Below are 53364 nucleotides of genomic sequence, written 5' to 3' on the forward strand. Positions count from 1 at the left end.
ACTTTTTCCATAAGCGACTGCCCGAAGGTTAATTTCGCCTTTCTATTCTCCTGTCTTTCATTTTCAAAAGACTGCTGCTCCTGAACCGGGGCTGCCTGCTGAACGGGTTGAACAGTTTCTGTCTGTGTTGCAATAACTTCCGGTTTCGGCTGCTCTGTAACAACTTCTATAACTTCGTCAATATTCTGCTTTTTGTCTCTGATCTTCAAACTCTCCATCAGTAATCCGATAGAGGTAGCAAATTCAGGGCCTTTCAGATATTGATTTTTATCGTTGGCGATATATTCATTCGCAAAACCGATTCTGCTGTCAAAACCTGTTGTATAATTGGCCAGCTGACGAAGGTGTTTCAGGTTTGAACCACCACCTGTAAGAACGATTCCGGCAATCAGTTTTTTCTTTTGTTCAAAAGCACCGTAAGCTTTCAGTTCTGTATTTACCATTTCCAAAACTTCTTCTACTCTTGCGTTGATGATCTGTGCGAGAGTTTTTAAAGAAATTTCTTTGTCCGGTCTTCCGTGAAGCCCGGGAATGGTTACAAAAGTACTGTCTTTTTCTAATTCGGGAACAGCCGAACCAAACTTTACTTTCAGTTGTTCTGCATGTTTCTCTATGATGGAACAGCCTTCTTTGATATCTTCGGTAATAATTCCGCCTCCGTATGGAATCACACAGGTATGACGGATGATATTATCTTTAAAGATTGCAATATCTGTTGTACCACCACCAATGTCCACAATAGCTACACCTGCTTCTTTTTCTTCTTTTGTAAGGACAGCTTCTGAAGATGCTAGTGGTTCTAAAGTAAGGGCTTCCATTTCTAGTCCGGCTTCACGAACGCATCTTGCAATATTTCTGATGCTGCCCATTTGCCCTACTACAACGTGAAAGTTGGCTTCTAAACGTTTTCCATGCATTCCGACAGGTTCCTGAATTTCCCCCTCGGAATCCACTTTATATTCTTGAGGAAGTACGTGGATAATTTCTTCTCCAGGAAGCATAACCAGCTTTTTTACCTGATCTTTTAATGCCTCGATGTCATCGTCTGTAATAAATTTATCAGGATGTTCACGCATAATATAATCGGAGTGCTGCAGAGAACGGATGTGTTTTCCTGCAATACCTACCGTAACTTTGCGGATAGGAACTCCCGCACTGGATTGTGCTTCGGATACTGCAGCCTTGATTGAATTAATAGTTTGTGAAATATTATTCACAATACCTTTATGAACACCAAGACTTTTAGCTTTTCCTACACCGAGAACTTCTATTTTCCCGTGTGCATTCCTTCTTCCGACAATCGCGACTATCTTCGTTGTCCCGATGTCCAGACCTACTGAATACTCTTGATTTTCCATTTTATATCGATTTGATTTTTTCTACTTTTTTATCTATAAGGATAGGCTCCTATTTGTGTATTAAATGCCGTGAGGGACTTATTCTATTTTTACTTTTGCCTTAGGCTTGGACTGCGCCTTGACGGGTGGCTTTTTCTCTACTTTTTTGGTTTCTTTTGTTGGTCCTTTCGGTTTTGTACTCTCTTTCGGTTTTACCGAAGTAGAATTGCTTTTTTTTACCTCTGCTATTTTGGGTTTAGCTTCCGTCTTTTTAGCGGCTGTTGGGGAAGGAACTTTTGCCAATTCCATCTTTCCTGCCTTTAAAATACTGTCGTTTTCTTTAAAATAAGGGTTTAAAGTAGTGACAATCTGATTCTGATATTTTACAGAAACCATGCTGTATTTTTGAGGGTCCTGATACACCAGGTATTTTTCCACAAACGTTTTAAATCCTTTTACTTTAAAATCAATATTATCAAGGTCTCCAATTTCTACTCTGTAGTTTCCTTCACTTGTCAGAAGATTATAGCTGTCTTTACTTTTTGAGATTCCGATAAAGTATTTTTTACTGAAATCATCTTTATCAATTTTTTCTACCAGTTCCGCCAGCTTTTCATATTCATCCGGCTGCACATTTCCGGTTACCAGCATACATGGGTGTGAATAGGTTCTTGAAATAGGGAATTCAATTCCTTTTTCATCCACATAAAAGTCTTTTCCATCTTTATTCAATCTGAAAACAGGGACTCTCTGTTTGATATCCAGATTGAGCTTTCCGTTCAGGTTCAGATAAACATTGGCGCTGTCTACTGCTGGCAGGGAATTGATCTTTTTTTCCAAAGAAGGAATATTAAGATCTCCCACTTTTCCTGAAGGATTTTCTTTTTTTACAATTTCCCTGATGTCTTTTTCATCAACAAAATATACCGGAGTTTTCTCGCTCATTTTTACAGAAATCTTATTGTCCGTAATCTGCTCACGGCTGAATCTCCTCAATGAGAAGCTCAGTAACAATCCTAAGATAATTACAGTGACAACAATTTTTAATATTCTGTATTTATTTTTCATACATTTTTTGTATTCATGTATTTATGTAAAATGTATTCATGAATACGTCAATACATTATTACTTTTTACAATTTATTTATCCATTCACAAATAGGGTCATACAGGGTATCTATATTTCCTGCGCCTACGGTAAGAAGGATATCAAAATCTTTCTCTTTTATTTTTTCAAAAGCATCGGATAAAGTCGATACTTCTTTTTTATCTAATGTTACTTTGTCCAACAGCCAACTTGAAGTGATTCCTTCAAAATTTTCCTGAAGTTCTCTTGCAGGGTAAATGTCGAGAAGGATAAGCTCATCTGCTTTGCTTAAACTTTCAGCAAACCCATCTGCGAAATCTCTTGTTCTGCTGAAAAGGTGAGGCTGGAAAGCTACCAATAGCTTTTTGTCAGGATAAAATGTTCTGATTGAGCTCATTACAGCATTGATTTCTGTAGGGTGGTGAGCATAATCATCAATGTAAATTTTACCGTTTTGATAAATATGTTTGGTATATCTTCTTTTAATTCCTTTAAAATTGGCAATTGCTTTTTTCAGCGTATCAAAATCTGCGCCTAAATTATGCAGAATAGCCAGTGCTACAGTGGCATTTTCCACATTATGAATTCCCGGAATTTCCCAGACAAAATCTTTTATTGTTTCCGCTGGAGTATGGAAGTCAAAATAAATTTTATCATGCTCCATACGCAGATGGTCTGAATAATAATCTGCCGGCTCATTCACTGCATAGGTTTGATGCCCTCTGCCAATTTCCAGTCCTTTTCTTACAAAAAGTTGTTTGTCTTGAGGAACTAAAGCTGCAAACTGTCTGAATCCTTCTTCAATATGGTTGATGTCTCCATAAATATCCAGGTGATCCGCATCTGTAGATGTTACTACTGCCCAATCCGGAGACAGGTTCAGGAAGCTTCTGTCATACTCATCTGCCTCTACAACAGAATAGGTAGAACCGTTGTACAGAAAGTTGGATTTAAAGTTTTCAGAAATTCCTCCCAAAAAGCATGAGAAAGGAAGATCCGCCTCTTTACACAAATGAGCCACAAGGGTAGAAGTGGTAGTCTTTCCATGTGTTCCTGCAATAGCGATACAATCTGTATTTTCAGTAATTAATCCTAAAACTTTAGCACGTTTTAAAACTTCAAACTGATTTTGATTGAAATAATCCAGTATTCCAAGCGTTTTGATAGCCGGAGTATAGATTACCAAAGTATTTTCTTTCTGAAGGGAAGTAATCCTTTCATCAATAAGATCTTCAAAAACAATATCAATGCCTTCATTCATCAGGTTCTGAGTAAGCTTTGTATTGGTTTTGTCATAACCCAATACTTTTTTTCCGGATGCATTGAAATAGCGTGCCAATGCACTCATTCCGATACCTCCGATTCCAACGAAGTAAAAAGTTTGATATGTTTGTAAAATGTTCATTCCTTTGTTTTGTATTGTTGTATTCATGTATAATGTATTCATGAGTTTTGGTTGTCATTCATACATTTTACAATAGTACTTTTTACAGTTTATTAAATATTTCGTCTACAATCTCTTTTGCGGCGTTTGGCTTGGCAAAATAGGTAAGATTGTCTGACATTTCTTTTCTTACGCTTTCATTTTCGCAGATTTCTGATAATGTATTCCAGAATTTTTCCTGCATTTCAGAGTCTTTTACCATTCTGGCTGCATTTTTTTCAACCAGGTTCATGGCATTTTTGGTTTGATGGTCTTCCGCTGCAAAAGGGAAAGGAACCAAAAGCACCGGCTTTTGGGCTACAGCCAACTCTGAAATGGCAATAGCTCCGGCTCTTGAAACAATGATATCAGCTGCAGAATACGCCAGCTCCATGTCTTTGATAAATTCAAGGATCTGAATATTTCGGGTGTCTGTATCTTTTGTTTCTTCTAAAATATCTTTATAATCAAGCTTTCCTGTCTGCCAGATCAGCTGATAATCTTTATCTACAATTTGTTTCAAATGAGATTTCCAGGCATTATTCAATGTTCTGGATCCTAAAGAACCTCCTACAGACAGAATCGTAAGTTTGTCTTTACTCAATCCCATTTTTTCTTTTGCCTGAGCGGTATCCTGCATTCCTGAAATGATGTTTTCACGAATCGGATTTCCCAGAAATTTTATTTTCTCTGCCGGAAAACCTTCTACTTTTGGATACGCTGTGAAAACGGCTTTGGCTTTCTTGCTTAAAATTTTGTTGGTTACTCCTGCATGGGCATTCTGCTCCTGTATAAAAATCGGAATTCCCATTTTACTTGCTTCATAAAGCGCTGGTCCGCTGGCAAATCCTCCTGTTCCTACAGCAAAATCAGGAGCAAAGTCTTTGATAATCCTTTTAGATTTTGATAAACTTTTGAGAATCTTGAAAGGCAGTCCCAGGTTGGATAACAGATTTCCTCTATCAATTCCTGCGATATCAATTCCTTCAATTTTATAGCCTGCCTGAGGAACTTTTTCCATTTCCATTTTCCCGTTGGCACCAATGAACAAAAATTCTGCCTCAGGAAACCTTTTTCTGATCTCATCAGCAATGGCAATGGCCGGGAAGATATGTCCTCCGGTTCCTCCGCCTGATAATAGTATTTTTAATTTTTTGTTCATTTTAAGCGATGTCGTTTATTTCTGCTATACTTTGCTTTTTGCCCATTCCTTCTTCATCATAAATCTGAATTCTGGAGCTTATATTTAAAATAATACCTAACTGTAAATAGGTGACCAGCATTGAGGTTCCTCCGTAACTGATCAAAGGCAGCGGCTGTCCTGTCACCGGGATCAGATTCACTGCAACTGCAATATTTACCGAAAGCTGGATAAAGATCATTACCCCGAGACTGAGCACGAGCAACGATCCGAAGAAGGCCGGCATTTTACTGGCAATCATTACAATCCTTATCATCATGATCAGGTATAAACTGATCAGAAAAGCGGCTCCTATCACCCCGTATTCTTCTACGATAACTGCGAAAATAAAGTCGGAGGCAGATTGAGGAAGCATTTGTTTCAAGGCACTTTTTCCTGGTCCCATTCCGGTAATTCCGCCGTGTACAATAGCTGCTTTGGCTTGCATTACCTGATAATTTTTTGCTTTTACGCTTTCATCATCTACGTCGGCTGATTTTGCTTTGCTTGAGGTAAATGTTTCTACACGGCTCATCCATGTATGAACACGGTTTCCTCCAATCATATTGGTATTTAAAGCAATCAGTAAGAATAAGACAATGGCTACAAATGATGCGGAGATAAATCCTGCAATGTATTTCCAGTGAAGCTGTCCAATGATAAGAACTACTACGGAAACCATTAAAATCATCAATGCTGTAGAACCGTTATCTTTCGCTACCAATACAAAAACAAGAAGGATTGGCCCGAAAATATACATGATATTCTCTATCGGAAGCCTTTCCCTGGTGATTTTCTTGGTCAAATATCTGCACAGATAAATGATAAGCATTAAAAAAGCAAATGATGAAGGCTGGAAAGAGATCGGCGTTCCCGGAATTTTCAGCCATCTGGAAGCACTGGCTCCATCAATGGTCTGTCCGGTAAACATGGTAACAATCAACAGAACAATCATTAGGCCGAGCAGGATACTGCTGAGCTTTCCGATGTATTCATATTTTATGGTTCCTACCAGTCTCATAATTGCTAATCCTAAGACTACAAAGAACATATGTTTGATAACGTGACCAGTTGTAGTCCCGTTATTGACAATGTATTCAAGATTTGAACTCGCAGAGTATACAGGGAAAATAGAGAAAATGGAGATCACAAGGATGACCATCCAAAGTACTTTATCGCCCTTTAGAAATTCAAATCTGCTTTCTGTGTTCTGTTCGTCCATAATTATTGTATTCATGTACTGATGTAAAATGTATTGATGAAATTGATGATCATTAATACGTTAATACATTAATACTTTTTACATTTTTACTTTAATACCTGTTCTTTAAACTGGCGTCCTCTGTCTTCATAGCTTTTGAACAAGTCAAAGCTTGCGCAGCATGGAGATAATAAGACGGTATCACCTTTTTTAGCCAGTGATTTTGAAACTCTCACTGCTTCTTCCATGCTTGAAGTATCATAAATAAATTCTTTTTTGTCTTTAAAGAAATCGATGATCTTCTTGTTATCTACTCCAAGGCAAACGATTGCCTTTACTTTTCTTTTGACTAAATCTTCAATTTCGGTATAGTCATTTCCTTTATCTAATCCACCAACAATCCAAACGGTTGGTGTTTTCATACTTTCTAAGGCGTAGTAAGTAGCATTTACATTGGTTGCTTTACTGTCGTTGATATATTTTACACTATCAATTTCAGTTACAAATTCCAATCTGTGTTCTACGGCCTGGAATGTCATCAATGAATGTCTGATGCTTTCATTGTTGATTTTTAAGATCTTACCGGCAATAGAAGCTGCTAGGCTATTGGCTACATTGTGATTTCCTAAGAGAGACAACTCTTCAACTTTCATTGCGAATTCATCTTTCATTTTCACCACAATTTCATCATCATTGACAAAACCTCCTTCAGGTAACTTCTCTTTGGTTGAGAAAGGAATCATTTTAGCCTTTATTTCAAGCTTTTCAAGAAGATTTTTGCTCATTTCATCATCTTTGTTGTAGATGAAGAAGTTGTCATTCTCTTGATTTTCAGTGATTCTGAATTTTGCTAAAGCATATTCCTCATAATTATAGTTGTACTGATCTAGGTGGTCCTGAGATAAGTTCAACAATAAAGAGATATAAGGCCTGAAATTCTGAATATCATCCAGCTGAAAAGAGCTTACTTCCAGCACATAATATTCATGGTTTTCATCTGCCACCTGCTTGGCAAAGCTATATCCTATATTTCCTCCTAAACCTACATTCAATCCGTCATTTTTCAGGATATAATAGATGAGGGAAGTTGTGGTTGTTTTTCCGTTGCTTCCGGTGATGGCAATAATTTTTGCGTCTGTAAATTCAGAAGCAAATTCAATTTCAGAGGAAAGTCGGATTCCCTTTTCATGAATTTTATTGATGATGTCTGCCTTTTTCGGAATTCCCGGGCTTTTTACGATCCAGTCAGCATTTAAAATCCTTTCTTCATCGTGGTTTCCTTCTTCAAATTCAATTTCATTATCGGTAAGAAACTGCTTATAGTTATCCTTAATGGCACCTTTATCTGAAAGAAATACTTCCAGACCTTTCTTTTTGGCCAAATAAGCAGCTCCGCATCCGCTTTCTCCACCTCCTAAAACAACTATTTTCATATAATTTTTGTATTTATGTATTGATGTATATTGTATTCATGTATCCTGGTGGTCATCATTAATACGTTAATACATTATTACTTTTTACAATTTATCTCATTTTTAATGTGATCAGACATACAATAGCCAATATTACTCCGATGATGATCATTCTGTTTACGATTTTACTTTCGTGAAATCCTTCTTTTTGATAATGATGGTGTAATGGTGACATTTTGAATAGTCTATTGTTTTGGGCATATTCCAACCCGTATTTTCTTTTTCTGTATTTGAAAACAACTACCTGAAGCATTACAGACAGGTTTTCAATTAAGAAGATTCCGCATAATACAGGAATCAGTAATTCTTTTCTTAAAATGATGGCTAAAACGGCAATTACTCCTCCCAGCATTAAACTTCCGGTATCTCCCATGAAAACCTGTGCAGGATAGGTATTGTACCAGAAGAAACCGATCACGGCACCTACCATTGCTACAGCAAAAATGGTGGTTTCACCCATATTCGGAAGGAACATGATATTGAGATAATCTGCAAAAATGATGTTCCCTGAAAGGTAAGCGAAAAGAGCCAGTGTAAGTAATATAATGGCACTTGTTCCCGCTGCCAGACCGTCAATTCCATCAGTGATATTGGCTCCATTCGAAACGGCTGTTACAATGAAGATCACGATCGGAATAAAGACAATCCATGCCCATTCATGGGCATCTTTATCATTCATCCAGAATAAAATTCCGCTATAATCGAATTCATTATTTTTAGCAAAAGGAACAGTAGAAACGGTAATTTTTTCAGTAGGCATAAAGTTTTGCTCTACATTGTTTCTGTTTACCACTTTAGCATCTGCATATTTTCTTTTTACGGTAATATCCGGGTGGAAATACATTGTAATTCCGACGATTAGCCCTAAACCAACCTGACCTACAATTTTGAACTTACCACTTAAACCGTCTTTATTTTTTTTAATTTTCTTTAAATAATCATCCAGGAAACCAATCGCCCCCATCCAGAACATGGAAACCAGAAGCAGTACAATATAGACATTGGTAATCCTTGTAAACAGCAATACCGGAATGATGGTTGCCAAAATGATGATAAGTCCTCCCATGGTAGGAGTACCTTCTTTTTGTTTCTGCCCATCCAATCCCAGATCACGCACCAATTCTCCCATCTGTTTTGTTCTCAGGTAATTGATTACTCTTTTTCCGTAGACAAGAGCAATAATAAGCGAGAATAATACAGCCATTCCGGCACGGAAGGAAATGTATTTCAACATTCCTAATCCCGGAACGTGAATTCCATGGTTGGTTAGATATTCGTATAGATAGTATAGCATGTTTCTGTTTTTTTATTATTTAAAAATTTAATTTATTTAAAGATTTAAAGATTGGGCTTCTCAATATTTTAACTTAAATACTTAATGAATTTTGATATGTTTGAAGAAACTTCTCTTGAAAGAGCAATAATTTCTTCTGCTTTATTTTCGTCACCTAATTTTAATCTTTTACTTACAATCAGCATGCTTTTGACTTCAGCACAGCTGCCTTTCGCAATTTTTAAATATCTAATAAATTGTCTGTTATTATTATATTCTGAGCCTTCCGCAATATTATTACTAATAGAAAAACTCGCTCTTTTTATCTGGTTATTAAATTCATATTCTTTTTCAAAACTCTGACTTTGAAGAAAAATATAAACTTTTTCAATAAGATCTAAACTTTTGATATATACAGAAAAATTTTCAAAATTCTTTGTCATTATCAAATTTTTAAATCTTTAAATGAGTTCAATCTTTCAATCTATTTGGACATTAATTTCCAGAGCTCATTAATTACTTCTTTGTCGTCAAAATGATGTCTCACACCATTGATCTCCTGATAAGTTTCGTGCCCTTTTCCGGCAACTAAAACGATATCTTTGGGTTCTGAAAACTTTATGGCCATTTTAATAGCCTCTTTTCTGTCCGGAATTGAAGTGTATTTGCTGAAGTTCTGAGGCTCAACACCTGCTTCAATTTCTTTGATGATCTGTGCAGGATCTTCTGTTCTCGGATTATCTGAAGTGATGATTGCCAGTGTTGATTTTTTGGTGGCAATATTTCCCATTTCAGGTCTTTTGGAGTGATCTCTGTCTCCTCCACAACCGAATACGGTGATTAATCTTTCGTTTTTGGTTCTGATATCGTTGATGCTGTCCAGAATGTTTTCCAAAGCGTCCGGAGTGTGTGCATAGTCTACGATAAAGAAAATTCCACCATCGGATTTGAAAGTTTCAAATCTTCCGGAAACTCTTTTTAATTTGCTGATGGCCTGAAGAATTTCATCCTGCTCAAAGCCTAGTTCTTCAGCAATTCCGAATACAAGCAGCAAGTTGTATACATTGAATTTTCCGGTTAATGTCGTCCAGAATTCTTTTCCGTTGAAATTCAACAGCATTCCGTTGAAATCTACTTCTAATAATTTTCCGTGATAGTCGGCCATGGTTTTCAAAGCATAAGACTTCTTTTTAGCCTTTGTGTTCTGAAGCATGACGTTTCCATTTTTGTCATCCACATTGGTGATGGCAATGGCTGTATCTTCTAACTGGTCGAAGAATCTTTTCTTTGTTTTTAAATATTCTTCGAAGGTTTTATGATAATCTAAATGATCATGAGTAAGGTTGGTGAAGCCCGCTATTTTGAAATGTAATCCTTCAATTCTGTTTTGGGCAATTCCGTGTGAGCTTACTTCCATGAAAGCAAATTCACATCCTTTTTCTACAGCTTCCGCTAAAATCCTGTTGATGGTAATCACATCAGGAGTCGTGTGGGTAGCCGGAATAATCTCTTCACCAATTCTGATTTCAACAGTAGAAAGTAAAGCCGCTGGATATCCAAGGTTTTTGAAAACATCAAAAAGAAGGGTAGAAACAGATGTTTTTCCATTTGTTCCTGTAACACCAATCAGTTTTAGTTTCTGTGAAGGGTTTCCATAGAAATTAGAGGCAAGGTGACCTAAGGCTTTAGATGAATCTTTTACCTGAACATAGGTTACATTTTCTACCAATGTTTCAGGGAATTCTTCGCAAACAATTGCGGCAGCTCCTTTTTCAATAGCAGATGCAATGAATGAGTGACCATCCACCACTGTTCCTCTCATTGCAATGTAAAGAGAGTTTCCTGTAACTTTTCTGCTGTCGATCACCAATTCAGTCACCTCACGGTTATTGTCACCGTGGATTTCCAATACTGGGATTCTGTTTACTAATTCTGTTATTATCATCTTTATCAATAAGACTTTGCCTTATTTTGGTTTAAATGTTCCTTCCGAAACCTTGTTTTAATTTTGCAGAGACAAATAAATTCTCTGGTTCTTACTAATCGTTGTGCCTTCCAGAGGGAATTGTTCTTTAATTCTTCCTACTCCTTTATAATCGACACGGTAGCCTAAGTTTTCCAGCTGCGGGATTACGTTTTTCCCGATTAACCCTACTACATTAGGCATTTGCTTATCATTGACTGCTACTTTAACATTAGGTTCAACCATTTTGCTCAGGTTTACCTTTTTGTCTACGAGCATTTCTTTTTCAATATTCTGAGGTGTTTTCAGGAATGTTTTTCCTGCAATTTCTTTAAACACCGGTGCTGAAACGGAACCACCATAAAATCCTTTTGCGGTATTGGGTTCACTAATCATGACATAGCATGTATATTTTGGAGCATCAGCCGGATAGAATCCTGCAAATGATGCACGATATTTCATTGGGCCAGGCAGCCAGTATTCAAATCTTGCGGTACCTGTTTTTCCTGCCATTTTCAGGTTGGGAGTAAAGATGCTTCGTCCTGTTCCTTTTTCTACGGCTTTGGTTAAAGCGCTGGTCATCATTTTAATAGCCTTTTCAGAAGCCATTTTGTTCACCATTACTTCAGGTTTGGCATTGTACATTACTTTACCATCTTTCATGATTTTATCGATGAATAAAGGCTTAAGCATTTTTCCTCCATTGGCAACTCCGTTATAGAAGGTTGTCAACTGCAACAGGTTGATGTTGGAAGAGTATCCATAAGAAATAGAAGCCAGTGTTGCAGCGTTCCATCTTTTATTCTGTGGAGTTACGATCTTTGGTTTTGTGATTCCCGGAAGTTCGATATCCATTTTGTCGAACAATTTCCAACGTTTCAGGTGATCAAGAAAAATCTGAGGCTTTTCTGCATAATACTTTGTGATCAGCTTTGACGTTCCTACGTTACTGGATTTTGCCAATACATCACTGATATCATAGGTTCCTCCTCCGTGGCCGTCAGAGATTCTCTGTTTTGCATAGACCCAAACTCCGTTTCCTACGTTTACCGTTGTGTTTTCATCGATGAATCCATCGTCCATTGCTGCCAGAAGCGAAATGGTTTTAAAAGTAGATCCGGGCTCGATATTATCTTTCAGCGCGTAGTTGTAAGAGTCTTCGTATTCTCCTTCTTCTGTTCTTCTTAAATTAACAAGAGCACGTACTTTTCCGGTTTCCACCTCCATGACGATTACAGTACCGTGTTTAGCTTCGAAATTAATCAGTTGCTTCTCAAGTGCGGAGTGTGCAATGTCTTGAATTCTAAGGTCTAAAGTCGTATAAACATCTTCTCCGTCTACGGGTTCCTGAACTTTCCAGAAGTCGATAGGTTTCCATTGGGAAGAGTTGATTCTTTGCTCCAGTCTTTTACCGTCTGTTCCGGTTAAATATTTTGAGAAAGCTCCTTCCAATCCTGATCTAAGCTCTCCGTTATCCATACCGATGGTTCCGGCTCCGATTTCTGAAGTAGCCAATTCTCTTTTATAGTTTCGGTCAACGATAAATCCTCCTTTATTTTTTCCTCTTTTGAAGATGGGGAATTTTCGGATTCTGTCGTATTGATCGAAATCCAGTCCTTTTACCAAGGTATAGTACTGGTTTTTCTTTTTCTTCTGCTCGTCAAACTTCTGTCTGAATTCTCCTCTTGATTTTCCGAACATTTTGCTCAAAGAATCAGTTAATGCTCCGATATTGTTGGAGTACACCGTATCTTTCATTGTTTTGAAATCAAGATAGATGTCATATCGCATCACCGTTGTGGCAAGGATAGAACCGTCAGAGGCAAACAAGTTACCTCGGGCTGCTTTTAAAGTGGCTTCACGATAGTTTTTGTTAATGTAATCATCTTTTATTTCCTGGACATTCGTATTCTGAAGGATAACAATCCTTGCCAAGAACATGACAAACACGCACAAAGCTACCACTGCAAAGAGGTAGCCCCATCGTAACGTTTTCTTACGTTTATTGTCGTATTCATTTTGCTTTTGCATCTGTACTGTCCAGTTTTATTAGCAATTTGTGAGGGTGGTTTTCCAGGGTCATCAATGAATCCCGGGCAACCTCTTTCCCCAGCTCTGATTCCATTTTTACTTTGATCAGCTTACTCTGGGCGTAAGCGTTTCGTGATTTGTATTCTTCTGTTTCTTCCTTTAAGGCGTTTACAATTTTTATTTTTTTATTGACGAGATGGTTGGTATAAATCATGGCCATCATCAGAACAAACAAGAGGAGAAAATACCTGTAATGTATTTTGATCTCATCACGATTCAGAAAGTTTCCTTTTATAATGTCTATAAAAGTGAGTCTTTTCTGGGGGCGATTTGTTGTTCTTTTAGCCAATTTATTATGTCAATTTGCTTCGCAGTGAATTTACTTCTTGTCAATGGTAATTTTATTTTGTTAAATGATTCACTATTGACAATTCACTCATTCACATTTTATACTTTTATTCCTGTTCTCATCTTGGCACTTCTTGCTCTTGAGTTTTCTTCGATTTCCTGATCGTCAGGAATGATGGCTTTACTCTTTATCAATTCGAATGCCTTTTTATAATTTCCGTAGATATCTCTTTCCGGTTCTCCTTCGAACATTCCGTTTTTCAGGAATCTTTTTACCAAACGGTCTTCTAAGGAGTGATAAGAAATAACGACTAATCTTCCTTCCGGTTTTAAAACATTATAAGCCTGAACCAGCATTTCTTTCAATACTTCAAGTTCCTGGTTGACTTCAATTCTTATTGCCTGAAAAAGCTGAGCATAGAATTTATTAACCTTGTGAGGCGGAATATAGCTGAATAATTTTTTCAGATCTTCCGTAGTATCTATACTTTTAGTTTTTCTGTGGTGAACAATTTCTCTCGCCAGCTTTCTTGCTTCTCTCAATTCTCCATAGTGATAGAAAAGATCTGCAAGTTCGCTTTCTTCATATTCATTAATCACTCTTTTGGCATCCAGATTCTGCATTACATTCATTCTCATATCCAAAGGAGCATTGCTTCTTGTGGAGAAACCTCTGTCTGCTTCATCAAACTGATGAGAAGACACGCCTAAGTCTGCCAAAACACCATCCACCTGTGAAACTCCATACATCAGCAATGAGTTTTCCAGAAATCTGAAATTCTGATTCACTAATGTAAACCTGGGATCATCAATTGTATTTTTAAGTGCATCCAGGTCCTGATCAAAACTGAACAATCTCCCTTTGTCGGAAAGTCTGCTCAAGATTTCTCTTGAATGGCCTCCGCCTCCAAAGGTGCAGTCCACATATATTCCGTCAGGATTCGTTACCAAATCATCAACACTCTGCTTCAACAAAACGGGGTTATGATACATGCTTAATTGTGTTTTTTATTTACTATATAATCTATTAATAACCTACAGTTATTCTTCATCGAAAGAGCCCATCACATCTTCGGCAAGGCTTGCAAAATCAGCTTCGTTGGTAGCAATTACCTTTTCATAGGCTTCTTTATCCCAGATTTCGAAGAGTTCTCCTGCGCTGGTGATCACAATATCCTTTTGAAGATTTGCGAAAACCGTCAGGTCTTTAGAGATCTGTAGTCTTCCTGCATTGTCCAGCTCTACTGTTTTTACTCCTGCCGTAAACATTCGTATGAAATCAGCATTCTTTTTTATGAACCTGTTCAGTTTATTAATTTTACCCATCAGTTTGTCCCATGCATTCATAGGATAAACTTCCAGACAAGGTTGGAACACAGATCTTTTGACTACAAACGCCTTATCGTCGAAGTTTTCCATCTGTTTGATTAAAGATGAAGGAACTTTTAAGCGGCCTTTGTCGTCAATTTTACACTCATATGTCCCAATGAAATTTTTCATTTGGGACAAATTTATATAATAATTTCCAAAATTTCCCACTTTTTCCCACTTTTTGACTCAATGTTAATAAGTTTTATTAAAGATTGAATTTCAATAATGTAAAATGCTGATATGAAGAGACTTGTTAAAAGTGCTATTTGGGTCATAATAAAGCCATTTTGAAAAAAAAAGTTAAAAAGGAGAATATTATATTATTTTTATCTTAAATTAGGATAATCAAAATTTTTTTGAGGTTTAATTTGTATTTTTGCAGGGCTTTATTAAGGCGTTTTATGATATTTAGTACAAAAAAAGAAAAGAAATATTCCTATGTAGAAGCGGGAGAAGGACATCCATTAGTGCTGTTGCACGGGTTAATGGGTGGTTTGAGTAATTTCGATAAAATGGTAGATTTTTTTTCGGATAGAGGCTTCAAAGTATATGTTCCTCAGTTGCCGATCTATGATCTGCCGGTACTCAATACGAATCTTACCACGATTGCAAAATATATTATCAAGTTTATAGAAAGTCATATTTCTGGTCCGGTAACTATTGTAGGTAACTCAATGGGAGGCCATGTAGGGCTTATTCTGACTCTGGCAAGACCTGATTTGGTAAAAAATCTTGTTCTTACGGGAAGTTCCGGATTGTATGAAAGAACTTTCGGAGACAGTTTCCCGAGAAAGAATGACCGTTCTTACATCAGAAAGAAAACAGAAGAAGTTTTCTACGATCCCAAAGTGGCAACTGAAGATCTAGTAGATGAAGTGTTTGCCGTGGTGAATGACAGAATGAAAGGAATAAAAACCGTAATGCTGGCAAGAAGTGCCATCAAACACAATATGCTGAATGATCTTCCGAAGATTGTGACACCTACCTGTCTGATCTGGGGTAAACAGGATAATGTTACTCCACCTGAAGTAGCAGAAGATATGCACAAGTTTATTCCTAATTCGGACTTATTCTGGATTGATAAATGCGGCCATGCTGCCATGATGGAAAAACCAGATGAATTCAATGAAATCCTGTATAACTGGATAAAAGATAAAGTTTAAAACATACAAATGACCATTAAGAGCTTTTCTTAATGGTTTATTTTTCTAAAATACATTCAAAAATGATTATCAAGACAGCAGAGTTTGTAAAGAGTAGTGGAAAATGGCAGGAATGCCCTGAACCAAATATTCCCGAATATGCTTTTATCGGAAGGTCGAACGTAGGAAAATCATCACTGATCAATGCAATGATGAATCACAAAGATCTTGCTAAAACATCACAGACCCCGGGAAAAACCCAGCTGATCAATCATTTTTTGGTGAATGAAAACTGGTATCTTACCGATTTACCAGGATATGGCTATGCAAAGGTTTCAAAAGTTCAGCGAAAAGATTTTGAAAAGCTGATTACCAATTATATTCTGAACAGAAGAAATCTGGTTAACCTTTTTGTATTGGTAGATGTAAGGCATACTCCGCAAAAGATTGATTTGGAATTCATCCAATGGTGTGGCGAAAGTGGAATCCCGTTTTCGATTGTCTTTACCAAGGCAGACAAATTAAAGCCAAACGCAGTGGTCAAAAACGTAGAAGATTATAAGGCTGAACTTCATAAAACATGGGAAGATCTTCCTGAATTATATATTACCTCAGCGGAAAAGAAAGAAGGAGGAGATAATATTCTTAATTTTATACAGAAGACCAATGATTTTTTAACCCATAATAATATAAGTTTCGATGAGTAATATTGTCTGGAAAATCAAAACGTTTGATGAATTTACTGTTCCGGAATTATACGCAGTACTGAAAGCCCGTATTGATGTTTTCGTGATTGAACAGAACTGTCCTTACCCTGATCTTGATAACTATGATCAGAAAGGAGTTCATATCTGGGCGGAAGAGGATGGACAGGTCCTGGCTTATTGCCGTGTATTTGACAAAGGAATAAAATATGATGAAACTTCCTTCGGCAGAGTTCTGACAACAGAGCAGGCAAGAGGAAAAAGTTTGGGAAAACAGCTGATACAATATGCTGTGGAAACTATAGAAAACCGTTTTCATACTTCTGAAATCAAAATATCAGCGCAGGATTATCTTTTAAGATTTTACAGCGGGTTCGGGTTTGAAGATACAGGAAAAAAATATCTGGAAGACGATATTCCGCATACGGAAATGATAAGAAAGTAAAAAGGTATCTCAAACGAGATACCTTTTTTCGAACTGTATAAAATTATATTGGGTGTTATTAGTTTTTTTCATCATTTCTTACATCAAAAGTAAGACTATTGAGAAAACTAACCTTACGGAAAACCGTAATGGATTAAATAATTCCTAAATATTTGTGGGTGATCTATTAATTACAGCTAGCACAATATGACCTATCTACATATTGCTTATTGCTTCCTGAATAATAATAGCATCCTCCTCTGGATCCCACATATAATTGTTGTCCGTTATAAGAGCAGCCTTTGCTTGAAGAAGATGATTTTTTTGACCTGCTTTTTTTGTTAGTTTTACTTTTTTTAGGTTTTTTGCTAGAAAATTCTTTTGCAAATACACTGGTTGAGTTATAAGCAGAAAGATTGTAAGGCAGTAATAATCCTAGACCTAAAAGTCCTGTAAAAATCAGTTTTTTCATAGTGTTTCTTTAATATTGTTTATCCTCGATGAATAATAGCTTCATTTAAAGCATTTACAATTTTTTGAATATAATTTCTGTCTTTTGATATAATACTATTAACTTCTCCAGCATTTGTACTTATTCGGACTGCATATTCATTTTTAATAGTGTAAATCCACCAAAAACCTAGAATTAAAATTATTATTCCCAGCCAAAAAATCTCTTTTGAGAAAAGGAGGATAAAACCTACAATGATCAGTAGAAGGGCTTTGTTTTTACTTTTAATAATTTCAAAAATATAAACAGAAGAGATATTCCTCATAGCATATGTTTTCGAATGTGTTATATACCTTGACTGTGTAACTTTTATAGAACTGTCATGGTAAAATATCGTTTCATTTTGGGTGGTAGATTCCATTATTTAATATTTTTAATTAAAAGAAAGTCTCAATTTTGAGACTTTCTAAAATGCTATCCTGTATATCCATTTAGTCTTGCATTAGCAATACAATCGGATTTATTTACATAGCCTTGTGTTGAAGCTCCAACAATTCTTCCATTAGAAGCTGTTCTTCTCCATCTCCACTTAGTTTCGGAATCTTGATAAAATTCCCATTTGTCATTTTGTGAACTCATAAAAAATTATTTATTGATTAACTTTCTAAAAGTACAATCCTCTAAAAATCAATCCTTACGGAAAACCGTAAAACAAAAAAACCTTCCAAAAAATGAAAGGTTTATATGCAAGAGAGGTTACGGTAAAGATTAAATAATTCCCAAATCTTTACAAAAAGCAACAAGCTGTTCATTACTTGTTATCTGAAGATCTTCTTTCATACTGTTCAGTTTTTTCTCTACACTGCTTAAACTATTGGGTTTAATATCGTTATTTTGGAGATAAACAGGGATGTTTTTCTGTAAAACTCCCTGAGACAAAAGAGATACTAAAGTAATATCATAAGTAGAGAATTCATAATTGTTGAGCTTCTTTACCTCCTGTTTAAGATCCAGTGAAAGATAATTTTCGTCTACATAGGTTGAAGCAATTGCTTTTTTCAACTCTTTTGAATCATTTCGGGCCTTGCGAACAAAACCATTAATTCCATATTCGTTAAAAAGGCTGTCTATCACCCCGGATCTATGTTCTGCAGAAAAAACAATGACTTTCAATGAAGGATGTAGTTCTTTAATGGTCTTTATCAGCTCTTTTCCGTCTTTAAGATTTTGTATATTATGGTCTTCTTCAAAAGAAAGATCTGTAATTAACAAATCATAAAGATCATCTTCACGAATGGATTTTTGAATTTTAGCTAATGCATCATCACAATAATAGACATAATCTGTGTTGGAAATACTAAGGTCTTCTAATGTTTTCTGTACAGAAATACTGCTGCTTTCGTGATCTTCAGCTATTAAAATTTTTTTGAACATTCTTTTTCTTTTTTAAGAAGCAGGAAATGAAATATAAATTTTCAACCCCTTTTCGGTTTCGGTATCAAAAATAATTTCTCCATGGATAGCTTCAATACGGGAATCCGTATTTGTTAAACCATTTTTGTAAGTAATTCCTTCTGAAATGCCGATACCATTGTCTGTATACTGAATTTGTATCCTGTTATTTTTTCTTTCAAATTTAAAAGCAACAAGGGTGGCCTGGCTATGCTTTTTCATATTGATCAGGAGTTCCCGCATCACCTGATAGATTTCTTCCCGGGTAAATTCTTTCAAGGTTTTCCATATATTTTCATCATTTCCAGCAAGGTAAGTCTTTACATTTTCATTATTAAAAGATGCAATAAGAGTGGATATTCTCTTACTGAACTCAGATTTATTTTCGGGGGCAGCCTTCTCATAGGAAATATCTCTTGACTTTTCATATACAAACTCCAATTCGTCAAGTATTTTTTCTTTATCAAAATCTTCCTGGTTTTCGATCTTGGTCATTACCTGATAAATACCGTTGGCTACTACATCGTGAATTTTCTTGGAAACTTTTAGCTGCTGTTCTTTTAACTTATTGTCGGACTCTAAAAGCATGGTCTGTTTACGTTTTTTATACCAAAAGAAAGCGCCGATTATTAGAGCAAGCGTTCCTAAACTTATACTTATAATTAAAATATTCTTTTTAGTGATTTGATACTCCTTTTGGACGAGTCCCTTCTGAAGCAAAAGATTTTCAGCTTTCTTTTTTTCTACATCAAATTCTATCAGAGCAAATCTGTTTTTTGCTTTATCTCTTGATAATTGAATGCTGTCATTAAGTTGTTGATACTCTGTAAAGTAACCTTGTAAGTGGATTCCTTTGTCATTTTTTACCAGAAAGTCAAGGGCCTCTAATCTGTCATTGGGATTTTTGATCGCCTTTGCTAAACGATATTTTTCATTGATATGATACAATGCTTTAGCCCTATCTAAGCGTAGATAATATTCAGCAAGATGAGAATGACTGGATATAAGACCAGACTTATCATTGATTTTTTGTCTTAAAACAACTGCGGCTAACAAGCCTTGTTCTGCCTTATAATTATTATTTTCAAGCCAGCTGATATAATTGTAATTATCTAAAATTCTGGCATAATCAATCTCATTTTTTTGTAGCGTTTTATTCTTGAGAAGAGATTGGTAAATATTGATGGCCTGCGGGTAGCTTTTCTGTTTTCCGTAGGTGTCGGCAATATTATTTTTGATTGTGATTTTCTGAAAATTATCCGAACTTACCTGTAAAGCTTTATGATACCAGTTGAGAGCCTCAGAATAATGTTTGAGATTTTTTTCGGATATCGCAAGGTTATTATAAATGGAAGGAAGATAGGCCGAGTCTTCAGGAAGTTTTAAAAAGGATAGTGCATCAATAGCTCTTTCATTACTGCTAAGATAATCTCCGATATCATTCAGTATAATAGCCTTCAAGGTTAAACAGGATGCAATATTGGCGGAATCATTCTTAAGCTTATAGATACTTTCCGCTTTTGAAAGGAGTGTAAATGCCTTTACATTATCATTATTGTATAAAGAAGCTGCTTCATTGTACATTTTGTCCGCTTCAGTTGAAGGGGCCTTTACCGGAGGATTCCTGTTTTCGGAAAAATTACAGCTAATGAATAAAAGAAAGATTCCTAGAAATTTAAAACCAGCATACATGATAATAATTGATAGCAACTAAAGGTATTAAAAAAAGGACAATTTTCATTGCCCTTTTGTTTAATTATTTTTTTGGAGGCAAAATCTGTCCTGTTTCGCCGCTTGTGTCTTCTGGTGCCATTCCCAATGTTCCGGTTGAAAGGTTCATTGTTGGGGATTCGTAATTATTGTTATCAGTTGTTGAAGTGTTAGTATTATTATCTGAAAATGCTAATCCTAATAGCATCATTATAATTTGGATCATTTCCTTTAAAATTTTCGAAGTTGAAATCGTATTTCTTCCTCTCACGAAGTATTTATCGCAAGCTGTACACTGTTAAAATTTCGAAGCGCTTCTTAATTTTTAGGGAAGTGAACCTTTAAAAACGGAGAAGAAACATCTGCTTCCCAATCCGGAGTTTAATCTCTGTTTTCTCTGGTTTTTCTGAAATCAGTTTTTGTTATTTTTTTGTTGATTTCTGAAGCAAATTTGCAGCAAAAAAGAAGAGGGATGTTAGACAAAACATAGACATCAATAGACAGTAAGTAAGCGTGGAGTTATTACGGAAATCCGTAATGTGGTGTGATTGAAAATCATCTACTTTGTAATGCCCGAAAACACTGTATATGTCCAAGAAAAAACTACTGATTAATGAAGTATTTGAGCAGGCAAGGAGAGAGTCAGAGAAAACCACAAAAAGTGGACTGGCTACTTATCTGCATCTTTGTTTTATTGATAACCTGAAATTCTATGATATTTCAGAGAAAACCTTCATACGGTATTATGAAGACTTTGTAGAAGGCAATAGCTGCAGGAATATTGAACCTGAGAGACTGAATAAAATGAGCCAGTATATCGGCTACAAAGATTTTACAGATTTTACAAGGACTTTTATCAAAAATGATGAAAAAAAAAATCTGACTACTGTAAAAATAAGTGTGGATCAGGATGAGGAGATTATATCGGAAAGACTTTCAAAGATCAATATCAATATCATTAATGAACAGCACTTTAAAATGCCTGAGTTTGTCAGACAAAATAGTTTTGGTCTTGTAGGGATATTGATGTTGGGAGGATTTTTAATAGGTAATTATTATTGCTCATCAGGAAATAGAAATGGATATGGTCCATTCAATTTTTTGACGTTGCCTGTAGTGGAAAAGAATTGTATGTATTGGGATCAAAGTGAATATAAACTGACGGACTGCAAAGAAGACAATCCTGTATTGGGGGTTGTTCCTAAAGATAATATTCAGATTAAATATTTTAAACGTATTACAAGGAAAGATACCCTCACAGTGGAAAATGCATTGGGAAAAACATGGTATTCAAAGGTTAATGGGAAAGTTGAATTTTTTACCATGGATGGAATTGACCCTGAAAATAAAAAAGAACTAAAACCTGCTACGGAATATATCATTAGAAAATATTCCGGTATAAAACCTGAGATGAGCCCTTCAGAATAAATTTCCTTCACAATAATTTAAAATTCAATTAAGACAACTCCTTATCTATTCATGTAATTTCGTCTTATTTTAAGATGAATAAAATAATATTCTCCAGTTTAATTTTTATATCTATCCTTTTTTCGGCGCAGAAACCTGTACAGATCGCTTTTCTTTCAGATGTGCATTTCCAGGATTTGTACGGAAGTTTTTCGGATAACAGTTTTAAAGGAATTATAAATCCCAAAACAGGAAAACCAACAATTCTGAGAACGATGGATTCTCAATTGCATTCCACAAGAATCTTCAATGAGAACTATTTTGCTTTTCTTAAGGCTTTGGATGATATTGGGGCAAAAGGAATTAAAATTGTAGCCATGCCCGGTGATTTTTCGGATGATGGACAGGCTTATAACCTTCGCGGGCTTCATAGAATTTTACAGCAATATCACGAAAAGTATGGGATTAACTTTTATTTGACGACAGGAAACCATGATCCTGTGGGGCCGTTTCGAAATGACGGAGGTAAAGATGATTTTCTTGGGCAAAATGGAAAGCCATTAGGGATTTACAGTAAAGAAAGTATCAGTAAATCAACAGATAAAGTCATTACAAAAGATATTGCAGAATCCGGATATCTTGAGATTTTAAATGAATTAAAAGACTTTGGATTTTATCCCCAAAAAGAAGACTTGTACTGGAGCACTCCTTTCGACCAGGATTCTTTTAAAAACTATACGTACAAAAAAGGAGTGCAGATAGCAGATTATTCCCAAAGAATGTATGAAGTGGCTAAAGGTTTTTTTGTTCCGGATTTGAGTTATGTTGTTGAACCTGTGAAAGATGTATGGCTTGTCGCTATTGACGGAAATACTTATATTCCGAAAAATATCAATGAACGCCCTGAAAACGCTTCCAACTATAAGGGAGCGAGTATTGGTTATAATAATGTGCTCACAAACAAGCAGCATTTAATTCAATGGGTAAAAAAACTGGCTGCTGAAGCAAAGAAAAACAATAAAACCCTTATTGCATTTACTCATTATCCTATGATTAATTTCAATGATGGAGCAACCCAGAAAATTAAAGGGCTGCTAGGAGAAAAAAAATGGCAATTGGAACGCGTTCCCCGGGAAGAAGTAGCAAAAGTGTTTGCTGATGCGGGTTTGCAAATTCACTTTGCGGGTCACATGCATATAAATGATACAGGAATAAGGAAAGTAGGGGATACTATTTTAGTGAATGTTCAGGTGCCTTCATTGGCGGCTTACCTGCCAGCATATAAAATTCTGACTATACAATCTCCTCAGAAGATGGAAGTTCAAACTGAAGTTTTAAATGAAGTTCCCCGTTTCAATGAGCTGTTTGCTTTGTATGAAAAAGAATATGAGGTCTTACAAAGTAATGCAGATAAAATGCTTTGGAATAAAGATATTCTAAAGACAAAATCCTATCATGATTTCATGCTCTTTCATTTAAAAGAACTGGTTCGTCTTCGAATGATTCCGGATGACTGGCCAAAAGAGTTTATTGAAAAGACTAAAGATTTAAATGGGGAAGATCTTCTTTTACTTATTCAAAATAAAAATCAGTTGAATGAGAAGCAAATCAATTCAGAAACTTTTGAAAAATGGTCTTTTGATGATCTGTTATTGGATATCTATAAATTTCAATCGGCTGATGAGCTTGCAAAAAATGACATTCCTGAGGAAAGGCTGAAACAATATCAGCTATTGGAAGATTTGTACAAGGAAAACAACTCGAAAGACCCATTGATTCAACAGTTAAAATCTGTTTTCAAAATCCTTTCATTACTTTCCAGCGGAGATCCGGCAGACCATTTTGAAATAGATTTGAAGCGTAAAGAAATAAGGAAGCTATAAATCATAGGGCTTTATAAACATTCGGCTTATGTGAGTAGAATATTTGTGCTTATTTGTGAAAGACAGTAGTGTTATCCGTGTTTAAAATAATTTGTCACATTTATCTATTATAAGATGTTTTATTTTTCCCACGGATTTCACAGATTTTCGCAGATGATTGCGCTTTATTTTCCTTGTATTATTTGTGAAAAGCATTAGTGTTATTTGTGTTTAATCATTTGTCACATCTATCTATCTATCTATCTATCTATCTATCTATCTGTGATAAGATGCTTTATTTTTCCCACGGATTTCACAGATTTTCGCAGATGATTGCGCTTTATTTTCCTTGTGTTATTTGTGAAAAGCATTGGTGCTATTCGTGTTTAAAATTAAAATGCTTCGACTCAACTCAGCATGACATTGCTAATACTAACTGTTTTAAAATACTTTGCGGAGATGAAATGCAAGAAATTGCATTCTATTTTCCTGTGTTGTTTGTGAAAAGCATTGGTGTTATTCGTGTTTAAAAACAGAAAGGCTGCCCAATCAGACAGCCTCCTCAATTATAAATCTAATAGCAAACAGGACTATTTTCCTGTTACAGGGTTCATTCTTTCATAAGTGTTGTTGTCAAAACTTACCTTATAATTGGATTTGAATAATTTGCTGGGATAATAATAATCGGTTGTAATAATTTGTGCTCCGCTTTCTTTGGCTTTCTCAAATCTTGAATAGTCTTCCCTTCGTGCCTCCATGGTATCTGCATCAGCTCGGGTACGGATGATATATCCTTGTTTAACCAGATCTTTTATGGCAGTCCCGTCTTTTTGAGGTTCATTCATAAACAAAATAGCAGACTCAGGAGTTCCTGGAGTAGAATTGGTAAAAATCATTCTTCCTTTTAATGAAGGATGATCTTTGATATATAAATTCCTGTTTTCCCCGTTATTATCCATTACAAACAGGAATTTTCCTTTTACGTTTTTTACTTTTGGCCAGTTTTTCTTTACAACAGCTTCATTCAATGTTGAATAAGAACCGCGGATATCATCCGGGGTAATAACTTTATCTTTTCCCAGATATTTTATCAGTTCATTATCCAGATCATCAAAAAGTTTTGGGGTATAATGTTCTGGTTCTGTTCCGAACTGATTGGCTTTTCCATCTTTGGGCTCAAGGGTGATAAAAACCGGATCATGATCAGGATGTTGATCTGACCATTTTTTTAAATCCTTCAGACAATCCTCTAATGTATAATACCAGGTTTGATAATCAATATCCGTAATATGAATTATTTTATAACCCGGCTTCTTCATTTTACCTTCCGGATCAAAAGGTTCGGTTGTTTTTACCAGATCCAGAATTTTCGGATGGGCAAATTTTCCTCCTTTACTATCTGCATAGACATCGATTTCCAGATTTCTTAGCCCCAAATCCAGTTGCTGAGGAATAGGGATGTGCTCATACTGAATCCTCGGTAAAACGTTCAGCGTATCTTTTTGAGATAAATAGGCATATACTTCAGGAAGGATCGCTTTTTTATAGGAATTATGAGAGCCAATGACCTGAATCTCATTAATTTTTAAATCATTGGGATTGCTAAATTGTGACCAAAACAGGTTGAATGAAGATAAACAGACACTCAATAGAACAGCCTTTTTCATTTCGATACATTTTTATGCGAAATTAATTACTCTTTACAGGAGATGATTTATATATTATGTTAAGTAATTTTTAAAATTCTGTAAATCTTGAAAAAATGAATGGTTGTAAATGTTTGATATTTAGTTTGTTTTTATTATCTCAATTTGAGATATTTATATTTTGTTGACTTTAAGATAATATTATGTTAAAATAGATTTGGGGCAGATCCTTTTACTTTGTATGCCGAAATAAAAACTAACCGTTGCCTGAAAAGAAAACCACTGTTGCGGGAACAACAGCGGCTTTTTGATAAGCAATGTAACGTCTTGCAATTACTTTACTTATTGATATGTACCACAAAATTAATTTTTTTAAGTTTAAAAAGCTAATTCCGATTGCATTAATTTTTTTGGTGGCGAACCAAGCTGATGCGAAAGGATTTACTTCAAACTATCCTGTGTTTTCGCAGGTAAACGAAACCATTTCCGGAACTGTAACGGATCAGAAAGGAGCGGCCATTGAAGGGGCAAAAATCACGGTGGTAGAAACCGGAGATACAGCTTCTACTGATGCATCAGGAAGATTTACCGTTTCTGCCAACATGGGACAGACCTTATCCATTTCTTTGGAAGGATATGGAATTCAGATGGTGAAAATCTCCAGTACTTCAGTTTCCATACAATTAATGCCTCAAAAAGGATCTACTTCCATTGAAGAAGTTACGTTGGTTGGATATGGTTCTCAGAAAAAATCTGACCTAACAGGAGCCGTAAGCCAGCTTAAAGCAGAAAATTTCAAAGAAGGAATGAATATTTCCGTTGATAACCTGATGCAGGGAAAAATCGCGGGTGTCCGTATCGTTCAGTCGAGCGGTGAGCCTGGAGCGGGAGTGAATGTTTCCATCAGAGGGATCGGGTCTATCCGAAGCGGAAGTACTCCTTTATTTGTTGTAGACGGAGTTCCTTTGAGCAACGATGCCGTAAGTGCCACAGGCCCGAATATCGGTTTAGGAAATGCTCAGGCCAAGAACCCACTGAACTTTTTAAATACCAGTGATATTGAATCCATCACAGTTTTAAAAGATGCTTCTGCAGCAGCCATCTACGGAGCAAGAGGATCAAACGGTGTTGTTTTGGTAACGACAAAAAGAGGAAAAAAAGGTGAACCCTTGTTTACCTATGACACCTATTTAGGCTTTTCTTCAGTTATAAAAAAATTAGATCTCATGACCGCTTATGAATACAGATCAGCAGGAATCAACAAATTATACGACCATGGCGGAAACACAGACTGGCAGGATGAAATTTTCAGAAATGCCGTGTCTTCCAACCATTCTGTGTCATTTTCAAAATCTACGGAAACCGGAAATTATTTTGCCTCCATTTCTCATATGGATCAGGATGGTATTATTCTGAACAGTGGTTTCAAAAGAACCACAGCCCGTTTGAATGCAGAAGAATCTTTCTTTGATAATAAAAGATTAAAGATTAAGCTCAATCTTACGGCAAGTGATATCAAAGAAACCGGAATCCCGAACGGAGCCAATGCAGGTTCAGACGGTCAGGTGATTATCCATGCTTTGATGGCCAATCCTACACGTTCCGTATATGATCAGAACGGAAACTTTACCAACTTTAATATGAATGCTCATTACAATCCATTGTATCTGTTGAGCGTTTACAATGATAAAACCAATACATTCCGGGTGTTGGGGAATACAGAAGCCACGTTGAGAATCTTACCCGGGTTGAATTATAAGTTCAATCTAGGAATTGATAAAACAATGTCTGAAAGAAATACAACCATGTACCCGAATATTACAGACAGAACCCCAAAGGGAATGTATGTTCAGGCTAATCTGGATTCTTATAACGTACTTTTAGAACATTACTTAACCTATGATCTTAGTTTAAATAAACATAATTTCAGCTTGTTAGGTGGTTTTTCTTATCAAAAGTTTAAAACTACAGGAACCTATTTCGGATTAAAGAATATTGCCAATCAGGGAGCGGGGATTGCTCCGGAAATTAATCCTGGATATTCGGGGGAAGCCTTTATTCCGGCAGCGGGTTATGCTCAGGAGAATGAATTGCAGTCTTATTTCGGAAGGGTAAACTATAATTTTGATAAAAAATACTTATTAACCGCTTCATTGAGAGCAGACGGTTCTACCCGTTTCGGTCAAAACAACAAATATGGATATTTCCCATCTGTAGCAGTAGGCTGGACTGTTTCTAATGAAAATTTCCTGAAAGATTCTCAAATCATCAATGAATTAAAATTAAGAGGAAGCTGGGGACAAACCGGAAATCAGGAAGTTCCGAACAAGATTACGCAGGCGAGTTCTTCTCTGTCGCCATCCGGAGGATATTATTTGTATGATAATCTGAACCTCATCAATGGAGTCGTGATCAACAGAACTCCTAATCCTGATCTGAAGTGGGAAGTAGTGGAGCAGACCAATATCGGAGCAGACTTCAGCTTATGGAGGAACAAATTATATGGATCACTAGAATACTACAACAAAGTAACGAAAGATCCGATTCTGAATATCCCTTCCAGACCGTTAAGTCCTACAAGTACAGTGTGGAAAAATGTAGATGCAAAGATTGTTAATAAAGGATTTGAATTCTCTTTAGGTTCAGAAATTATCAAAACTGAAAATTTTACATGGAACTTTGATGTCAATGGTGCTACGGTGAATAACGTGGTGAAAGACCTTCCGGTTTCAGCGATTTATTCAGGAGAAGTTTCAGGGCCCGGACTTTCCGGCGTGACGGCCAATATCTACAGAAATGGCTACGAAGCAGGTTCTTTCTATATGCTGAACTATTTAGGAGTAGATGCGAATGGAAAATATATCTATGAAGATGTAAATAATGATGGAAGAATTGATCAGAATGACAGGAAAATCTTTGAAGGAGCGATTCCGAATTTCACTTTTGGGATTAATTCTTACATGAAATATAAGAAGTTTGATTTCTCATTCTCCTTCATCGGACAGACAGGTGGCTACCTTGTGAATAATACTGCATTGGATTTAAATATCAACAACTTAGCTTCAGACAGAAACGTGTTGAAAAACTTCTATGAATCAGGAGCGAACTTCACCAACCAGCCTCAGTTATCATCCCTTTATCTTGAAAAGTCAGACTTTATCAGACTGAATAACGTAAGAATAGGATACACTTTTGATACCAGCCAACTGAAGTTTTTGAGAAGCATCAATTTGTATGTAAGTGCACAAAACCTGATGACTCTTACAAGCTATTCAGGATATGATCCATTGGTGGATACTAACAAACAGGTGAGTGGAAACCAGTCTCTGGGAATTGATTACACCACATATCCTTCTGCAAAGACTTTCATTTTGGGAGCTACTGTTAAATTTTAATTGAAAAGAAATCATGAAATCTAAATTTTTAAATCTAAATACAATTGTTTTATCCTTTGCTGTACTGTCTTTAATGGGATGTACCAATCTGGATGAAAAAGTAATCGATGAGGTATTGGGCTCTGAAACGGCAGATCCTGAGGCAGCTCTTGCTGCTGCTTACAGCCAGCTGGGAGACGGAACTTTTGTAGACCATGGAAATGTTTTCGCTTTGCAGGAATATTCTACTGATGAAGCATTATTACCCACAAGAGGAAGTGACTGGGGTGATGGCGGAAAATGGAGAGCCATGCACGAATTCTCATGGGATGCCAGCAGTGACGTTGTAAAAACTACCTGGAATTCCCTGAACTTCGGGATAACAAAGTCTCTGACAGCCATTTCAAGTATTGAAAAAAGCAACGGTACTAACAGAGCTTTATTTTTAGCAGAAGCAAAAGGACTATTGGCCTATTATACCTATACAACGATTGATCTTTTCGGGCAGGCTCCTTACAGAGATCCAGGTAATATTAATGCTCCTATTCAGATCAGAAAAGCAGAGACTACCATTGATGCTTTAATTACTGAAGTGGAAGGGCTTATTCCCAATCTTGCAGATATCAAAACACAAAATACGCATGCAGGAAGATTTACCAAACAGGCAGCGTATGCATTCCTGGCAGATATGTATCTGAACAGAGCGGTTTTGAAAAATAAAACGGCAGGGTCATTCAACTTTTTAGAGCAGGCTGTGACGGGTTCGGGAACAGATATGGATAAAGTAATTGAATATTCCAATCTGTTGATCAATAATTCGAACTTCAGTCTGGAATCCAATTATTTCCACAATTTTGATATCAATAATGATACAAGCAAGGAAATGATTTTTTCCATTGTTCAGAAGAAAAATACAGACCAAACTTCAGATAATGACCTGGCGTATATGTCTATGGAGAGAATTCAGAAACCGTCACCGGATAACAGAGGAACCAATGCATCGTGTATCACCCCGGAATTCTATTATTCATGGAACGGAAATCATGATGATCCACGCTTTCAAAGATCTTATCAATATGCGGACGGAACATGGTTCAGAAATGACGGAACGGATGTAAGTGTCCCTTCTTCCAGTAAAGTAGAGGGAACTGGAAAACCATGGTTTCATTTCAACAGAGGATTGCAGGTGGGACAGCAATACGGTCCTAAAATTCTTTCAGACGGAAATTTTGATATGACTCCAGACGGAAGAATTAAAGTTTACAAATTATTTACTGAAAAAAATACAACACTCGCTGCAGACTTCACTCCTGAACTGAATTTTGACAACCCTTCAGAATCTGTATTTACACAAGCTCAGATCAATAGAGGCGTAAGAAATTTCAAGTTTGAATTTGATCCGGGCTATGGAAATAACGGAACAAGCGGAATGGATGTGCCATTGTACAGATTAGGAACGATCTATATGATGAGAGCAGAAGCTTACTTAAGAAGTGGAAACCTAGCTGCAGCTTTGGCGGATGTCAATAAACTGAGAACAAGCAGAACAAATGATGCTTTAAAGAATAATGCTCCGGGAGTAGCTATTGCTTCTTTGGATGAAAATACATTGTTCAAAGAATCAGGATATGAACTGTATTGGGAAATGTATAGAAGAAAGGCGATGATCAGATTCAAGAAATTTGATTTGCCGGGAACAGCTAAACCAGCTTCCCAGCCTTATAGAAGGATTTTCCCTATTCCTCAGGCCACCATTGATGCTTCAAAAGACTTTACCCAAAACCCCGGATATTAGTTTCTTTATATAAACAATTATTTTTGTGCCAAACAAGAAGCGAAGAGATCTCCTCTTCGCTTCTGTTATTTTATATGGGTTTTGTGAATATCCTGCTAAAATTTAAACATCAATAGGAACGGGCTTCAGCCCGTTTAATCAAAAAACCTCTACCATCTATTGGCTTTAGCCAAAACTTAAAACATTCAATGTTTTACTCTGCATTCAACATTCCCAGTTCTCCGAAATGCTTTTTGAACTTCTGGATTTTAGGCCCAACCACAGCGCTGCAATAAGGTTGTGTCGGGTTTTCATTATAATATCCCTGATGATATTGCTCTGCCGGCCAGAATGTATCGAATTTCGTTAACTCTGTTACATAAGTTCCTGTCCATCTTCCTGATTCCTGAGATACTTTGATCGCTTCTTCAGCTTTTGCTTTTTCAGCATCATCTTTATAATAAATGACAGAACGGTATTGAGTTCCGATATCATTCCCTTGTCTGTTAAGTTGAGTAGGATCATGTAAAAAGAAAAATACATCCATCAATTGCTCGTAAGAAATAACGGCAGGATCATAAGTGATCTGAACCACTTCTGCATGTCCTGTCTCTCCAGTGCAAACTTCCTGATAAGTCGGGTTATCTTTATGTCCGCCGGAATATCCTGAAATAGCAGATTGTACTCCTTTAAGCATATTGAAACAGCTTTCCACACACCAGAAACATCCACCTCCGAAGGTAATCTGTTCTAAATTATTGTTGTCCATTTTTGGTAATTATATTGTTTTATTATCCTTTCCTAATCCGGAAAAGACCAATCAAAAATATGAAAAACTTTTTCATTTGAACGTGCTTTTACACCTTAAACTTAAATTACAATGATAGATGTAGCAAATGGTTTTAAACACGAATAGCACCAATGCTTTCACAAATAACACAAGGAAAATATAACATGATCATCTGCGAAAATCTGTGCAATCTGTGGGAAAAATAAAACATCTTCTAATAATGAATGTGACAAATTATTTTAAACACGAATAACACTAATGCTTTTCACAAATAACACAAGGAAAATAAAGCGCAATCATCTGCGAAAATCTGTGAAATCCGTGGGAAAAATAAAACATCTTATCATAGATAGATGTGACAAATGATTTTAAACACAAATAACACTAATGCTTTTCACAAATAACACAAAGGAAAATAAGTGTAATCATCTGTGAAAATCTGCACAATCTGCGGGAAAAAAGAAAGCACCCTAAAAAGGATGCTCTATATTATGTAAAAGGTTTTCAGTTATTTTTCCCAAACCAAAGCACTCGCTCCAAGAATTGCAGCATCTGCTTCGTCAAGTTCACTGAATACCAGTTTCACTTTATTTCTGAAAATTGGAAGAAGGTTTCTTTCCATATGAAGTTTTGCAGGCTTTAAAATAAAATCTCCAGCTTTGATTACTCCTCCAAATAGAAGAATAGCTTCCGGTGAGGAGAACATTACAAAATTAGCTATTGCTTCACCCAGTTTCTGACCAGTATATCTGAAAACTTCAATAGCAATTGGGTCTTCTTTGATAGCACATTCGTATACTGTTTTGGAATTGATTTCATCTTCAGGATATTGGTTCAACATAGATTCCGGGAACTCCGCTCTCATTTTCTTTGCTGTAATAGTAATTCCTGTAGCAGAAGCATAGGCTTCCAGACTTCCTTCAGAACCTGTGCTCCAGTGTTTTCTCCCGCCTGGTTTTACAATCGTATGTCCCAATTCTCCGGCAAACCCGTCATGTCCATAGATTAAGCTTCCGTTGGCAATAATTCCACTTCCTACTCCTGTTCCCAGCGTAATCATGATGAAATCCTTCATTCCTCTTGCTGCTCCGAAAAGCATTTCTCCCAGTGCCGCAGCATTGGCATCATTGGTTACTGTACAAGGAAGACCGAATTTTGCCGTCATCAGCTCAGCGAAAGGAATAACACCTTTCCATGGAAGATTAGGGGCAAGTTCTATGGTTCCTTTGTAATAGTTCGCGTTTGGTGCGCCTACTCCGATTCCGTCAAAGTGTGCTTCAGTACCATACTTTTCCATCATTGGACGAACATGTTCATATAAAGCATCGATGAAATCTTCCACTTTGTCATAGGCATCAGTTCTCAGATTTCCTTTATCCAGAACTTCACCACGGTGATTTACGATTCCGAATTTAGTATTGGTTCCGCCGATGTCAACTCCAAGGGCAACTTGTTTTGATAAATCTATTAATGACATTTCTATTATTAAATTCTAAGGGCTAAAATTATAAAAAAGATTGTATTAATGGATTATTAAGTAGGTTTTATTTAATACTTTAAGCTGTTTTTATTGGTTTTTTCTTTTTTCTTCCCCACCAGATCATAAATCCGGTAACCGGAAGAGAAGCGCAGATAATACTTACAATAAAAGCAATAATCTTGGTAGGAAGTCCTAAAATAGCACCTACGTGGATATCATAATTGGCGCTCACCACCTTTTCTCCAAAGTTTTTGTCCTTAGGATCATGAGTGTGTAGCAATTCTCCGGAGTTTTCATCAAAGATTAAGCTGCTGCTTTTATGATATGAATAAGAAAGATGTTTCACATACACCTCAAAGTTGGGATGTTCGTGGTCATCCATGTGCGGATGTCCTAAATCTATAGCGAAACCATAAGAATCCGGATATTTTGTCTGTACTGTATTGATGATTTTATCCAGTGTTCCTTCTGTTCTCAGCTCAATAGGAGCTTTTGTTTTGATATGGGAAAAGTCTGGGTATTTGGTTTCTCCACCAGAAAATATCACATAGATCATTGCCTGTACTACAAAAAATGCATAGAAAAGACCTGTAATTGAGAAGATTAAAGCAAAGATTGATGCGTAAAATCCTAAGACATTATGAAGGTCGTAGTTCTTTCGCTTCCAGCTTTTGATGTTTTTCCATTTGAAGGCAAAACGTTGTTTTCTTGCTGCTTTGTTCTTTGGCCACCAGAGAATAATCCCGGAGATCAGCATAATGATAAAAATGATAACAGGAATTCCCACGACATATGTTCCCCAATCCTGTTTCAGAAGGTAGCTCCAGTGGATCATTTTTACAATATTGAAGAATCCGTTTTTTTCATCATAGACTCTCAGTACTTTCCCTGTGTATGGATTTACATAGGCTTGTTTGTAGATGGGAAATTCATCAAAATAATTCCATGCATCCGTATTATGCTCATACCAGAAGAACATATAAGATTGCGTCTTATCAATAGGAACATTTACCCAGTGGATAGGATATTTTTCTTTGACCTGTTCCCCAACAGCCTTTTCCATTACTCTGATAGGAAGAACCTGTTTCTGCTCAATATTTTGCTCATGATGGTAGATAACATCTTTTCGGGTGATGTTTTCCACCTCATCCTTAAATACGTATAAAGCTCCGGTAATAGAGATAATAAAGATCAGAAATCCTATTCCCAATCCGAACCAAAGGTGTAGCTTGGCTGACCATTTTTTGATAAAGCCCGGTTTCTTTTTATGATGATGGTTTTTCTTCATATAACAGTAAAAAGTAAAGCAAAGATATGCTTTACTTTTTATTTAGATTAATTAAAATTTGTATTCGATCATGAATGTCCCTCTTAGTCCAAGAGCATTCGTGAAGTCACTGTCTCTTGCTGTCCACCATGAAATAGCGGGTTGATATACTTTGTTAAAAATGTTTTCAACACCTAATGACAGTCTCCAGTTGTTGTTAACTTCATAACTTGATTTGAAGTTAAAAACGGTATATTCCGGAACATATCCTTCACCATAAGCATATAATCCCGTTTTAGCATTAGGCTCGAATCTGTTTTGCTGGAAAGAGTGAAGCATATCAACACCAACGGATAGAGCAGGAACAGGTCTTGCCTGAACATATGCCAATACTTTAGGTGCAGAAATTCTGCTGTTGTTAATTTTGGTTGAATAATCACCGTCATCTTTTACAGAGGTAATTCCCTCCATCCAGCTGTAGCTTCCACCAAACTGAATCCATTTTGTAGGCGTAAAGTGTAAAAATCCTTCTACTCCGTATACAATCTCGGGAGATCTCTGAATCATTAATGCTCTGTCCGGACTCTGTACGAATGATGCTCCCAGTTTAGAGGTACTCACATAAGAAGTTAATTCATAGTTCAACCAGCTAGAAAGTTGTCCTGTTGCTCCCAATTCGTAGTTGTTAACGATAATTGGTTTTGTTTCCAAGCTTTTGATAGTTTCAGAAGTTGAGGTTCTTAAAATTCTTCCTAATTCATTGATAGAGTAAGCCTGAGAGAAGCTTCCGAAAAGGTTGATATAAGGTTCAATATTATAACGGACACCGATATTTCCAACTAAAGCATTGTAGTTCAGTTTTCCACCCGCTACAGGAATACTTTTCGTGAAAGTTCCGTCACTTTTCAGGGTAGAAAGCGTATTGAAATCGTCTACATTTACTTTGATGTTCTCGTAACGAAGTCCTCCTTTGATGGTGAACTTTTTAAACAGATCAATTTTTGCCAATACGAAAGGCGCAATATTGGTCATGTTCATATTCGGAGTCCAGAAACGTCCGTCTTCAAGCTTTTGTACTGTTTCATCATTCAGAATATCAGCTCCATAGATAATTTCTGCCTGAGAGTTGGCTGAGTTCCAAAGCTGTGTGTCAAAATTGAATCTCGCTCCTGCTTTTTTTGAAATGACATTAGACTGTCCGCCGTTGAAAAAGGTATCACTGTATCCGTAAACCGTTTTGAAATCCTGATAGTAAAGGTTGATATTTAAAGAAGTTCCTGCAAACAGGTTCTTATTGTCATAGCTCACTCGGATATTGTGGTTTTTCGGAGTTCCCTGAGGGGTTGTTTCCAGTCCTTTTCCAATTCCTTCACCAATAGTAGGTGTGATGCCGTATTTCCCTGTCTTTAATCCTACATTCAGGTCTGATCTTGAAGAATAGCCAATATAAGACGCTTCAATTCTTTGATTTTCGTTGATGTCATAGCCTACTTTCAATAATCCATTATAGTTGTCCATCTTGGCAATGCTGTAGGTAGGACTTATCAAAACACCGTCTCCGTCTTTTGTATATCCTGTTCTTTCGTAGGCTAATGAAAGGGTATAGTCAAACTTCTTGATCTTTCCGGTTAAAAGCTGGCTGGCTCTTACGCCTAAAGTACCGCCGTAAGGCTGTCCTGTAAGACCAATCTGTGAAATTCCGGAGATTTTTTTATCTGTTTTGTTTCTCTTTGTAATATAATTGATGATCCCTCCATCTGCTCCGTTACCATAGATGGAAGAAGCTCCTTTGATCACCTCAATTCTTTCGATGGCTGAAGGGTCAATAGTCCTTAAATCTCTTGCACCGTTACGAAGTGGAGTAGACTGTGGAATTCCATCAATCAAAACCAAAACCTGGCGACCTCTTAATGTCTGCCCGGAATTGGAAGTCTGTCCGGAATTGGTTCCTAAACTGGGAACGGTATACTGCAGAATGCTTGTAATATCTGAGTTAACCGTCAGCTGAGACTGAATCTGTTTTTCTCCTACCACCGTGATGGAGCTTGGAACTTCTTTTATGTTTTCCTTTTTTCTGGAGGCGGTCATGACAACCTCGTCTACATTTTTAGTTTGTAAACTATCTTTTACCTGAGCAAAAACGGTAGTAGTTCCTAGGCAGGCAGCTGATAAAAGCACTTTTTTCATTATATTTTCTTTCCTTTTTTCTTTCTTTTTCCCCACCAAACCAGAAATCCGGTTACAGGGAGTGATGTACATGTGAGGCCGGCTATAAACCAGATGATCTTTCCAATGATTCCGAAGTAGGATCCGGTATGGATGTCATAATTGGCATTGGAATATTTCTCGGCAGTAGTAAGTTTGTGATGAGGTTTGTTGGCCAGTAGCTTTCCGGAGTATTTATCAAAGTTGAGGATGTTTCTTTCACTGTATCTTCCGTCCATTCCGTAAACCGTTACCGGAAGGTTTTTCAGTTCTTTTCCTTTTTTATTCTTTCCGTTTAGGGTAATTCTGAAGCTGGATGATTTTGCGTACAGTTTTTCAGTCTGGGCTGCGGCAAGATCAAAAATTGCTTCATTCTTTGCCATCAGAGAGTCCGGAGATTTTCTTTCTTTTTCTTTTGGAAGTTCCCATGAACCGGATAAAGCAAAAGTAAAGGTGTTTTTTACATAGGGATACGCAAAATAAAGCCCTGTAACACTTAATAGTAAGGCAATAAATGATGCATAGAATCCTAAGATATTATGAAGATCGTAGTTTTTACGCTTCCAGTTTTTTACATTTTCCCAGTTGAACCAAAAACGTCCTTTTCTGGCATTTTTATTTTTAGGCCACCATAAAATAATTCCTGTTACCAGCATAACGATGAAAAGTACGGTTGGAATTCCTACCGTATACGGTCCCCATTCTGAGTTAAGCAGAAGTCCCCAGTGAAGATATTTCAGAATACTGAAGATATCATATTTCTCATTGTAAACAGCAAGGATTTGCCCGGTGTACTGATTCACATACACCAATTTGTTAATGTGTACCTGCTGAAAATAGTTCCATCCCTTTTTGCTTTTATCATAGTACTCAAACTGGTAGGATTTATTTTTATCCAAAGGAATTTCTACAGCACTTACAGGATATTTTTCATTAAGCTCCAGTGATACCTTTTCACGAAGCAGATGAATAGGTAAAGGCTTTGTCCCGATATCCTCTTTTTTCAGATAAATAGCTTCTTTGCGTAAACTGTTATGTATTTCATCCTTAAAAACATATAAAGTCCCTGAAAGAGAGACTATAAATACAATGAAACCAACAGATAAACCAAACCACAGATGCAGTTTGGCAGACCACTTTTTTGAAGGAGCTTTCTTTTTATGGTGATGCTTTTTTCTCATAGCAAAAAGTTAACCCCGTGAGGGGCTAACCTTTGATTTTTTAAAATTTATATCCGATTGATAATCTCCAGTTACGCGGAGCATTGTATATCCATGCATATTCGCCGGCATCTCCTCTGTAACCACTGTACAATTTTCTGTTAAGGACATTATTCAGCATTAGATTGACATCAAATTTCTTAGCAACATAGGAAACCCCGAAGTTGGTATCAAAATAATCCGGAAGGCTCTGATCTTTTGTAGCACTTACTCCATACCATGATTGTCTTCCTCCTTGATACTGATAACCGGCTGAAATACCGAACCCTTTCATAAGTCCATTTTCAAATCTATAGTTGATCCAGGTATTCTGAACATTTTTTGCATTCCCCGGAGACTGGATACCAATTCTTGTAGGATCTGTGTCTTTAACGGTTTTTGCATCTGTATAAGCATAGTTGATGATAATATTCAACCCTTTGATGATTTCCCCTTTGATATCGGTTTCGAAACCTCTTGCCCTCTGCTCACCTGTAGCAACCTGGAAAGGAGCCCCATTATTTTCATTTGAATTTCCTGCAACAAGAATATTTTGTCTTCTGATTTCGTATACTGCGAAAGTAGAGTTCCATTTTCCTCCGAACCAGTCTTTTTTCAATCCGAATTCAATATTCTGCCCTCTGAAAGGATCTGTAATTTTAGTTTTGTTAATTCCTGTTCCGGATTGTGGTACAAAGGTTTTGTCATAGATACCGTAAGCAGAGAAGTTTTCATTAATAGAATAACTCACTCCAACTCTTGGTGTAAACTCACCAGCTGTATCAGGTACAATAGGAGTACCAGGGCTTAGATTAGGATATGCGGAATAAGTTTTACCGCTTGTATATCTTCCTGCTAATGTTAATCTCAATTTATTATTGAACATTTCAATCTGATCCTGAGCGTAATAAGAAGTATATTTTACGCCCTGATCGTTATAAAACGGAGCAGAAGTGTTTAATGTATAAAAATCAGAAGAAGGAAGTTTTGAAGGATCTACTCCATAATTTACATTATAAATATTAATAGGGAATGGTCCTCCGGCAAAAGATGAAAAGTCTGCATTATACTTTCTGTCTCCATAATCGAATCCGGCAATAATTTTATGTACAATGTTTCCTGTGTTAAGTTTACCTCTTACATAGGTTTGGAAAATGTGATTTTTTCCTTTTGCCTGCCAGTTGCTTAATGTTCTGTTTAAAACATCTTTATTATTAGGATCAAAAGTTCCCCACCAAGAACCTCCGTCATAGTTCAGGTCCATATAAGCATATTGCGTACTCCAAACCCAGTCTTTGAAAAGTTTCTGGTCTAAACTTAAGAATAAACTCTGATCTTTTACTTCAGTTTTCTTGAAGTTCGGGTCATTAAAATTGGTATGTACATTCAGTGAAGCGTATCCGTCGTTAGACATCAGATAAGCTCCTGGCTGATTGAATTTTAAGTATTGATAGTTATACTGAGCCGTAAATGTTGTCGTCTTTGTAGGTCTGAAAGTAATGGAAGGAGCAACAATGATTTTGCTTGTCTTATCATTTTCCACCCAAGATTTATTAGAGCTTCCCATTAAATTGATACGGTAGTCTAAAACCCCGTCTTTTACAAGAACTCCATCCAGATCAGCTTCTCCTCTGAAAAGGTTATAGCTTCCCGTTGTGAAACGCACACTGTTGGCAAATTTTCCGGTAGGCTTTTTAGTTACTACATTATAAAACCCGGCTGGATCTCCCATAGAGCCCATAAATCCGGCAGGACCTTTTACAAACTCTATTCTGTCTATGATAGACGCGTCAGGATTGATGGGTCCCCAAGTAGAAGAAACATTCATTCCGTTCATAAAAGTAGAAATACTGGCACCTCTCATGAATACATTGGAATACACGTTATCCCAGTGTTCTACTTTTCTTGCGCCACTTACGTTACGAACAATACCTTCTGACATGTTCAGGGTCATCTGATCCGCAAGAACCTGAGCACTCACAGACTGTACATTCTGAGGAAGCTCAAGAATGGGAGTCTGAATTCTCAATGAACCTGAAACTTCATTCAGTTTGTATTTCTGATAATATCTTCCGTTAACAACTACTTCTTCAATATTGTTGGATTTGATGGTGTCTTTTTTTTCCTGTGCAAAACTTAACATGGAAGTTAATAATGCAGCTCCTATTGTTATTCTTTTCATTGTTTATAAAGGGAATAATTTATTCTAACAGTTTAAAATTTATAAGTAAAGCTTCCTAATACGTTGGCAAGAGCCTGAGCATTGGCCGTTGTATATCCGCTCCAGTAATGTTCGTTGGTAAAGTTGTCTACTTTTACCCCGATTCTGAATTTTTTGGTATCGTAAAAAGCGTTAGCATTCAGTACCAGATATTTTGGAAGGATGAAAGTACCCATCGTTGTAGAGTTGACAATCTTGTTGTCGCTCGCATAGTTTCCTCCAACTCCGAATCCTAATCCTTTTAATTTTCCATCAAGGAACTGGTAACTTGCATTGAAATTAACCAACCATGGAGATGAGGCTGTAGCAGGTCTTCTTCCGATTACTGTTTCATCAGCTTCCGTATATTTCATATCGTTGTAGCTTACTCCGGCGATAACGGAGAATCCTTTGATCAGATAAGCGTTTGCTTCCAATTCTACTCCCTGGCTGGTAAGTGAACCGGCTTGGTTTTGAATTGCTCTTCCTTGTGATGTGTAACCAACATTAAGAAGAGTATTTTTTACTTTGATATTATAATAACTTAATGTTGTACTGATTCTTCCTTTGATCAGGCTTGCTTTGAACCCTCCTTCAAACTGGTTAGCGGTTTCAGGATCAGACAATGTCACATTAGAATCTGCATCTGAAATATAATATCCATTGCTTGTAAAGCTGTTCTGGTAATTTCCAAAAACAGATACTTTATCTTGAATAATCTGGTATACAACTCCCAATTTAGGTGACCAAGCTCCTTGATTATATGCTTTAGTTGGAATTTGTCCGGTTTGTCCTCCTTTGAAATCTATACTTTCGTATCTTACAGAAGCAAGAATATTAAGACCGGTTATTGGTGTTATAACGTTAGAAATATAACCGCTATAGGTATCTTTTTTTCCTGTACTTATATAAGTGTTGTCACGCTCAAAATTAGGCCCGCTTTGTAGTGCTGTATATTTTGCCCCCAATGTCTGGCCATTCATATTGGAATAATCTGTGGCATTAAATGGTACCCAGCCAAAATCTGTAAACAGAAAATACTGATTATCATTCATTCTCATATAATCGAAACCGGCAACAGTTCTGTTTCTTACGCTTCCGATATTGAAATCAAAATTGAAGTTCTGTTGAAGCTGGAAATATGTTCTTTTGCTGTCTTTGGTGGACTGGTCCGCTCTTGCTACCCCAATTTCTGAACTGTTTAAAGGGTTTGGAGCAAAATAAAAGTATGGGTTAAATCCGTCTGAGTAAGAATAAGAAGTACTTACATTCGTAGAGGATTTGATATGTTCATTAATCTTATAATTAACCTGTCCAAAGAAGTTTCTTGCTTTACCAACAGTTTTAAGACCTTCTCCCGTGTAAGACTGTTTATAGTTATAACCCAATTTCTCCAGTTTGTCCATGCTGTCTGCACCAAGCTGTGCACTCGGATAATAAAAGAAGAAAGCAGTTTCAGGATATGAATTGGTTTCAAACATTTCCAGTTCAGCATTAATCTCTAAATTATCTGTAGGACGGTAAGTAAGGGATGGAGTGAATGCATAGAAAGAGTTCTTTGCATTGGTTCTCTGGAAAGTTCCCTGATTGGTATAGGCTGTATTTAACCTGAATAATAATTTTTTATCTTTTGTAAGCGGTGCATTCACGTCTGCCTGCACTCTGTAGTAGTTATAGCTTCCACCTGCCAGAGAAACAGCACCTGCAAAAGTTTCAAATGGTTTTTTAGTCACTCTGTTCACAACTCCTCCGTAAGAGGTCACATTACTTCCGAATAAAGTAGCAGAAGGTCCTTTTAAAACTTCAATTCTCTCTACATTAATCGCGTCCATAGAAGTAGTAATAGGAGCTACCATACCATTTCTGATAGAGTTTCCGGCTACAAAACCTCTTAAGTTAAGATAAATACCTCCATCTCCGGCTCTGTTCGTAGCACTCCACATTTTCTGGGCACCTGCCACATTTCTGAAAGCATCATCTACGGTAAATAATAATTGGTTTTCCAGGATTCCTTTATCAATAGAAGAATATACCTGAGGATCTTCTATGGCCTTCAAAGGCATCTTATTAGAATATTCACTGTCTTTCTTTACATATGTATTGATGATTACTTCGTCAATGCTTTTTGTGGTTAATGAATCTTTTTTTTGGGCAGAAACCAGCATTGTTCCCAGTGCGGAAGCACAGATCAGTACATTTTTCATGAAAGTCAAATTTTCTGCAAATATATTATTTTTAACTGTTCTAAATAAATAATGAGATTGATATTTATCATAAAATTATTATATACTGAATAACAAAAAACCGCTATGGCCAATGCCAGAGCGGTTTTTGTATGGTTTTATTAAATTTTTCTTAAGCCGGAATTTCTCCTTTATATAAGAAAGAAATAATTTCTTTGTTTAATTTATCGATCATTTCACTGAATAAGTGGAAAGATTCCTGCTTGTAAATTACCAATGGATCTTTCTGCTCGTAAACAGCTCCTTGTGAAGATCTTCTTAAGTCGTCCATCTCACGAAGGTGAAGCTTCCAGTTTTCATCGATAATTGATAAAGTGATGTTCTTTTCAAAATCGTTCACTAAACTTTCACACTGAGTCTCGTAAGCTTCTTTAAGATCAGCTACAATTGTCATTGTTTTGTGTCCGTCTGTGAAAGGAACCTGGATCATTTTGAACATTGAACCTTGATTTTGGTATACATTCTCAATGATTGGGAATGATTTTTCTTTCAATAAGTTCAGCTTCATTTTGTAGTCTTCCTGAGCTGCTTTGAATAAGATATTCGTCAGATCCTGAACATTTTTATTATTAAAATCACTTTGAGAAACCGGAGATTCCATGGTGAATGTTTTAATGATTTCGTATTCAAAATCTTTATAATTTCCTGAAGCTTTTCCTTTCGCAACGATAGAATTAGCAACATCAAAAATCATATTTGTGATGTCATATTTCAAGTGATCTCCGAATAAAGCATTCTTTCTTCTCTTATAGATTACGTCACGTTGTTTGTTCATTACGTCATCATACTCAAGAAGTCTTTTTCTTGTTCCGAAGTTATTTTCTTCTACTTTTTTCTGAGCTCTTTCAATAGACTTACTGATCATAGAATGCTGAATTACTTCTCCTTCTTTATGACCCATTCTGTCCATCATTTTAGCGATTCTCTCAGAACCGAACAAACGCATTAAGTTATCTTCAAGAGATACATAGAACTGAGAACTTCCCGGATCTCCCTGGCGTCCCGCTCTACCTCTTAACTGTCTGTCAACACGTCTTGAATCGTGTCTTTCTGTACCGATGATGGCTAAACCTCCTGCATCTTTTACTTCTTTAGAAAGCTTAATGTCGGTACCACGACCTGCCATGTTGGTTGCAATGGTTACAACTCCCGGCTGTCCTGCTCCAGCTACGATTTCTGCTTCTTTCTTGTGAAGTTTAGCATTCAATACCTGGTGTGGAATTTTTCTTAATTGAAGTGCTTTAGAAAGCAACTGAGAAATTTCAACAGAAGTAGTACCTACCAATACAGGTCTTTTCTGTGCTGTTAATTTTTCAATTTCTTCAATTACAGCATTGTATTTTTCTCTGTTCGTTTTGAAAACTAAGTCCTGCTTGTCATGTCTTAAAATAGGACGGTTGGTTGGAATTACCACAACGTCTAATTTGTAGATTTCCCAAAGCTCTCCAGCTTCAGTTTCAGCAGTACCTGTCATCCCCGCAAGCTTGTTATACATACGGAAATAGTTCTGAAGCGTGATGGTTGCAAAAGTTTGAGTAGCTGCCTCAATTTTTACATTCTCTTTCGCTTCGATCGCCTGGTGAAGACCGTCAGAATAACGACGTCCCTCCATGATACGACCTGTCTGCTCATCAACGATTTTTACTTCACCGTCAATCACCACATACTCATCATCTTTTTCAAATAATGTGTACGCTTTCAATAGCTGGCTCATCGTGTGAACACGCTCAGATTTTTCAGCAAAATCAGAGAAAAGTCTTTCTTTTGCTTCAAACTCTTCTTCTTTAGAAAGGTTTTTAGCTTCTACTTCAGCAATCTCAGTTCCGATATCCGGAAGTACGAAGAAGTTAGGATCAGAGTTACCCTGAGACATGTATTCAACACCTTTGTCTGTAAGGTCTACCTGATTGTTTTTCTCCTCGATGACGAAGTAAAGATCTTTATCTACAATCGGCATATCACGGTTGTTGTCCTGCATATATTGCGCTTCAACTTTCTGAAGCAATGCTCTGTTTCCGCTTTCCGATAAGAATTTGATTAATTGTCTGTTTTTTGGAAGACCTCTGTAGGCCTGAAGTAATTTGAATCCTCCTTCTTTTGTATTTCCTGCAGCGATTAATTTTTTCGCTTCATTGAAAATGGTAGAAACGGTTTTCTTTTGTACTTCAACAATTCTGTCGATAGAAGGTTTAAGAACATCGAACTCCTGTCTGTCTCCCTGAGGAACAGGACCAGAGATGATCAATGGTGTTCTTGCGTCATCTACCAATACAGAGTCAACTTCATCCACGATAGCAAAGTTCAGTTCTCTTTGTACCAATTCTGAAGGTGAGGTTACCATGTTATCTCTCAGATAATCGAAACCAAACTCGTTGTTCGTTCCGTAAGTAATATCTGAGTTGTATGCTTTTCTTCTTCCGTCTGAGTTCGGCTGGTGGTTATCGATACAATCGATAGACATTCCGTGGAACTGATAAAGAGGTCCCATCCAAGCGGAGTCTCTTTTGGCAAGATAGTCGTTCACGGTTACAACGTGTACTCCTCTTTCCGGAAGTGAATTTAAGTAAATAGGTAATGTTCCTACCAAAGTTTTACCTTCACCGGTTGCCATCTCGGCAATTTTACCACTGTGAAGAATAACCCCTCCGATAAACTGAACATCATAGTGGACCATATCCCAAACTACAGGAGTTCCGGCAGCGTCCCATGAGTTTTTCCAAACAGCTGTGTCTCCCTGAATGCTAACGAAATCTTTTCCTGCAGCAGCAAGTTCTCTATCCCAGTCACTAGCTGTTACACGAATTTCTCCATTCTGAGCCCATCTTCTTGCCGTTTCTTTGATCAATGCAAAAGCTTCGGGAAGAACCTGAATCAGAACTTTTTCTTCAATTTCGTATGATTCTTTCTTTAGAGCCTCAATTTTTGTGAAAAGAGCTTCTTTTTCATCAACATTGGTTGAAGTTTTTATCTGCTCTTTTATCTGTTCTATTTGAGCTGTAATCTTACTGGTTGCAGATTTTATATTCTCTTTAAACTCAGCAGTTTTTTGTCTCAACCCATCATCCGACAATTGTTGAATGTTAGGTTCTACAGCTCTGATTTTTGTTACAACTTTTTTTACTTCTTTTAGGTCCTGCGCTTTCTTGTCTCCCAAAAACCCTTTAAGAACTTTGTTTAAAAAACTCATAAATTTTTTGCTTTATGCTTAATGCAAAATGCTTTAAGCGTTTTAAATAACACTTATCGTGTAAATTAATATATAAAAAGGGCAAAAAAGCTCTAAGCAAGCAGCCTAAAGCTTATCGCTTTATTAATATTCGTCCTCGTTCCAAAGGAAATCCTCGTCAGTAGGATAGTCACTCCATACCTCTTCGATAGATTCATAAATTTCTCCTTCGTCTTCAATAGCCTGAAGGTTTTCTACTACTTCCATAGGTGCACCAGTTCTGATTGCGTAGTCGATAAGCTCTGCTTTTGTCATTGGCCAAGGTGCGTCACTTAAATATGAAGCTAATTCTAATGTCCAGTACATAATTTTCTAATTTTTTGCAAAAGTATAAAAATAGGTTGTATAATAAACTTTTTTATACTTGATTTTCAATTCTTTTTATAATTTTTTCTTATAAATGGCTGTCACAAACTGACTGGCAGCTGTGTCAGCAATTTACTTATTGTCGTTTTCTCAAAAACCATTCCACAAATTTTTTTATGCCATTTTGGAAGTCTGTGGCAGGTTTATACCCTATTAAATCCTTTGCTTTGGTAATATCGGCATTCGTTTTTGTGACATCACCAGGTTGCATTGGCAGAATTTTTCTGATAGCACTTTTTCCAAGTGCCATTTCTATAGTGGTCACCATCTCAGATAAAGTGATTACCTGGTTTTCTCCCAGATTCAGGATTTCATAAACCCCGGAATTGTTTTCCAGATAAAGGATAGATTTGGTAATTCCATCAATGATGTCATCTATATAAGTATAGTCTCTGGCCGTATTTCCGTCGCCATAGAAAGGAATCTCCCGGTTCTCCGAAATAAGCTTGGTAAACTTGTGTATCGCCAGGTCAGGCCTTTGCCTTGGTCCATATACCGTAAAGAATCTAAGCTGAATCATATCTATATGGTATAGATTATGGTAAACATGGCCTATAACCTCTCCGCTTTTCTTGGTTGCCGCATAAGGTGAGATAGGATTGTCTACATTGTCTGTTTCTGCAAAAGGAATTTTTTCATTGTTTCCGTAAACACTTGAAGAAGATGCGCAAATGAATTTTTTGATATTAAAATCCTTACACAGTTGCCAAAGATTCATTGTACCGCGTACATTCACTTCTTCGTATTCAAGAGGACGTTCAATAGAGGGCCGTACTCCGGCAAGTGCTGCCAGATGAATTACCATATCAATAGGATGATTTTTAAAGATGTTTTCAAGACCTTTTTTATCACGGATGTCCTGCCAATAGAGGGAATATTGGTCAGAATGAGTGAGGGAAATCAAACGCGGAATATCCGTCTCTTTATCAGAGAATTCAAAATCCGAATTTTTACCGATTGACTCTAAAGTATTTTTAATTTTTACCTGATAGTCATAGAAATCATCAAAATTGTCAATGTTTATGACAGAATGTCCATTTCTTAATAATCGTTCAACTAAATGGGAACCGATGAACCCACTACCGCCTGTTACAAGATAAACCATTTGTATTTTTTATGAGTACAAAAATATAAATTTTACTTTTTGAAAAATATAATCATTAAATTTACTTAAAAAAGTAATATAAATATAATATGCAGTTTCAAGGGCAAATTTTAAAGATGACAAGCGTCGATGCTAAGCCAATCCAATACTACCTCAATCTTTCTGGAGATCTGATCCACATGAATGAGCTGTTTGGGAAGGAGTTAAGCATCAAACATACCGGATTTCAATGTGTAAATTGCGGACTGAATAAGCCTATTTACAGAATGGGATTCTGCAAAAGCTGCTTTTTTGAAAGCCCATATGCCAGTGATACCATTATTCGTCCTGAACTTTCTACAGCTCATTTGGGAGTTGCAGAGCGAGATCTTGAAGTTGAAAAACAAATTCAGCTGCAACCACACACTGTTTATCTTGCTTATACAGGAGATGTAAAAGTAGGAGTGACCAGAAATACACAGATTCCTACAAGATGGATTGATCAGGGTGCGACTTTTGCATTGCCTATTGCAAGAACGGAAAACCGCTATGAAGCAGGAATGATAGAGGTGGCTTTAAAAGAACACCTGGCGGATAAAACCAATTGGAGGAAGATGCTGCAGGACGATTTTGAAGGTGAAGTAGATCTTGCTGATTTCCGACAAAAAATAAAAGAATATTTTCCTGAAGACTTCCAGAAATTTTATAGCGAAGGAGAAGAATTGTGGATGTTTGACTATCCTTTTGAAAAACCGGAAAAAGTTTCATCATTTACATTAGATAAAAAACCTGAGTTTACAGGGAGACTTACTGGAATTAAAGGTCAGTATCTTGGATTTGAAGGAGGTAATTTTATCAATGTAAGAGGACATGAAGGGTATGTAATAGAACTGGAAATAAAGAACTGATCTATATAATAGAAAAGAATCAAATCACAAAATATGAAAAAATGGGTTAAAAGGCTATTAATAAGTTTCGGAATCCTGGCAGGAATTCTTCTTGCTGCGAATTTCGGACTGAATCTATGGCTCAAAACCCAACTTCCGGAATACATCAAAAAAAATACAAACTATAAAGTTTCTTACAAAACGCTGGATGTTGATCTGGGAACAGGAAATATCTTTGCAACAGGAATCACGGTTAACAGTAAAGATCCGCAAAATACAGACGTTATCGGCTTGCAGGGAACTATTGATACCTTGAAGATAAGCCGTTTTGGAATCTATGATGCTGTTTTTAATAAAAGAATCAGCTCGTCAGATCTGTTGCTTGCAAAACCTGTTTTAAACATTATTCTTGCAAAGCCTATTGATCGTAAAACCGGAAAGAAAAGAAATCCGGTTTCATTTGAAAATATAAGAATCAATGAAGGTAAAATTGCTGTTTTCAGGCATACAAAGCAGAAATTTCTATCTGTACAACAACTGGATCTGTTTGTAGAAAATTTACAGATGACGGAAGAGTCTGTAGAAAATAAGCTACCCGTCGTTTTTGACAAATACAGTGTCAAAGGAGAAAAATTCTTTTTTCGTCCAGAGGAAACATATGCGATTACCATCGGTAGTATCAATACAACTAATGGGCAAATGGCTATTGAGAATTTCAGGCTGACTCCGCTGCTCTCTTTTGCTCAGTTTAAAAAGTTTTATCCTAAAAAAGCGCAGTTATTTGAATTTGCCGTTCCCAAAATGGATTTTACGGATGTCATTTTAAATAAAAACAAAGTTTCACTTACGAATGCAGACTTCGGGAATCCTGTTCTGAAAGTCTATAACACAGGAGTAAAGACTAAAAAAGCTGAAAAGAAATCAAATTTTGAAGTTGATTTAAAAAATATAAAGCTGAATAATGCCATAGTAAAAGTCACAAAGCCGGATGGAAATAATCTTCTGTCGGTCGGGAGTCTTACTGTAAATATCAATCAGCTGATGTTTAATAAAGAAACTTCGGAACAGGTCATTCCTATAGGATATAAAGATTTTACCATTGCAGGAAGGAATATTGAATACTCCAACGCTCAGAATATTACAGTAAGAAGCTTGGCGTTGAAGCCGGCAAATGGGGAAATCTGGGACGTTGTATTGACGCCTGGTCATCCAGCAACAGGAAAAGCAGCAGCAGAGTTAAAAACAAATCATATTGCTTTTAATATCAATAAACTGGAATTCGTTGATAAAAAATTGAATGTTGATCTTAAAGATCTTCTCGTAGAAAATGTTAACGGAACTTTTAAAGCAGGTGAAAAAACAACCAATAAGTCTGCTGGATCTGGTATTATTAATTCTGTTATCATAAGAAAAACATTCTTAAAGAACTCAAACATTACGTATGATAAAGGAAAACAGCCTTTGACTTTCCATGATCTTAATGCAAAGGTTAATAATATTGAGTTATCACCTAAACCCAATCAGACAGGGCTGTCCTTCAAAGTAAAAGACTATTATATTACCACCAGAAACCTGGCTTATAAAACGCAGTTTTACAATATGAGCCTTGGGCTTATTAAACTGAATAAAAATCAGGTACAGATTAACAATTTTGCCATGAAGCCTCTCGTTTCAAGAGCACAGTTTATCAAAATGATACCCGTTGAGAGAGATCTGTATGATTTAAAAGCCGGACAAATTACTGCAAAAGGAGAGTGGGATCTGTTTTCTCACAACAAAATGGTAAATGCTTCCCAGGTAGACATTGAGTCTGCAAATGCCAATATTTTCAGAAGTAAAATTCCTAAAGACGATCCGAAAATTAAAGCATTATATTCTAAAATGCTACGTTCTATTAAAATTCCGATGACAATTCATAACCTTGATCTCAAAAATTCTGTCCTGGTATACGAAGAGGATACTCCGGAAAGTATGGGACCCGGAAAACTGACCTTCAGTAATTTTAATATGAACGTTAAAAATCTGAACTCTGCCAAGATAAAAGGAAAACCCACAAAAGTGGACATTAAAATCAATTGTTCTTTCATGAACCTCTCACCGCTTTCTGTCAATTGGAACTTTGATGTAGCTGATCAGAATGATAGATTTGCAATCTCCGGAAAAACAACCAATCTCCCTGCAAGCGGAATCAATCCCTTTATCAGGCCTTATCTTCATGTGACAGCTACTGCAGGAACTATTCAGGAAATGCTTTTTAACTTCAAAGGAAACCCTGCCGGATTACATGGAACTTTTAATCTTAAACATAAAGACTTAAAAATTGCAGTATTAAATAAGAATAACCATGAGAAAAAAGGGTTTCTAACGGCCGTTGCGAATGTTTTTCTGAAATCAAACTCAGGAAATTTCCCTGATGCCGTTACGGTAGAAAATGTAGAACGTGATCCTACAAAGTCTTTCTTTAATCTTTTCTGGAGGGGAATTGAACAGGGATTAAAGAAAACCCTTATTGGTAAAAATGTAGAAAAGACTGAGAAAAAGGTGAAAAACGCAGTTTCTTCTGTGAAAGAAATGAAACAGTCGGTAAAAGAAATAAAACAGGAAATAAAAAATAAAAAAGAAACTCCCCAGCCGGAAGCAGATAAAAAAGAAAAGAAAGGTTTTCTGAATAATATATTCAAGAAAAAAGAAAAATCTGAAGAATAATCCTTTAAACCATTACGCCTGTTTATTCATTGTCAATGATAAAAGAAGACAATGTTTTAATAAAACAAACTTAATGGTTTAAAAAATCAATATACGGAAAGATGAATTTGGCTAGAAATTGAATTCGTCACTTTCCAATACAGGAATATCTCTCAAAAATTTATCAAACTCTTCTCCCGGATAATTGCTGTCTGCACCGTATGAATCTATGATCATTCCTCGGTTTCCTGCATTGTCCTTTACTACATACAGTACAGCATTATCATCTGGATTGCTGTCTCCTTCGAAACGATATGTTTTTAGAATGACCAACTCAGCAGGCTGATAAATTCTGTCCGAATTTTCAAACTTCATTTCACAATTTTCATTCATCCTGAATTCCCTTTGTATTCCTCTTTCAGAAAGCGTTTTCATAACTTCGCTTAAAGTTGTCATTCTATCAAAATTCTCTGAATTTTCCATAATAATATTTTTATTTTTAAGTACAATAATTAAACCATTGCAATTTCTAAATATAAGAAAAATAGCAGATTGTAATTTCCCTAAAAATAAAGTTTAATGTTAACAAAATTTATAATTTAAAAAAATAAAATAGGTATGCTTTTTGCAATGGTATCAATAATAAATCAAAGAAAATATGAAAAAAGAAGTTGGAGTTTTACTGGCAGGGGGAGTTGGTCTTTTGGCAGTATTAAGTTTAATTAGCATTAAAAAAATTTTGACAAAAAAAGATAAAAAATATAGTGATTCCTATTCGGACTATCACAGACACTTTGATGAAAAGAACCACGACGACGAAACACACGGAGTGGAATTTTACGCAGTGAAGTAGTAAAAAAATATATTTAATTATGTTTAAATCCAACGCTTTTGAAAGTGTTGGATTTTTTTTGTGGAAAACTTTAATGTTAAAACTCATTATTTTATTAAAATTCCATTCTAATTTTACATCAGAATGCAAAACGAAAATTTCATAAAAGGTCAGGGAGCTCAGCGAAACGTTGTCAATCGTTTCGACAGGTATACCTATGAGCCTGAAGATGAAGATTTCGAGACTGTGAAGACTTCTTTCACGGAAGTATTTCCCAAAACCATTGTCAATCAGGTTAAAAGCGAAGACCTCCCGATGGAGTATTCCATGAATCCCTATCAGGGATGTGAACATGGCTGCTCTTACTGCTTTGCAAGACCTACCCACGAATATTGGGGTTATAGTGCAGGGATTGACTTTGAAAGAAAAATAATGGTAAAGAAAAATGCACCCGAATTACTGGAGAAATTTTTTCAAAAAAGAGGCTATAAAGCTGCCCCGATTCTATTGTCCGGAAATACCGACTGCTATCAGCCGGCCGAAAGACAATTTGAAATTACCAGAAAATTACTGCAGCTCTGTCTTGATTACAGACATCCTGTCAATATTCTGACCAAAAATGCACTGGTGCTAAGAGATCTCGATATTTTAAAACCTATGGCAGAACAGAATCTGGTATCTGTTTCTCTAAGCATCCCAACAATCAATGAAGAACTGAGACGAAAGATGGAGCCGAGAACAAGCTCAGCAAAAAATAAATTAAAAGCAGTTGAAATTCTTTCTGAAAACAATATTCCCGTACATGTAATGGTAGCGCCCATTATCCCGGGGCTCAATAGTGATGAGCCTTTAAACATATTGAAAGCTATTTCGGATGCCGGTGCTTTAGGATTCGGATATACCCTCGTAAGACTAAATGATACCGTCGAACCGGTTTTTGTAAACTGGATTGAAACTCATTTTCCGGACAGGGCACAAAAAGTTTTAAATCTTATCCGCTCTATGAGAGGTGGAAAACTGGGCGATAAAAGATATTTTGAAAGACAAAGAGGAGAGGGAAATATTGCTGAAATGATTCACACCACTTTTAAGATCGGCAAAAAGAAGTTTTTTGATGGCAAAGAATTTCCAAAGCTTTCAATATCTAACTTTACAGGATCCCGAGACCAGCAGCTTAAATTGTTTGATTAAGCTTATCTTATATATAGTATAATCTTGTTGCCATTTCTTCAAATCCACCCATACTCAAACTCTATTACTCTCCAACTCTCCAACTCAATTAGGAGCTAATTCCTGCTATCCATTCCTACTCCTCGCGCCCGCGCTGTCACCCTGAGCGAAGCCGAAGGCTCCCCCACGCTCCATCCCATCCACGCTCCAACCCCAGCTGCGGGGTAACCATTTCTATCAGGGCTAGGGAAGGAGTTATAAATGATGAATGATGAGTTATGAATTATAAATTAGGCGTTTCGGGTTATTGAGTTGCGGGTTTCGTGTTTCCAGTTAGAAAAGGAACCTTGGTGATGAATTTTCATATTGTTGATTTCTATGGAAACGGGGTATTGAGCAAAATCTCTATTCCCATTGTGTCATTCCTGAGGAATCCCAACTCCTTTATGAGAGTCTTAAAGGAAGTAAAATGACAGTATAATGTCTAAGGCCTTTTAGCATTTAGTATTAGCAGTGTCATGCTGAGCAGAGTCGAAGCATTTTAATTATGGGTATAGGAGTTAAATCTTATTACTCTATATACTATCTATACTCTTTAGCATTTCCCATCCTTCCCATTCTATATATACTATAAAAGCAAACATCTTCTCTGTGTCAATCTGTGTCATCTGTGGTTCATTATAACTATTCAATAGGAATGGGCTTTAGCCCGTTTAGTAAAAAATAACTCCATAATTCGGCTTTAGCCAAAACTTATATATAGGCTATTAATATAAACAAAGCTCTACTCTATATAATATATATAACTTATTTTGATCCTCCCATCCCCCAAAACCCCGCATCTCGCACCTCGGATCATACCTCTGTCCCCTCTCAAACACTCAAACTCTCCCACACTACAACGCCCTCACTCGATCCTCCAAACAAATGTTTAAAATTTTTCTCCCTGCCTTCCAGTTGATTAGGGGAAAATATGGTTTCAATATGAAATTTATGTTAAATAAAGTTGCGTGGTGTGTGTGAAGTTTCTATCTTTGCCCCACTGAAAAACGAAAGACATTCAGTAGCGCAGAAGCGCCTTTAGAAAGGCAGAAACAT

42 protein-coding genes (1 of these 42 running past the window's edge) are annotated in these 53364 nt (G+C 36.5%); 11 read left to right on the forward strand and 31 right to left on the reverse strand.

Features of this window, described 5'->3' with window-relative positions; translation table 11 throughout:
- From ftsA to mraZ, 13 genes are all read right to left on the reverse strand, one after another.
- Nucleotides 1-1358: the 5' portion of a cell division protein FtsA gene (ftsA, locus tag ACMA47_RS19010; RefSeq protein ID WP_413931036.1), read on the reverse strand. Its footprint begins 28 nt before the window's first position; 1358 of the gene's 1386 nt are visible here — the first part of the coding sequence; it begins with the start codon at nucleotides 1356-1358; its stop codon lies off the left edge, out of view.
- A gap of 78 nt (nucleotides 1359-1436) precedes the next feature.
- Nucleotides 1437-2405 carry a cell division protein FtsQ/DivIB gene (locus ACMA47_RS19015; protein ID WP_413931037.1) on the reverse strand — a complete coding sequence of 323 codons (969 nt, stop codon included), beginning with the start codon at nucleotides 2403-2405 and terminating at the stop codon, nucleotides 1437-1439.
- Between the two features lie 65 nt (nucleotides 2406-2470).
- Entirely contained in the window at nucleotides 2471-3829 is a 1359-nt protein-coding gene (gene murC / locus ACMA47_RS19020) for a UDP-N-acetylmuramate--L-alanine ligase (RefSeq protein WP_413931069.1), read from the reverse strand.
- Nucleotides 3830-3911: 82 nt separating this feature from the next.
- Nucleotides 3912-5009, reverse strand: a complete 1098-nt coding sequence (gene murG / locus ACMA47_RS19025) for an undecaprenyldiphospho-muramoylpentapeptide beta-N-acetylglucosaminyltransferase (protein WP_413931038.1) — start codon at nucleotides 5007-5009, stop codon at nucleotides 3912-3914.
- Nucleotide 5010: 1 nt separating this feature from the next.
- Nucleotides 5011-6264 (reverse strand): FtsW/RodA/SpoVE family cell cycle protein, encoded by a 1254-nt coding sequence (locus ACMA47_RS19030; protein ID WP_413931039.1) that lies wholly within the window; start codon nucleotides 6262-6264, stop codon nucleotides 5011-5013.
- 71 nt (nucleotides 6265-6335) lie between these two features.
- Nucleotides 6336-7661, reverse strand: coding sequence for a UDP-N-acetylmuramoyl-L-alanine--D-glutamate ligase (gene murD / locus ACMA47_RS19035; RefSeq protein ID WP_413931040.1), 1326 nt, complete (start codon nucleotides 7659-7661; stop codon nucleotides 6336-6338).
- A gap of 91 nt (nucleotides 7662-7752) precedes the next feature.
- Nucleotides 7753-8994: a phospho-N-acetylmuramoyl-pentapeptide-transferase gene (gene mraY, locus ACMA47_RS19040; protein ID WP_114819545.1), complete on the reverse strand. Its 1242-nt coding sequence runs from the start codon at nucleotides 8992-8994 to the stop codon at nucleotides 7753-7755.
- A gap of 68 nt (nucleotides 8995-9062) precedes the next feature.
- A complete protein-coding gene (locus ACMA47_RS19045; RefSeq protein WP_413931041.1) occupies nucleotides 9063-9416 on the reverse strand; it encodes a four helix bundle protein in 354 nt (117 codons plus the stop codon).
- Nucleotides 9417-9457: 41 nt separating this feature from the next.
- On the reverse strand, nucleotides 9458-10918 hold the full coding sequence (locus tag ACMA47_RS19050) for a UDP-N-acetylmuramoyl-L-alanyl-D-glutamate--2,6-diaminopimelate ligase (RefSeq protein ID WP_413931042.1): 1461 nt from the start codon (nucleotides 10916-10918) through the stop codon (nucleotides 9458-9460).
- A gap of 57 nt (nucleotides 10919-10975) precedes the next feature.
- A complete protein-coding gene (locus ACMA47_RS19055) occupies nucleotides 10976-12967 on the reverse strand; it encodes a penicillin-binding transpeptidase domain-containing protein (protein WP_413931043.1) in 1992 nt (663 codons plus the stop codon).
- Nucleotides 12951-13316 carry an FtsL-like putative cell division protein gene (locus tag ACMA47_RS19060; RefSeq protein ID WP_034693891.1) on the reverse strand — a complete coding sequence of 122 codons (366 nt, stop codon included), beginning with the start codon at nucleotides 13314-13316 and terminating at the stop codon, nucleotides 12951-12953. Before ACMA47_RS19060 ends, ACMA47_RS19055 begins: the two co-directional genes overlap by 17 nt.
- Before the next feature lie 98 nt (nucleotides 13317-13414).
- Nucleotides 13415-14308, reverse strand: coding sequence for a 16S rRNA (cytosine(1402)-N(4))-methyltransferase RsmH (gene rsmH, locus ACMA47_RS19065; RefSeq protein WP_413931044.1), 894 nt, complete (start codon nucleotides 14306-14308; stop codon nucleotides 13415-13417).
- 48 nt (nucleotides 14309-14356) lie between these two features.
- On the reverse strand, nucleotides 14357-14815 hold the full coding sequence (gene mraZ, locus ACMA47_RS19070) for a division/cell wall cluster transcriptional repressor MraZ (RefSeq protein ID WP_110011282.1): 459 nt from the start codon (nucleotides 14813-14815) through the stop codon (nucleotides 14357-14359).
- A 272-nt stretch (nucleotides 14816-15087) separates the two neighbouring features.
- Here mraZ and ACMA47_RS19075 point away from each other — a divergent pair, with 272 nt between their 5' ends.
- From ACMA47_RS19075 to ACMA47_RS19085, 3 genes are all read left to right on the forward strand, one after another.
- Nucleotides 15088-15849: an alpha/beta fold hydrolase gene (locus tag ACMA47_RS19075; RefSeq protein ID WP_047426276.1), complete on the forward strand. Its 762-nt coding sequence runs from the start codon at nucleotides 15088-15090 to the stop codon at nucleotides 15847-15849.
- A gap of 62 nt (nucleotides 15850-15911) precedes the next feature.
- Nucleotides 15912-16535 (forward strand): ribosome biogenesis GTP-binding protein YihA/YsxC, encoded by a 624-nt coding sequence (gene yihA / locus ACMA47_RS19080; RefSeq protein ID WP_034694211.1) that lies wholly within the window; start codon nucleotides 15912-15914, stop codon nucleotides 16533-16535.
- Nucleotides 16528-16977 carry a GNAT family N-acetyltransferase gene (locus ACMA47_RS19085; RefSeq protein ID WP_034693884.1) on the forward strand — a complete coding sequence of 150 codons (450 nt, stop codon included), beginning with the start codon at nucleotides 16528-16530 and terminating at the stop codon, nucleotides 16975-16977. The genes yihA and ACMA47_RS19085 overlap by 8 nt, the downstream gene beginning before the upstream one ends.
- Before the next feature lie 166 nt (nucleotides 16978-17143).
- On the opposite strand, the gene ACMA47_RS19090 is transcribed toward ACMA47_RS19085, so the two are convergent.
- From ACMA47_RS19090 to ACMA47_RS19115, 6 genes are all read right to left on the reverse strand, one after another.
- The gene (locus tag ACMA47_RS19090; RefSeq protein WP_413931045.1) at nucleotides 17144-17428 is read right to left on the reverse strand and encodes a hypothetical protein; all 285 of its coding nucleotides are present in this window, start codon (nucleotides 17426-17428) and stop codon (nucleotides 17144-17146) included.
- Nucleotides 17429-17447: 19 nt separating this feature from the next.
- A complete protein-coding gene (locus ACMA47_RS19095; protein WP_413931046.1) occupies nucleotides 17448-17828 on the reverse strand; it encodes a DUF6232 family protein in 381 nt (126 codons plus the stop codon).
- Between the two features lie 53 nt (nucleotides 17829-17881).
- A complete protein-coding gene (locus ACMA47_RS19100; protein WP_413931047.1) occupies nucleotides 17882-18046 on the reverse strand; it encodes a YegP family protein in 165 nt (54 codons plus the stop codon).
- A 129-nt stretch (nucleotides 18047-18175) separates the two neighbouring features.
- Entirely contained in the window at nucleotides 18176-18841 is a 666-nt protein-coding gene (locus ACMA47_RS19105; protein WP_034693881.1) for a response regulator, read from the reverse strand.
- Nucleotides 18842-18853: 12 nt separating this feature from the next.
- Nucleotides 18854-20443 (reverse strand): tetratricopeptide repeat protein, encoded by a 1590-nt coding sequence (locus ACMA47_RS19110; protein ID WP_413931048.1) that lies wholly within the window; start codon nucleotides 20441-20443, stop codon nucleotides 18854-18856.
- A gap of 172 nt (nucleotides 20444-20615) precedes the next feature.
- Nucleotides 20616-20795 (reverse strand): hypothetical protein, encoded by a 180-nt coding sequence (locus ACMA47_RS19115; protein WP_413931049.1) that lies wholly within the window; start codon nucleotides 20793-20795, stop codon nucleotides 20616-20618.
- Between the two features lie 362 nt (nucleotides 20796-21157).
- Here ACMA47_RS19115 and ACMA47_RS19120 point away from each other — a divergent pair, with 362 nt between their 5' ends.
- Both ACMA47_RS19120 and ACMA47_RS19125 read left to right on the forward strand, forming a co-directional pair.
- Nucleotides 21158-21997 carry a hypothetical protein gene (locus ACMA47_RS19120; RefSeq protein WP_413931050.1) on the forward strand — a complete coding sequence of 280 codons (840 nt, stop codon included), beginning with the start codon at nucleotides 21158-21160 and terminating at the stop codon, nucleotides 21995-21997.
- Nucleotides 21998-22071: 74 nt separating this feature from the next.
- Nucleotides 22072-23859: a metallophosphoesterase family protein gene (locus ACMA47_RS19125; protein WP_413931051.1), complete on the forward strand. Its 1788-nt coding sequence runs from the start codon at nucleotides 22072-22074 to the stop codon at nucleotides 23857-23859.
- A 569-nt stretch (nucleotides 23860-24428) separates the two neighbouring features.
- Here ACMA47_RS19125 and ACMA47_RS19130 read toward each other — a convergent pair.
- On the reverse strand, nucleotides 24429-25505 hold the full coding sequence (locus tag ACMA47_RS19130) for a phosphatidylinositol-specific phospholipase C1-like protein (protein ID WP_413931052.1): 1077 nt from the start codon (nucleotides 25503-25505) through the stop codon (nucleotides 24429-24431).
- 329 nt (nucleotides 25506-25834) lie between these two features.
- Between ACMA47_RS19130 and ACMA47_RS19135 the strand changes: the two genes are divergently transcribed.
- Nucleotides 25835-28879 (forward strand): SusC/RagA family TonB-linked outer membrane protein, encoded by a 3045-nt coding sequence (locus ACMA47_RS19135; RefSeq protein WP_413931053.1) that lies wholly within the window; start codon nucleotides 25835-25837, stop codon nucleotides 28877-28879.
- 13 nt (nucleotides 28880-28892) lie between these two features.
- Nucleotides 28893-30653 (forward strand): RagB/SusD family nutrient uptake outer membrane protein, encoded by a 1761-nt coding sequence (locus tag ACMA47_RS19140; protein ID WP_413931054.1) that lies wholly within the window; start codon nucleotides 28893-28895, stop codon nucleotides 30651-30653.
- Between the two features lie 193 nt (nucleotides 30654-30846).
- Here the strand turns inward: ACMA47_RS19140 and msrA are convergent, their stop codons facing one another.
- The 10 genes from msrA to ACMA47_RS19190 form a co-directional block, all read right to left on the reverse strand.
- On the reverse strand, nucleotides 30847-31401 hold the full coding sequence (msrA, locus tag ACMA47_RS19145; protein ID WP_413931055.1) for a peptide-methionine (S)-S-oxide reductase MsrA: 555 nt from the start codon (nucleotides 31399-31401) through the stop codon (nucleotides 30847-30849).
- 529 nt (nucleotides 31402-31930) lie between these two features.
- A complete protein-coding gene (locus ACMA47_RS19150; RefSeq protein ID WP_034693864.1) occupies nucleotides 31931-32899 on the reverse strand; it encodes an ROK family protein in 969 nt (322 codons plus the stop codon).
- 79 nt (nucleotides 32900-32978) lie between these two features.
- Nucleotides 32979-34190, reverse strand: a complete 1212-nt coding sequence (locus ACMA47_RS19155; RefSeq protein WP_413931056.1) for a PepSY-associated TM helix domain-containing protein — start codon at nucleotides 34188-34190, stop codon at nucleotides 32979-32981.
- A 51-nt stretch (nucleotides 34191-34241) separates the two neighbouring features.
- Nucleotides 34242-36356 (reverse strand): TonB-dependent receptor, encoded by a 2115-nt coding sequence (locus tag ACMA47_RS19160; protein ID WP_413931057.1) that lies wholly within the window; start codon nucleotides 36354-36356, stop codon nucleotides 34242-34244.
- Nucleotides 36356-37555, reverse strand: a complete 1200-nt coding sequence (locus ACMA47_RS19165; RefSeq protein ID WP_413931058.1) for a PepSY-associated TM helix domain-containing protein — start codon at nucleotides 37553-37555, stop codon at nucleotides 36356-36358. Before ACMA47_RS19165 ends, ACMA47_RS19160 begins: the two co-directional genes overlap by 1 nt.
- A 40-nt stretch (nucleotides 37556-37595) precedes the next feature.
- On the reverse strand, nucleotides 37596-39755 hold the full coding sequence (locus ACMA47_RS19170; RefSeq protein WP_413931059.1) for a TonB-dependent siderophore receptor: 2160 nt from the start codon (nucleotides 39753-39755) through the stop codon (nucleotides 37596-37598).
- Between the two features lie 32 nt (nucleotides 39756-39787).
- Nucleotides 39788-41977: a TonB-dependent siderophore receptor gene (locus ACMA47_RS19175; RefSeq protein ID WP_413931060.1), complete on the reverse strand. Its 2190-nt coding sequence runs from the start codon at nucleotides 41975-41977 to the stop codon at nucleotides 39788-39790.
- Between the two features lie 151 nt (nucleotides 41978-42128).
- Nucleotides 42129-45203, reverse strand: coding sequence for a preprotein translocase subunit SecA (gene secA / locus ACMA47_RS19180; protein ID WP_413931061.1), 3075 nt, complete (start codon nucleotides 45201-45203; stop codon nucleotides 42129-42131).
- Between the two features lie 123 nt (nucleotides 45204-45326).
- Nucleotides 45327-45548: a DUF2795 domain-containing protein gene (locus ACMA47_RS19185; RefSeq protein WP_002662059.1), complete on the reverse strand. Its 222-nt coding sequence runs from the start codon at nucleotides 45546-45548 to the stop codon at nucleotides 45327-45329.
- Nucleotides 45549-45684: 136 nt separating this feature from the next.
- Nucleotides 45685-46713, reverse strand: a complete 1029-nt coding sequence (locus ACMA47_RS19190; RefSeq protein WP_413931062.1) for a GDP-mannose 4,6-dehydratase — start codon at nucleotides 46711-46713, stop codon at nucleotides 45685-45687.
- 89 nt (nucleotides 46714-46802) lie between these two features.
- Here ACMA47_RS19190 and ACMA47_RS19195 point away from each other — a divergent pair, with 89 nt between their 5' ends.
- Nucleotides 46803-47600, forward strand: coding sequence for a DUF2797 domain-containing protein (locus ACMA47_RS19195; protein ID WP_413931063.1), 798 nt, complete (start codon nucleotides 46803-46805; stop codon nucleotides 47598-47600).
- A 33-nt stretch (nucleotides 47601-47633) separates the two neighbouring features.
- Nucleotides 47634-50285 (forward strand): hypothetical protein, encoded by a 2652-nt coding sequence (locus ACMA47_RS19200; protein ID WP_413931064.1) that lies wholly within the window; start codon nucleotides 47634-47636, stop codon nucleotides 50283-50285.
- Nucleotides 50286-50396: 111 nt separating this feature from the next.
- Here the strand turns inward: ACMA47_RS19200 and ACMA47_RS19205 are convergent, their stop codons facing one another.
- Complete coding sequence (locus ACMA47_RS19205; RefSeq protein ID WP_413931065.1) at nucleotides 50397-50747, reverse strand: hypothetical protein; 351 nt, start codon at nucleotides 50745-50747, stop codon at nucleotides 50397-50399.
- A gap of 175 nt (nucleotides 50748-50922) precedes the next feature.
- Between ACMA47_RS19205 and ACMA47_RS19210 the strand changes: the two genes are divergently transcribed.
- Both ACMA47_RS19210 and ACMA47_RS19215 read left to right on the forward strand, forming a co-directional pair.
- On the forward strand, nucleotides 50923-51117 hold the full coding sequence (locus tag ACMA47_RS19210) for a hypothetical protein (protein WP_034693837.1): 195 nt from the start codon (nucleotides 50923-50925) through the stop codon (nucleotides 51115-51117).
- 123 nt (nucleotides 51118-51240) lie between these two features.
- Nucleotides 51241-52287 (forward strand): PA0069 family radical SAM protein, encoded by a 1047-nt coding sequence (locus ACMA47_RS19215; RefSeq protein WP_413931066.1) that lies wholly within the window; start codon nucleotides 51241-51243, stop codon nucleotides 52285-52287.
- Nucleotides 52288-53364 lie beyond the last annotated feature (1077 nt).

Origin of the sequence: Chryseobacterium sp. T20 (assembly GCF_047345655.1) — a bacterium.
GTDB lineage: Bacteria > Bacteroidota > Bacteroidia > Flavobacteriales > Weeksellaceae > Chryseobacterium.

Coding starts and splice junctions, on each gene's coding strand:
- ACMA47_RS19015 (WP_413931037.1), bottom strand. CDS start 2,405: ATGAAAAATAAATACAGAATATTAAAAATTGTTGTCACTGTAATTATC.
- murC (WP_413931069.1), bottom strand. CDS start 3,829: ATGAACATTTTACAAACATATCAAACTTTTTACTTCGTTGGAATCGGA.
- murG (WP_413931038.1), bottom strand. CDS start 5,009: ATGAACAAAAAATTAAAAATACTATTATCAGGCGGAGGAACCGGAGGA.
- ACMA47_RS19030 (WP_413931039.1), bottom strand. CDS start 6,264: ATGAATACAATAATTATGGACGAACAGAACACAGAAAGCAGATTTGAA.
- murD (WP_413931040.1), bottom strand. CDS start 7,661: ATGAAAATAGTTGTTTTAGGAGGTGGAGAAAGCGGATGCGGAGCTGCT.
- mraY (WP_114819545.1), bottom strand. CDS start 8,994: ATGCTATACTATCTATACGAATATCTAACCAACCATGGAATTCACGTT.
- ACMA47_RS19045 (WP_413931041.1), bottom strand. CDS start 9,416: ATGACAAAGAATTTTGAAAATTTTTCTGTATATATCAAAAGTTTAGAT.
- ACMA47_RS19050 (WP_413931042.1), bottom strand. CDS start 10,918: ATGATAATAACAGAATTAGTAAACAGAATCCCAGTATTGGAAATCCAC.
- ACMA47_RS19055 (WP_413931043.1), bottom strand. CDS start 12,967: ATGCAAAAGCAAAATGAATACGACAATAAACGTAAGAAAACGTTACGA.
- rsmH (WP_413931044.1), bottom strand. CDS start 14,308: ATGTATCATAACCCCGTTTTGTTGAAGCAGAGTGTTGATGATTTGGTA.
- mraZ (WP_110011282.1), bottom strand. CDS start 14,815: ATGAAAAATTTCATTGGGACATATGAGTGTAAAATTGACGACAAAGGC.
- ACMA47_RS19075 (WP_047426276.1), top strand. CDS start 15,088: ATGATATTTAGTACAAAAAAAGAAAAGAAATATTCCTATGTAGAAGCG.
- yihA (WP_034694211.1), top strand. CDS start 15,912: ATGATTATCAAGACAGCAGAGTTTGTAAAGAGTAGTGGAAAATGGCAG.
- ACMA47_RS19085 (WP_034693884.1), top strand. CDS start 16,528: ATGAGTAATATTGTCTGGAAAATCAAAACGTTTGATGAATTTACTGTT.
- ACMA47_RS19090 (WP_413931045.1), bottom strand. CDS start 17,428: ATGAAAAAACTGATTTTTACAGGACTTTTAGGTCTAGGATTATTACTG.
- ACMA47_RS19095 (WP_413931046.1), bottom strand. CDS start 17,828: ATGGAATCTACCACCCAAAATGAAACGATATTTTACCATGACAGTTCT.
- ACMA47_RS19100 (WP_413931047.1), bottom strand. CDS start 18,046: ATGAGTTCACAAAATGACAAATGGGAATTTTATCAAGATTCCGAAACT.
- ACMA47_RS19105 (WP_034693881.1), bottom strand. CDS start 18,841: ATGTTCAAAAAAATTTTAATAGCTGAAGATCACGAAAGCAGCAGTATT.
- ACMA47_RS19110 (WP_413931048.1), bottom strand. CDS start 20,443: ATGTACAATGAAGCAGCTTCTTTATACAATAATGATAATGTAAAGGCA.
- ACMA47_RS19115 (WP_413931049.1), bottom strand. CDS start 20,795: ATGATCCAAATTATAATGATGCTATTAGGATTAGCATTTTCAGATAAT.
- ACMA47_RS19120 (WP_413931050.1), top strand. CDS start 21,158: ATGTCCAAGAAAAAACTACTGATTAATGAAGTATTTGAGCAGGCAAGG.
- ACMA47_RS19125 (WP_413931051.1), top strand. CDS start 22,072: ATGAATAAAATAATATTCTCCAGTTTAATTTTTATATCTATCCTTTTT.
- ACMA47_RS19130 (WP_413931052.1), bottom strand. CDS start 25,505: ATGAAAAAGGCTGTTCTATTGAGTGTCTGTTTATCTTCATTCAACCTG.
- ACMA47_RS19135 (WP_413931053.1), top strand. CDS start 25,835: ATGTACCACAAAATTAATTTTTTTAAGTTTAAAAAGCTAATTCCGATT.
- ACMA47_RS19140 (WP_413931054.1), top strand. CDS start 28,893: ATGAAATCTAAATTTTTAAATCTAAATACAATTGTTTTATCCTTTGCT.
- msrA (WP_413931055.1), bottom strand. CDS start 31,401: ATGGACAACAATAATTTAGAACAGATTACCTTCGGAGGTGGATGTTTC.
- ACMA47_RS19150 (WP_034693864.1), bottom strand. CDS start 32,899: ATGTCATTAATAGATTTATCAAAACAAGTTGCCCTTGGAGTTGACATC.
- ACMA47_RS19155 (WP_413931056.1), bottom strand. CDS start 34,190: ATGAAGAAAAACCATCATCATAAAAAGAAACCGGGCTTTATCAAAAAA.
- ACMA47_RS19160 (WP_413931057.1), bottom strand. CDS start 36,356: ATGAAAAAAGTGCTTTTATCAGCTGCCTGCCTAGGAACTACTACCGTT.
- ACMA47_RS19165 (WP_413931058.1), bottom strand. CDS start 37,555: ATGAGAAAAAAGCATCACCATAAAAAGAAAGCTCCTTCAAAAAAGTGG.
- ACMA47_RS19170 (WP_413931059.1), bottom strand. CDS start 39,755: ATGAAAAGAATAACAATAGGAGCTGCATTATTAACTTCCATGTTAAGT.
- ACMA47_RS19175 (WP_413931060.1), bottom strand. CDS start 41,977: ATGAAAAATGTACTGATCTGTGCTTCCGCACTGGGAACAATGCTGGTT.
- secA (WP_413931061.1), bottom strand. CDS start 45,203: ATGAGTTTTTTAAACAAAGTTCTTAAAGGGTTTTTGGGAGACAAGAAA.
- ACMA47_RS19185 (WP_002662059.1), bottom strand. CDS start 45,548: ATGTACTGGACATTAGAATTAGCTTCATATTTAAGTGACGCACCTTGG.
- ACMA47_RS19190 (WP_413931062.1), bottom strand. CDS start 46,713: ATGGTTTATCTTGTAACAGGCGGTAGTGGGTTCATCGGTTCCCATTTA.
- ACMA47_RS19195 (WP_413931063.1), top strand. CDS start 46,803: ATGCAGTTTCAAGGGCAAATTTTAAAGATGACAAGCGTCGATGCTAAG.
- ACMA47_RS19200 (WP_413931064.1), top strand. CDS start 47,634: ATGAAAAAATGGGTTAAAAGGCTATTAATAAGTTTCGGAATCCTGGCA.
- ACMA47_RS19205 (WP_413931065.1), bottom strand. CDS start 50,747: ATGGAAAATTCAGAGAATTTTGATAGAATGACAACTTTAAGCGAAGTT.
- ACMA47_RS19210 (WP_034693837.1), top strand. CDS start 50,923: ATGAAAAAAGAAGTTGGAGTTTTACTGGCAGGGGGAGTTGGTCTTTTG.
- ACMA47_RS19215 (WP_413931066.1), top strand. CDS start 51,241: ATGCAAAACGAAAATTTCATAAAAGGTCAGGGAGCTCAGCGAAACGTT.